50 protein-coding genes, 3 tRNA genes and 3 rRNA genes (2 of these 56 running past the window's edge) are annotated in these 57671 nt (G+C 45.1%); 40 read left to right on the top strand and 16 right to left on the bottom strand.

Annotated features, from left to right (window positions below):
- The 6 genes from OCV30_RS15110 to OCV30_RS15085 form a co-directional block, all read left to right on the top strand.
- Window positions 1-1469: ribosomal RNA gene (locus OCV30_RS15110) — 16S ribosomal RNA — on the top strand (it extends 86 nt beyond the left edge of the window).
- Between the two features lie 68 nt (window positions 1470-1537).
- Window positions 1538-1614 (top strand) — tRNA-Ile (locus tag OCV30_RS15105).
- Between the two features lie 21 nt (window positions 1615-1635).
- A tRNA-Ala gene (locus tag OCV30_RS15100) sits at window positions 1636-1711 on the top strand.
- A gap of 314 nt (window positions 1712-2025) precedes the next feature.
- Window positions 2026-4918 (top strand): 23S ribosomal RNA (locus OCV30_RS15095).
- A 132-nt stretch (window positions 4919-5050) separates the two neighbouring features.
- A 5S ribosomal RNA gene (gene rrf / locus OCV30_RS15090) occupies window positions 5051-5166 on the top strand.
- Together the 16S, 23S and 5S rRNA genes with 3 tRNA genes alongside form the textbook arrangement of a ribosomal RNA operon.
- 67 nt (window positions 5167-5233) lie before the next feature.
- A tRNA-Asp gene (locus tag OCV30_RS15085) sits at window positions 5234-5310 on the top strand.
- An 882-nt stretch (window positions 5311-6192) separates the two neighbouring features.
- On the opposite strand, the gene OCV30_RS15080 is transcribed toward OCV30_RS15085, so the two are convergent.
- From OCV30_RS15080 to hemC, 4 genes are read right to left on the bottom strand one after another with little or no spacing between them, the layout of a single operon-like run.
- Window positions 6193-7374: a heme biosynthesis protein HemY gene (locus OCV30_RS15080; RefSeq protein WP_065679911.1), complete on the bottom strand. Its 1182-nt coding sequence runs from the start codon at window positions 7372-7374 to the stop codon at window positions 6193-6195.
- Window positions 7374-8600 (bottom strand): uroporphyrinogen-III C-methyltransferase, encoded by a 1227-nt coding sequence (locus tag OCV30_RS15075; protein ID WP_065679910.1) that lies wholly within the window; start codon window positions 8598-8600, stop codon window positions 7374-7376. The genes OCV30_RS15080 and OCV30_RS15075 overlap by 1 nt, the downstream gene beginning before the upstream one ends.
- A gap of 18 nt (window positions 8601-8618) precedes the next feature.
- Window positions 8619-9347 carry a uroporphyrinogen-III synthase gene (locus OCV30_RS15070; RefSeq protein WP_065679909.1) on the bottom strand — a complete coding sequence of 243 codons (729 nt, stop codon included), beginning with the start codon at window positions 9345-9347 and terminating at the stop codon, window positions 8619-8621.
- Window positions 9348-9349: 2 nt separating this feature from the next.
- Entirely contained in the window at window positions 9350-10288 is a 939-nt protein-coding gene (gene hemC, locus OCV30_RS15065; protein WP_009848205.1) for a hydroxymethylbilane synthase, read from the bottom strand.
- Window positions 10289-10632: 344 nt separating this feature from the next.
- On the opposite strand from hemC, the gene OCV30_RS15060 reads away from it, so the two are divergent.
- On the top strand, window positions 10633-13161 hold the full coding sequence (locus tag OCV30_RS15060) for a class I adenylate cyclase (RefSeq protein ID WP_009848206.1): 2529 nt from the start codon (window positions 10633-10635) through the stop codon (window positions 13159-13161).
- Between the two features lie 71 nt (window positions 13162-13232).
- Here OCV30_RS15060 and cyaY read toward each other — a convergent pair whose 3' ends face one another.
- The gene (cyaY, locus tag OCV30_RS15055) at window positions 13233-13547 is read right to left on the bottom strand and encodes an iron donor protein CyaY (protein WP_009848207.1); all 315 of its coding nucleotides are present in this window, start codon (window positions 13545-13547) and stop codon (window positions 13233-13235) included.
- Between the two features lie 75 nt (window positions 13548-13622).
- On the opposite strand from cyaY, the gene lptM reads away from it, so the two are divergent.
- From lptM to OCV30_RS15015, 8 genes are all read left to right on the top strand, one after another.
- Window positions 13623-13739: an LPS translocon maturation chaperone LptM gene (lptM, locus tag OCV30_RS22955; RefSeq protein WP_407829960.1), complete on the top strand. Its 117-nt coding sequence runs from the start codon at window positions 13623-13625 to the stop codon at window positions 13737-13739.
- A gap of 41 nt (window positions 13740-13780) precedes the next feature.
- A complete protein-coding gene (lysA, locus tag OCV30_RS15045; RefSeq protein WP_009848209.1) occupies window positions 13781-15034 on the top strand; it encodes a diaminopimelate decarboxylase in 1254 nt (417 codons plus the stop codon).
- Window positions 15035-15045: 11 nt separating this feature from the next.
- The gene (gene dapF, locus OCV30_RS15040; protein ID WP_009848210.1) at window positions 15046-15876 is read left to right on the top strand and encodes a diaminopimelate epimerase; all 831 of its coding nucleotides are present in this window, start codon (window positions 15046-15048) and stop codon (window positions 15874-15876) included.
- Between the two features lie 43 nt (window positions 15877-15919).
- Entirely contained in the window at window positions 15920-16618 is a 699-nt protein-coding gene (locus OCV30_RS15035; protein ID WP_012605049.1) for a DUF484 family protein, read from the top strand.
- A complete protein-coding gene (xerC, locus tag OCV30_RS15030; protein WP_065679908.1) occupies window positions 16587-17519 on the top strand; it encodes a tyrosine recombinase XerC in 933 nt (310 codons plus the stop codon). The genes OCV30_RS15035 and xerC overlap by 32 nt, the downstream gene beginning before the upstream one ends.
- A gap of 15 nt (window positions 17520-17534) precedes the next feature.
- The gene (gene yigB, locus OCV30_RS15025) at window positions 17535-18251 is read left to right on the top strand and encodes a 5-amino-6-(5-phospho-D-ribitylamino)uracil phosphatase YigB (protein WP_017103560.1); all 717 of its coding nucleotides are present in this window, start codon (window positions 17535-17537) and stop codon (window positions 18249-18251) included.
- 165 nt (window positions 18252-18416) lie between these two features.
- Window positions 18417-20915 carry a bifunctional diguanylate cyclase/phosphodiesterase gene (locus tag OCV30_RS15020; RefSeq protein ID WP_065679907.1) on the top strand — a complete coding sequence of 833 codons (2499 nt, stop codon included), beginning with the start codon at window positions 18417-18419 and terminating at the stop codon, window positions 20913-20915.
- A gap of 191 nt (window positions 20916-21106) precedes the next feature.
- The gene (locus OCV30_RS15015; protein ID WP_065679906.1) at window positions 21107-23587 is read left to right on the top strand and encodes a bifunctional diguanylate cyclase/phosphodiesterase; all 2481 of its coding nucleotides are present in this window, start codon (window positions 21107-21109) and stop codon (window positions 23585-23587) included.
- A 179-nt stretch (window positions 23588-23766) separates the two neighbouring features.
- Here the strand turns inward: OCV30_RS15015 and OCV30_RS15010 are convergent, their stop codons facing one another.
- Together OCV30_RS15010 and OCV30_RS15005 are read right to left on the bottom strand one after the other, a co-directional pair.
- Entirely contained in the window at window positions 23767-24363 is a 597-nt protein-coding gene (locus OCV30_RS15010; RefSeq protein WP_065679905.1) for a tRNA-uridine aminocarboxypropyltransferase, read from the bottom strand.
- A gap of 2 nt (window positions 24364-24365) precedes the next feature.
- Entirely contained in the window at window positions 24366-25910 is a 1545-nt protein-coding gene (locus OCV30_RS15005; RefSeq protein ID WP_065679904.1) for a COG3650 family protein, read from the bottom strand.
- 39 nt (window positions 25911-25949) lie between these two features.
- Here OCV30_RS15005 and OCV30_RS15000 point away from each other — a divergent pair, with 39 nt between their 5' ends.
- Window positions 25950-26417 carry an EVE domain-containing protein gene (locus OCV30_RS15000; RefSeq protein WP_065679903.1) on the top strand — a complete coding sequence of 156 codons (468 nt, stop codon included), beginning with the start codon at window positions 25950-25952 and terminating at the stop codon, window positions 26415-26417.
- 72 nt (window positions 26418-26489) lie between these two features.
- Here OCV30_RS15000 and OCV30_RS14995 read toward each other — a convergent pair whose 3' ends face one another.
- The 3 genes from OCV30_RS14995 to OCV30_RS14985 all read right to left on the bottom strand — a co-directional run bounded on the left by OCV30_RS14995 (window position 26490) and on the right by OCV30_RS14985 (window position 30025).
- Complete coding sequence (locus tag OCV30_RS14995) at window positions 26490-27866, bottom strand: IS4 family transposase (protein WP_261879028.1); 1377 nt, start codon at window positions 27864-27866, stop codon at window positions 26490-26492.
- A gap of 152 nt (window positions 27867-28018) precedes the next feature.
- A complete protein-coding gene (locus OCV30_RS14990) occupies window positions 28019-28846 on the bottom strand; it encodes a Cof-type HAD-IIB family hydrolase (protein ID WP_009848219.1) in 828 nt (275 codons plus the stop codon).
- A gap of 198 nt (window positions 28847-29044) precedes the next feature.
- A complete protein-coding gene (locus OCV30_RS14985; RefSeq protein WP_065680221.1) occupies window positions 29045-30025 on the bottom strand; it encodes an alpha/beta fold hydrolase in 981 nt (326 codons plus the stop codon).
- 81 nt (window positions 30026-30106) lie between these two features.
- Here OCV30_RS14985 and rhtB point away from each other — a divergent pair, with 81 nt between their 5' ends.
- The 7 genes from rhtB (at window position 30107) to OCV30_RS14950 (ending at window position 36856) form a co-directional block, all read left to right on the top strand.
- Window positions 30107-30724: a homoserine/homoserine lactone efflux protein gene (gene rhtB / locus OCV30_RS14980; protein WP_009848221.1), complete on the top strand. Its 618-nt coding sequence runs from the start codon at window positions 30107-30109 to the stop codon at window positions 30722-30724.
- Window positions 30725-30769: 45 nt separating this feature from the next.
- Entirely contained in the window at window positions 30770-31990 is a 1221-nt protein-coding gene (locus OCV30_RS14975) for an EAL and HDOD domain-containing protein (protein WP_009848222.1), read from the top strand.
- 98 nt (window positions 31991-32088) lie between these two features.
- Window positions 32089-32430 (top strand): metalloregulator ArsR/SmtB family transcription factor, encoded by a 342-nt coding sequence (locus OCV30_RS14970; protein WP_009848223.1) that lies wholly within the window; start codon window positions 32089-32091, stop codon window positions 32428-32430.
- A gap of 101 nt (window positions 32431-32531) precedes the next feature.
- Window positions 32532-33533 (top strand): ArsJ-associated glyceraldehyde-3-phosphate dehydrogenase, encoded by a 1002-nt coding sequence (locus OCV30_RS14965; RefSeq protein WP_065680222.1) that lies wholly within the window; start codon window positions 32532-32534, stop codon window positions 33531-33533.
- A gap of 173 nt (window positions 33534-33706) precedes the next feature.
- Entirely contained in the window at window positions 33707-34216 is a 510-nt protein-coding gene (locus tag OCV30_RS14960; RefSeq protein WP_209439708.1) for a cyclin-dependent kinase inhibitor 3 family protein, read from the top strand.
- Window positions 34217-34437: 221 nt separating this feature from the next.
- The gene (arsJ, locus tag OCV30_RS14955; protein WP_065680223.1) at window positions 34438-35658 is read left to right on the top strand and encodes an organoarsenical effux MFS transporter ArsJ; all 1221 of its coding nucleotides are present in this window, start codon (window positions 34438-34440) and stop codon (window positions 35656-35658) included.
- Window positions 35659-35842: 184 nt separating this feature from the next.
- Window positions 35843-36856, top strand: coding sequence for an acyltransferase (locus OCV30_RS14950; RefSeq protein WP_017097108.1), 1014 nt, complete (start codon window positions 35843-35845; stop codon window positions 36854-36856).
- Between the two features lie 60 nt (window positions 36857-36916).
- Here the strand turns inward: OCV30_RS14950 and OCV30_RS14945 are convergent, their stop codons facing one another.
- The gene (locus OCV30_RS14945; protein ID WP_009848228.1) at window positions 36917-37246 is read right to left on the bottom strand and encodes a DUF2500 domain-containing protein; all 330 of its coding nucleotides are present in this window, start codon (window positions 37244-37246) and stop codon (window positions 36917-36919) included.
- 244 nt (window positions 37247-37490) lie between these two features.
- Between OCV30_RS14945 and OCV30_RS14940 the strand changes: the two genes are divergently transcribed.
- From OCV30_RS14940 to OCV30_RS14925, 4 genes are all read left to right on the top strand, one after another.
- Window positions 37491-37865 (top strand): hypothetical protein, encoded by a 375-nt coding sequence (locus OCV30_RS14940; RefSeq protein WP_009848229.1) that lies wholly within the window; start codon window positions 37491-37493, stop codon window positions 37863-37865.
- Window positions 37866-38793: 928 nt separating this feature from the next.
- Window positions 38794-39414, top strand: coding sequence for a lysoplasmalogenase (locus OCV30_RS14935; protein ID WP_029223157.1), 621 nt, complete (start codon window positions 38794-38796; stop codon window positions 39412-39414).
- Between the two features lie 90 nt (window positions 39415-39504).
- Window positions 39505-39741, top strand: coding sequence for a YecH family metal-binding protein (locus tag OCV30_RS14930; protein WP_009848231.1), 237 nt, complete (start codon window positions 39505-39507; stop codon window positions 39739-39741).
- A 205-nt stretch (window positions 39742-39946) separates the two neighbouring features.
- Window positions 39947-40531, top strand: a complete 585-nt coding sequence (locus tag OCV30_RS14925) for a YhgN family NAAT transporter (RefSeq protein WP_009848232.1) — start codon at window positions 39947-39949, stop codon at window positions 40529-40531.
- Window positions 40532-40584: 53 nt separating this feature from the next.
- On the opposite strand, the gene OCV30_RS14920 is transcribed toward OCV30_RS14925, so the two are convergent.
- From OCV30_RS14920 to rsmD, 3 genes are all read right to left on the bottom strand, one after another.
- The gene (locus OCV30_RS14920; protein WP_065680110.1) at window positions 40585-41922 is read right to left on the bottom strand and encodes an IS4 family transposase; all 1338 of its coding nucleotides are present in this window, start codon (window positions 41920-41922) and stop codon (window positions 40585-40587) included.
- Window positions 41923-42103: 181 nt separating this feature from the next.
- Window positions 42104-42370, bottom strand: coding sequence for a DUF1145 domain-containing protein (locus OCV30_RS14915; protein WP_009848233.1), 267 nt, complete (start codon window positions 42368-42370; stop codon window positions 42104-42106).
- Window positions 42371-42380: 10 nt separating this feature from the next.
- The gene (gene rsmD, locus OCV30_RS14910; RefSeq protein WP_065679913.1) at window positions 42381-42983 is read right to left on the bottom strand and encodes a 16S rRNA (guanine(966)-N(2))-methyltransferase RsmD; all 603 of its coding nucleotides are present in this window, start codon (window positions 42981-42983) and stop codon (window positions 42381-42383) included.
- A 230-nt stretch (window positions 42984-43213) separates the two neighbouring features.
- Here rsmD and ftsY point away from each other — a divergent pair, with 230 nt between their 5' ends.
- From ftsY to glpG, 6 genes are all read left to right on the top strand, one after another.
- On the top strand, window positions 43214-44482 hold the full coding sequence (ftsY, locus tag OCV30_RS14905; protein WP_017104245.1) for a signal recognition particle-docking protein FtsY: 1269 nt from the start codon (window positions 43214-43216) through the stop codon (window positions 44480-44482).
- 77 nt (window positions 44483-44559) lie between these two features.
- Entirely contained in the window at window positions 44560-45237 is a 678-nt protein-coding gene (ftsE, locus tag OCV30_RS14900) for a cell division ATP-binding protein FtsE (RefSeq protein WP_009848236.1), read from the top strand.
- Window positions 45224-46192, top strand: coding sequence for a permease-like cell division protein FtsX (ftsX, locus tag OCV30_RS14895; RefSeq protein WP_029223158.1), 969 nt, complete (start codon window positions 45224-45226; stop codon window positions 46190-46192). The genes ftsE and ftsX overlap by 14 nt, the downstream gene beginning before the upstream one ends.
- A 177-nt stretch (window positions 46193-46369) precedes the next feature.
- A complete protein-coding gene (gene rpoH, locus OCV30_RS14890; protein ID WP_010438716.1) occupies window positions 46370-47227 on the top strand; it encodes an RNA polymerase sigma factor RpoH in 858 nt (285 codons plus the stop codon).
- Between the two features lie 441 nt (window positions 47228-47668).
- Window positions 47669-47989 carry a thiosulfate sulfurtransferase GlpE gene (glpE, locus tag OCV30_RS14885; RefSeq protein WP_065679912.1) on the top strand — a complete coding sequence of 107 codons (321 nt, stop codon included), beginning with the start codon at window positions 47669-47671 and terminating at the stop codon, window positions 47987-47989.
- 55 nt (window positions 47990-48044) lie between these two features.
- Window positions 48045-48887, top strand: a complete 843-nt coding sequence (gene glpG, locus OCV30_RS14880) for a rhomboid family intramembrane serine protease GlpG (RefSeq protein WP_017063770.1) — start codon at window positions 48045-48047, stop codon at window positions 48885-48887.
- A gap of 87 nt (window positions 48888-48974) precedes the next feature.
- Here glpG and OCV30_RS14875 read toward each other — a convergent pair whose 3' ends face one another.
- Complete coding sequence (locus OCV30_RS14875) at window positions 48975-49382, bottom strand: flagellar basal body-associated protein FliL (protein WP_009848242.1); 408 nt, start codon at window positions 49380-49382, stop codon at window positions 48975-48977.
- Window positions 49383-49544: 162 nt separating this feature from the next.
- Here OCV30_RS14875 and OCV30_RS14870 point away from each other — a divergent pair, with 162 nt between their 5' ends.
- The 3 genes from OCV30_RS14870 to OCV30_RS14860 all read left to right on the top strand — a co-directional run bounded on the left by OCV30_RS14870 (window position 49545) and on the right by OCV30_RS14860 (window position 52472).
- Window positions 49545-50087, top strand: coding sequence for a chorismate lyase (locus OCV30_RS14870; protein ID WP_162924288.1), 543 nt, complete (start codon window positions 49545-49547; stop codon window positions 50085-50087).
- Window positions 50088-50942: a 4-hydroxybenzoate octaprenyltransferase gene (gene ubiA / locus OCV30_RS14865; RefSeq protein WP_048658874.1), complete on the top strand. Its 855-nt coding sequence runs from the start codon at window positions 50088-50090 to the stop codon at window positions 50940-50942. It begins immediately after the preceding gene.
- A 153-nt stretch (window positions 50943-51095) separates the two neighbouring features.
- Window positions 51096-52472 carry an IS4 family transposase gene (locus OCV30_RS14860; RefSeq protein WP_102265919.1) on the top strand — a complete coding sequence of 459 codons (1377 nt, stop codon included), beginning with the start codon at window positions 51096-51098 and terminating at the stop codon, window positions 52470-52472.
- Window positions 52473-52559: 87 nt separating this feature from the next.
- Here OCV30_RS14860 and plsB read toward each other — a convergent pair whose 3' ends face one another.
- A complete protein-coding gene (gene plsB, locus OCV30_RS14855; protein ID WP_065679465.1) occupies window positions 52560-54983 on the bottom strand; it encodes a glycerol-3-phosphate 1-O-acyltransferase PlsB in 2424 nt (807 codons plus the stop codon).
- Window positions 54984-55202: 219 nt separating this feature from the next.
- Here plsB and OCV30_RS14850 point away from each other — a divergent pair, with 219 nt between their 5' ends.
- From OCV30_RS14850 to dinF, 4 genes are all read left to right on the top strand, one after another.
- Window positions 55203-55565 (top strand): diacylglycerol kinase, encoded by a 363-nt coding sequence (locus OCV30_RS14850; protein ID WP_065679466.1) that lies wholly within the window; start codon window positions 55203-55205, stop codon window positions 55563-55565.
- A 94-nt stretch (window positions 55566-55659) separates the two neighbouring features.
- Entirely contained in the window at window positions 55660-56280 is a 621-nt protein-coding gene (gene lexA / locus OCV30_RS14845) for a transcriptional repressor LexA (RefSeq protein WP_009848249.1), read from the top strand.
- 97 nt (window positions 56281-56377) lie between these two features.
- On the top strand, window positions 56378-57256 hold the full coding sequence (locus OCV30_RS14840; RefSeq protein WP_065679467.1) for a class I SAM-dependent methyltransferase: 879 nt from the start codon (window positions 56378-56380) through the stop codon (window positions 57254-57256).
- A 141-nt stretch (window positions 57257-57397) separates the two neighbouring features.
- A protein-coding gene (dinF, locus tag OCV30_RS14835; RefSeq protein WP_209439699.1) for an MATE family efflux transporter DinF crosses the window boundary here: on the top strand, window positions 57398-57671 show its 5' end (the start). Its footprint extends 1091 nt past the window's final position; the window shows 274 of its 1365 coding nt (coding positions 1-274); its start codon is at window positions 57398-57400; the stop codon falls past the right edge of the window.

Raw genomic sequence — 57671 nt, 5'->3', positions numbered from 1 at the left:
CTTCGGGTGCGTTAATGGGCGTCGAGCGGCGGACGGGTGAGTAATGCCTAGGAAATTGCCTTGATGTGGGGGATAACCATTGGAAACGATGGCTAATACCGCATAATGCCTACGGGCCAAAGAGGGGGACCTTCGGGCCTCTCGCGTCAAGATATGCCTAGGTGGGATTAGCTAGTTGGTGAGGTAATGGCTCACCAAGGCGACGATCCCTAGCTGGTCTGAGAGGATGATCAGCCACACTGGAACTGAGACACGGTCCAGACTCCTACGGGAGGCAGCAGTGGGGAATATTGCACAATGGGCGAAAGCCTGATGCAGCCATGCCGCGTGTATGAAGAAGGCCTTCGGGTTGTAAAGTACTTTCAGTTGTGAGGAAGGGTGTGTAGTTAATAGCTGCACATCTTGACGTTAGCAACAGAAGAAGCACCGGCTAACTCCGTGCCAGCAGCCGCGGTAATACGGAGGGTGCGAGCGTTAATCGGAATTACTGGGCGTAAAGCGCATGCAGGTGGTTCATTAAGTCAGATGTGAAAGCCCGGGGCTCAACCTCGGAACTGCATTTGAAACTGGTGAACTAGAGTGCTGTAGAGGGGGGTAGAATTTCAGGTGTAGCGGTGAAATGCGTAGAGATCTGAAGGAATACCAGTGGCGAAGGCGGCCCCCTGGACAGACACTGACACTCAGATGCGAAAGCGTGGGGAGCAAACAGGATTAGATACCCTGGTAGTCCACGCCGTAAACGATGTCTACTTGGAGGTTGTGGCCTTGAGCCGTGGCTTTCGGAGCTAACGCGTTAAGTAGACCGCCTGGGGAGTACGGTCGCAAGATTAAAACTCAAATGAATTGACGGGGGCCCGCACAAGCGGTGGAGCATGTGGTTTAATTCGATGCAACGCGAAGAACCTTACCTACTCTTGACATCCAGAGAAGCCAGCGGAGACGCAGGTGTGCCTTCGGGAGCTCTGAGACAGGTGCTGCATGGCTGTCGTCAGCTCGTGTTGTGAAATGTTGGGTTAAGTCCCGCAACGAGCGCAACCCTTATCCTTGTTTGCCAGCGAGTAATGTCGGGAACTCCAGGGAGACTGCCGGTGATAAACCGGAGGAAGGTGGGGACGACGTCAAGTCATCATGGCCCTTACGAGTAGGGCTACACACGTGCTACAATGGCGCATACAGAGGGCAGCAAGCTAGCGATAGTGAGCGAATCCCAAAAAGTGCGTCGTAGTCCGGATTGGAGTCTGCAACTCGACTCCATGAAGTCGGAATCGCTAGTAATCGTGAATCAGAATGTCACGGTGAATACGTTCCCGGGCCTTGTACACACCGCCCGTCACACCATGGGAGTGGGCTGCAAAAGAAGTGGGTAGTTTAACCTTTCGGGGAGGACGCTCACCACTTTGTGGTTCATGACTGGGGTGAAGTCGTAACAAGGTAGCCCTAGGGGAACCTGGGGCTGGATCACCTCCTTATACGAAGATACTTACGATGAGTGTCCACACAGATTGATTAGGTTTAGAAAAGTAAAAGAGACGATATTGGGTCTGTAGCTCAGCTGGTTAGAGCGCTCGCCTGATAAGCGGGAGGTCGGTGGTTCGAGTCCACTCAGACCCACCAATATCGACTAGAAACAAAGATGGGGCTATAGCTCAGCTGGGAGAGCGCCTGCCTTGCACGCAGGAGGTCTGCGGTTCGATCCCGCATAGCTCCACCATCTTTAAGTGTTTTTATCTGAAAATATTTAAAAATGGTTTCGAAAGCTTTATTGCTAACGAAAGCAAGCTCTTTAACAATTTGGAAAGCTGACTGATTGATTACTTACGAGTAATTCAATCAAATTTAAAAGTTCTCAATGTTTATCTTTCATTAGATAAACACAACAAACACATTCAAGTGTCTTGTATTCGAATCAATGTTTACATTGATTCACAATTGAGTCCGGCAAACAGTTATCAGGAATTAACCCTTCTTGATGACAACCAAAAACCTTGGTTAGTTGCCATACACTAAGACCCTTTCGGGTTGTATGGTTAAGTGACTAAGCGTACACGGTGGATGCCTTGGCAGTCAGAGGCGATGAAAGGCGTAATAACTTGCGATAAGCCCAGATTAGGTAGTAATAACCTTTTGAGTCTGGGATTCCTGAATGGGGAAACCCACTTACATAAGTAAGTATCTTGTTGTGAATACATAGCAACAGGAGGCAAACCGGGGGAACTGAAACATCTAAGTACCCTGAGGAAGAGAAATCAACCGAGATTCCGAAAGTAGCGGCGAGCGAAATTGGATTAGCCCTTAAGCTTTTAATGATGCAGGTGAAGAGTCTGGAAAGTCTCGCAATAAAGGGTGATAGCCCCGTAACCGACACATCATAATCAGTGAAAACGAGTAGGGCGGGACACGTGATATCCTGTCTGAATATGGGGGGACCATCCTCCAAGGCTAAATACTACTGACTGACCGATAGTGAACCAGTACCGTGAGGGAAAGGCGAAAAGAACCCCTGTGAGGGGAGTGAAATAGAACCTGAAACCGTGTACGTACAAGCAGTAGGAGCACCTTCGTGGTGTGACTGCGTACCTTTTGTATAATGGGTCAGCGACTTAATTTTAGTAGCAAGGTTAACCGTTTAGGGGAGCCGTAGGGAAACCGAGTCTTAACTGGGCGTACAGTTGCTAGGATTAGACCCGAAACCAGGTGATCTAGCCATGGGCAGGTTGAAGGTTGAGTAACATCAACTGGAGGACCGAACCGACTAATGTTGAAAAATTAGCGGATGACTTGTGGCTAGGGGTGAAAGGCCAATCAAACCTGGAGATAGCTGGTTCTCCCCGAAAGCTATTTAGGTAGCGCCTCGGACGAATACTACTGGGGGTAGAGCACTGTTAAGGCTAGGGGGTCATCCCGACTTACCAACCCTTTGCAAACTCCGAATACCAGTAAGTACTATCCGGGAGACACACGGCGGGTGCTAACGTCCGTCGTGGAGAGGGAAACAACCCAGACCGCCAGCTAAGGTCCCAAAGTATAGCTAAGTGGGAAACGATGTGGGAAGGCTCAGACAGCCAGGATGTTGGCTTAGAAGCAGCCATCATTTAAAGAAAGCGTAATAGCTCACTGGTCGAGTCGGCCTGCGCGGAAGATGTAACGGGGCTAAGCTATACACCGAAGCTGCGGCTACGTACCTTAGGGTATGTGGGGTAGGGGAGCGTTCTGTAAGCCGTTGAAGGTGGTCTGTAAGGGCTGCTGGAGGTATCAGAAGTGCGAATGCTGACATGAGTAACGATAAAGGGAGTGAAAAACTCCCTCGCCGGAAGACCAAGGGTTCCTGTCCAACGTTAATCGGGGCAGGGTAAGTCGACTCCTAAGGCGAGGCCGAAAGGCGTAGTCGATGGGAAACGGGTTAATATTCCCGTACTTCTTACAATTGCGATGGGGGGACGGAGAAGGCTAGGTGGGCCTGGCGACGGTTGTCCAGGTTCAAGTACGTAGGCGGAAAGTTTAGGTAAATCCGGACTTTCTTAACGCTGAGATACGATGTCGAGCTACTACGGTAGTGAAGTCATTGATGCCATGCTTCCAGGAAAAGCCTCTAAGCTTCAGATTGTAAGGAATCGTACCCCAAACCGACACAGGTGGTCGGGTAGAGAATACCAAGGCGCTTGAGAGAACTCGGGTGAAGGAACTAGGCAAAATGGTACCGTAACTTCGGGAGAAGGTACGCTCTTATCAGTGAAGTCCCTTGCGGATGGAGCAGACGAGAGTCGCAGATACCAGGTGGCTGCAACTGTTTATTAAAAACACAGCACTGTGCAAAATCGTAAGATGACGTATACGGTGTGACGCCTGCCCGGTGCCGGAAGGTTAATTGATGGGGTTAGACTTCGGTCGAAGCTCTTGATCGAAGCCCCGGTAAACGGCGGCCGTAACTATAACGGTCCTAAGGTAGCGAAATTCCTTGTCGGGTAAGTTCCGACCTGCACGAATGGCGTAATGATGGCCACGCTGTCTCCACCCGAGACTCAGTGAAATTGAAATCGCTGTGAAGATGCAGTGTACCCGCGGCTAGACGGAAAGACCCCGTGAACCTTTACTACAGCTTGGCACTGAACATTGAACCTACATGTGTAGGATAGGTGGGAGACTTTGAAACCGCGTCGCTAGATGTGGTGGAGTCGTCCTTGAAATACCACCCTTGTAGTTTTGATGTTCTAACGTTGGTCCCTGAATCGGGATTACGGACAGTGCCTGGTGGGTAGTTTGACTGGGGCGGTCTCCTCCCAAAGAGTAACGGAGGAGCACGAAGGTGGGCTAAACACGGTTGGACATCGTGTGGTTAGTGCAATGGCATAAGCCCGCTTGACTGCGAGAATGACAATTCGAGCAGGTGCGAAAGCAGGTCATAGTGATCCGGTGGTTCTGAATGGAAGGGCCATCGCTCAACGGATAAAAGGTACTCCGGGGATAACAGGCTGATACCGCCCAAGAGTTCATATCGACGGCGGTGTTTGGCACCTCGATGTCGGCTCATCACATCCTGGGGCTGAAGTCGGTCCCAAGGGTATGGCTGTTCGCCATTTAAAGTGGTACGCGAGCTGGGTTTAGAACGTCGTGAGACAGTTCGGTCCCTATCTGCCGTGGGCGTTGGAAAATTGAAAGGGGCTGCTCCTAGTACGAGAGGACCGGAGTGGACGAACCTCTGGTGTTCGGGTTGTCATGCCAATGGCATTGCCCGGTAGCTAAGTTCGGAATCGATAACCGCTGAAAGCATCTAAGCGGGAAGCGAGCCTTGAGATGAGTTTTCCCTGACGCTATAAGCGTCCTAAAGGGTTGTCGTAGACTACGACGTTGATAGGCAGGGTGTGTAAGTGCTGCGAGGCATTGAGCTAACCTGTACTAATTGCCCGTGAGGCTTAACCATACAACACCCAAGGGGTTTTGTGGACTCAAAGAAATACCAAACGCTTGAATGAGTTTGATGAGACTTTTAAATCAGTTTTCCAGATTATTTTGCCTTCAGTTTTTAAAAAACTGAAAGTAAAAGCAAAATTTGCTTGGCGACCATAGCATTGTGGACCCACCTGATTCCATGCCGAACTCAGAAGTGAAACACAATAGCGCCGATGGTAGTGTGGGGCTTCCCCATGTGAGAGTAGGACATCGCCAGGCTTTAAATTAAATCTTTAGGTTGACCGACCTGGAGATATGGACGCTCACTTAGTGAGTTGACCACTGCGGAGTGGTAGTTCAGTTGGTTAGAATACCGGCCTGTCACGCCGGGGGTCGCGGGTTCGAGTCCCGTCCACTCCGCCACTTATTAGAGAAGCCCTGCTAGAAATAGCAGGGCTTTTTTACATTTGGAGAAAAGTGTTTTGCTGTTAGGTTGTATGAGTGCTGTAAAGCTATCTCGCCCCTGCACTCCACGCTATATCCGGAACATATTAGAAAGCCTAGTCTGACGACTAGGCTTTCGTCGTTTCCGGTATATGAATCTTATTATTCAACTTCGAGTTTTGTAGAAGCGTTGTCCGTTGATCTCGAGCTCTGATATTCCAACACTTATTATAAAAGTCCTGCTCTTTCTAGAAGCGCTTGATTACGTTAGTTGATATTTGTGGCTATCGATTCAATGGTTAACCTTTAGAGAATGTCTTAGTGAGGTTTACTTCTTACTAATTTGAACTGGTTGATAAAGATGTCTCGTCTTTAGTCACAAGGTTTTGCTGGTTCGGCAACTCTTGCTATATCTCTATTGCTTAATAGATGAACCTATTAAGCAGTTACGTGAAGTCCCGGCTTTAGCGTCTTATAGTTGGAATATTGATGGCCAATTAATTGCTAATCCAGCGTGATTTAACGTGGCCTTCGATCTGTTGGTGAATGTCTTTAAATGTCTTCTCTCAAAGTGACCTCCTCTTACTCTTCAGCTTAGAGGTGTCACTTTTCTCTATGACTCCCCTCGAACCTCTCCTAAGAGCTTGTTTATAAGAATGGTAAAACTACGTACAGACACATTTAAAGTAGTTCTCCGTGTGTTTGAGAGGCTCTATTGCATAATTTAATAGTTAGTTAGTTTGGTGGCGTAGCGTTGGACGGGTAGGGTTCGATGAGATGTGTTGTAGAAGTTATCTAGGGGTAAATAACAGATACAAAAAAGCCGATGCTAGACATCGGCTTAGTTTGAGTCGTTTTGAATTACGCTGGTTGAACGAGAGCGAGCGCTTTACGAGAAACCTCGTGAGCTGCTTTCGTTAAGTTTTGCTTCTCTAGTGCGTCAGATAGGTATCCGTAATCTGAGACATTTGAACGAAGTGCTAGGGCTTTTTCGAAGTGGTTTTGTGCTTCCGCCCACTTCTGCTCTCTTAGGTAGAACTGAGCCAGAGCGCTGTGTGCTTCGGCATTACCACTGTCTTTACTGATTGAACGTTCTAGCATGACCACTACTGGGTGGTGATCGGCTAGGTTCAGCTCTGGAAGCAACATGTAGAGTTCATTTGAACCACTCTTCGCAATGTTTTCTTTAATCACAGTGAAGGCTTCTGAATCAGCTTTACGAGCGATCAGTTGCTTCACAAAACAGGAAACAAGGTGAGAGCTTTGTTTCTGCTTTCTTGAAAGCTTGTTCCAATGGCTGATTAAACCTTCGCTACCTTGCTGCTGTGCCACATCGTGAAGTAAGCCACATTGTGCTTTCTGTTCCAACTCGACTTGCTCCTCAGCTGTAAGAAGCTTGTTCTTAGCCAGCTTAGGCGTTAGTTCTAGCAATGGCTGCCAAAGTTTAAGCTGCATGTAAGTGGCTTTTAGCAGGCCAAGTACGGCGGTGTTATTCGGGTACGAACCTTTCAATGTTGAAAGTGTATCGAATGCGGCTTCGTAGTTCGACTCACTGATCTGTTGTTTTGCTTTCGTTAGCTCAACGGCCAATAGAGAGTCCTCTTGTTGGCTAGCCAGTTCGATGTACTTATCACGCTCACTTGTATTGCCTTGTTCGTGAGCAGCTTGAGAAGCGACTAAATAACAAAGTAGCGGCATGTCGTGGTGGTTTGCCCAACGAGTTACCTTCTTCTCTGCGCCTTTCCAATCACCTTCAAGAAGCTTGATGATGCCTTCATTGGTATAACGACGAGAGCGCTTTAGTTTACGAACACTGAACCAGTTCCAAGTTGTCGAGCTTGCGTACATAAGCTTTTTAAATAGGTACTCTAAGCCGAATAGAGCCGCTAGAAGAGCAATGACAAAGATAACCAGTGTTGTCACGCTCATCTCAATGGTCTTATTCGCAATTGAGATCAGAACGTAGCCTTGTTGACCAGAGAACTGAGTACCAACAATTAACCCAGCTCCGAGAACGAGAAAAAGAAAAATCCAACGAATCATTATTTTTCCTCCGTGGTCATAACGGTGACTTCACGACGTAGGCGCTCACGTATCACGTCTGATAACTCATTTTGAGACTCAAGTTTCACAGGATATTTCACAGAAATATTCTGCTCGCTCAGCTGCTTAATTGCCTTCTCAAACTCAATCACTGAGTTGTTATCTTGGTTTAGGTACGACTTCGACCACTCGTTAGCTGTTTGTAGTGCTGCACTGTAGATATCGCCTTGCTCTTTGTAGACAGCGCGAATAGCTGTCTCTAGTTTGCCTTTGATATTTTCACGTAGGTAGAAGTGCTGCTCTGGTGATAGTAGAGGAATGACTTCTCCATCACGACTGCGGAAGGTGATGAAGTTTTCTGAGAAATCTTTCATCGACGTCATCAGGTTGTTCTGCCAATCATTGATGTCTTGCGATACGGCTTTTTTCTCAACAACCGCAGCTTCTGGAAGAATCGCATTGGCAAGCGGTAGAGTATCGACTTGTTTTTGTAGGCTTGTGATACGAAGAACTAAGCCATCACGGTCGATCAGGGGGATAGTGCGAAGCTTAGTAATGTCATTGGTCATTGATTGACGAAGAGAGACCAAGCTTGGGTCATTCAGTGCGGCGATACGTTGATCGGCGCTTTCCATTAGTTTGGTGGCACTAACGGCATCATGCTCTAGGAACAGTTTACGACCAGCAAGTTTCACAAGGTAATCAGCTTCAGCAAGCAACCAGTCATTTGGACGACGACCTTTAACGTCAGCAACCGCTAGCTGTAGGCTTTGAATGCTCTTCTGTTGCTGAGATTGCACGACTTGAGTTTTCTCCACCGCATGTGATGCTTCTTGGATTGTCTCTTTCTTGATGGTTTGTAGATCTTTATTTACTGCAGATTGCGTATTTTGCAGTTGTGCTTGAAGAGCTGCGATCTGAGCTGAGTACTCAGCGCTCTTTTGCTGTATTTGAAAGGCAATGCCACTACTGAAAATAATAGAAAAAGCGATCGCAATAGCGCCTAGTGTGACACCGCGCTTACCTTGCTTTTCTGCTTTCTCTATTTGCTCTTTATGCTCAGTTTTAGGCTGATTATTTTTAGCGGTATTTGACGCAGAGGCATCGAGCGTCTTTTCAGGTTGTTTTGTCTCTGTAGAGTCAGCTTTTTCGTTTTCAACAACTACTGGCTGAGTGTCTTGTTTCTTTTCAGGTTCAATATGCTCATTATTTTTTTTGCTTGTCATGCTTATTTCCTGTTCTAGCTAGGGCCGGAGAGCAGCCAGTAATATTTGGTTCGTAGCACTGTGAGTATTGGTCACGTTTGAGAAGCCGAGTTGTTGTGCTCGTTCTACTATGCGCTGGCTTGGGACAAATAAATGTCTTGTTGAAAGCCAAGCCAAATACTCATCAGGGGTAATTGAGCAGAGATACTCCAATTGTTCCTGACTAGTGATGACAACTTTGGACGTTTTTTTGTTTATCCATGTTTGATAGGTATTGTGGTCGCTAATAGGAATATATTCTCTACGGTAGGTCTCACAATAAGAGACTTGTGCACCTCGATTGAGTAGAGAATCTCTAATGAGCTCACGCCCACCATTTCCACGCAGTATCAAAATGGATTTATTATCTACGCCATTAAGTTCAGTAAGTTTGAGAAGATGTTCACTATCACTCACTTTGGGATAGTTTACTTTTTGTTTACTAACTTTGCTTAAAACGTGCGCAGTTTTTTGACCAACGCCAAGATAAAGCGGCGAAGTTGGCCAAATAGATGAAGTTTTCGAAAGGATGTTTTGGGCAGCGGTCACGGCGTGGTGACTGACTGCAATAATGATATCGCTGTTATTAAGCTGGGTGCTTAAATCCGATGAGTGTGGATTATCAACGATACGAATAAGCGGATGATGGATTGCTTGAATCCCTTCATCCGCTAGTTGTTGGCAAAGCGATTGTCCCTCTGAACCGGGACGAGTCACCAACACTGTCATAGTTATTCTTGGTCTGCGTATAGCTTGGTTAAGATTTCTCTCGCGCCATCATCCAGCAATTGATTTGCCAGAGTAACGCCAAGTGCTTCTGCATCTTTGCGAAGGCCAGAGATCTCACCACGAACCATTTTAGAACCATCTGGTTCGCCTACTAATGCACGTAGCCAGATATTATCGCCATCTAATAATGAGTAGCTACCGATAGGAACCTGACAACCACCTTCTAGAGTTAGGTTCATTGCACGTTCGCATAGCACACGATCGGCTGTGTCTTTGTGGTTCAGTGGCTCAAGAAGCTTGATTAGACGTTCATCATCTAGACGACACTCAATACCAACAGCGCCTTGCCCTACAGCAGGTAGAGACTGTTCAGGTTCGATAAAGCTACGGATACGCTCTTCTAGCTCTAATCGCTTAAGGCCAGCTGCTGCCAGCACGATAGCATCGTATTGACCATCATCGAGTTTACCTAGACGAGTACCAACGTTGCCACGCAGCTCTTTGATGATGAGATCTGGGCGGTATTCTAGCAACTGACATTGACGACGCAGGCTGCATGTACCTACGACAGCACCTTGTGGTAACTCATCGATGTTGTTGTAAGTATTTGATACGAAAGCATCACGAGGATCTTCGCGCTCACAAATCGTTACTAGACCTAGACCTTCAGGGAAGTCGACCGGTACGTCTTTCATTGAGTGAACCGCTAGGTCAGCACGACCTTCTAGCATTGCTACTTCAAGTTCTTTAACGAATAGCCCTTTACCGCCTACCTTAGCAAGTGGCGTGTCTAGGATGATGTCACCTTTGGTCACCATAGTTACCAACTCAACCTCTAAACCAGGGTGAGCAGCTTGCAGTGCATCCCTTACAAAGTATGCCTGCCAAAGGGCAAGAGGGCTTTTTCTGGTCGCGATACGGATTGGTGCTGAATTTGTCATGGTGTTTCCGATATAGGTTCTGTAATAGGCTAATCCTACCATTGTGAGGCGAAAATTCTTACTGTTTGATCATTCGATACTTTGATAGCAGAGGGAATTTCATGAGTTCACCAAAATAGTGTGATTGGTATCTCATTTGAAACATGGGCTATTATTAGAAATAGTCAATAAAGAGGACACTACGGCGCCGTGAGTTTTACTTTCAGTCATCAAGGGATTCGTAAGTATGACGGCGTCCTTTGCTTTACCGATAAGGGTAAAAGTGTTAAATTGATCACGTTTTGTTGCTGCTTTCGTTCAGTAACTAAACAGAAGTACACTTAATCTCAAACCAAGGACTTACCTTGCAGGCTTACACTCAAACTTTGATTCAACGATTAGACAATCTAAATCAGCAGCGCATTGATCGTGCGTTGGCGTTGATGAATGTGCAGGGCCAGCGAGTTTTTAACCTTATCCCCGCGCTGCTTCACTTCAATCACCCTATGATGCCTGGTTATTATGACCAACAAGTTCCTTTTGGAATTCGTAGCTTCACGCTTAATGAATTCCAAAAGCAATTTGTCTCTGATACTGAATTAACTCTGGGCGGAAAACTTACCGAGGCCGCTGAACCAGCAATCTTGGGTTTGTACACCATGGGTAGTACTTCGTCTATTGGTCAAAGTACCTCAAGTGATCTTGATATCTGGGTGTGTGTATCTCCAGATATGGATGGCGCATCTCGCGATAGCCTGACCAATAAATGTCTGCTTATTACTGATTGGGCTGAAACCTTAGGGGTTGAAGCGAACTTCTTTTTGATGGATGAAGAGCGTTTCCGCTCGAATCATTCTGAAGAGATGACCGGTGATAACTGTGGTTCTTCACAGCACTTACTACTGCTTGATGAGTTCTACCGCTCAGCCGTTCGTTTGGCTGGCCAGCGTTTGTTGTGGCAAATCATCCCGCCAGAAATGGAGGAGTGCTACGACGAGTATGTCCAAGGTTTATGTAACGATGGTTATCTTGATTGCTCGCAGTGGATCGATTTCGGCAAGCTGAACAGTATTCCTGCTGAAGAGTACTTTGGTTCAAACCTATGGCAGCTCTATAAGAGTATCGACTCACCGTATAAATCGGTGTTGAAGGCGATCCTGTTAGAAGCTTATTCATGGGAATACCCAAACACCCAGCTTCTTAGTATTGACACCAAGCGTCGTTTCTTCGCAGATGAACCTGATCTGTATGGCATGGATAGCTACTATCTGATGCTTGAGAAGGTAACTCGCTACCTAGAACGTATCAACGACCATACTCGATTGGATTTGGTGAGACGCTGCTTCTATCTTAAGACCCACGAGAAGTTGTCACGAGATGCGGGTATTGGTTCTGTCGCATGGCGTCGTGAAGCCTTAACTGAGATGACTAAATCTTGGAACTGGGGACATGAAACCATTGCTGAGCTCGACAACCGCCGTAACTGGAAGGTTGAGCAGGTTAAAGTGGTGCACCATGCGCTGCTTGATGCCTTGATGCTGAGCTATCGTAATCTGATTCAATTTGCACGTCGTAACGACATCACTTCAGCTATCAGCCCGCAAGATATCAGTATCTTGGCACGTAAACTTTACGCTGCGTTTGAGGTGTTACCAGGCAAAGTGACGCTACTGAATCCACAAATATCCCCGGATCTCCATGAGCCTGATTTGAGCTTTATCGAAGTTCGTCAGGGTCAGTCAAATAAAGCGGGTTGGTACTTGTACAAACAGCCTTTGATTGCACATCGCATTCTCGGTCAGCCTTCACTTGAGCACCATGAGTACTTGAGTAAGTTGGTTGCTTGGTCATTCTTTAATGGTTTGATTACTGAGTCGACACGTTTGCACTCTGTGGTTCGTGACGCCCACATTGATATCGATAAGTTCTATCAAATGGTGAGCGATCTACGTAATACCTTCTCTTTGCGTAAGCGTCGTCCGAGTATGCAGGCACTGGCGAGCCCGTGTGAGATAAGCCAACTGGCGATGTTCATCAACTTTGAAAATGACCCGACGTCTGAATTAAGTGGTCGCGCATTAAAAGTGGATCTTAAGAATGCCGATATTTTCAGTTTTGGTGAAGAAGGTAAGAGCTTAGTTGGCAGTGTCGATCTGGTTTATCGGAACTCTTGGCATGAAGTTCGTACACTTCATTTCCAAGGCGAAACCGCGATGCTGGACGCGCTGAAGACGGTACTGGGTAAAATGCACCAGGATGCGTTGCCGCCAGAGTCGGTTGATGTGTTCTGTTACAGCAAAAACCTACGCGGTGTGATGCGTAATATGGTGTATCAACTGCTTGCCGAGTGTATCGATTTACGATTGAAACCAATTGAGCCAGAGAAACGCCGCCGATTTAAAGCTATTCGCCTGGCAAACAAAATGTTTGGTCTGTTCTTTGAACGTCGTGGTGTATCGGTGCAGATGCTGGAAAACTCGGTCGATTTCTATCGTAGTATCTCGACGAATAAGCTGAAGGGCTCACCTTTACTGATGCTCGATAAAGAGCAAGAGTATCAGCTACCAGAAGTGGTTGATGGTTTTGCGAGTGAAGGTTTAATTCAATTTTTCTTTGAGGATACCGACAAAGGTTTCAATATTTATGTATTGGACGAGTCGAATCAGGTTGAGGTGTATCACCAGTACAGCGGTGAAAAAGATGAGATGATCGCAAGCGTGAATTCTTTCTACACTTCAGTAAAAGATGAGTCGAAGGTGTCGTCTAAGTTGATTAACTTTAACCTACCTCAGTACTACCAAATTGTTCACCCTGAAGAAGGTAACTCTTATGTGGTGCCATATCGTAACGATGCGACTTTAGCTTCTCGGAGCTCAAAGATAGTCAATATCTAATCTTACCAAGACTGATTGATATTAAAAAAGGAGTGATTGATTCACTCCTTTTTAGTTTTGCTTACAAATGATTAGACCCAATTAATCTCTTCATCTGCGTGCTTTTCGCACTCTTCTTTGACCATCTCAAACAACGCCATGCCCGTCTTTGAACATGTCCACTTGTCGTCAACTAGCTTGAAGTGAAAGCCGCCAGATTTAGACGCTAACCAGATCTCACGCATTGGTTCTTGGCGATTGATGATAATTTGGCTGCGGTTTTCAAACTCCAACGTCATTACGTTACCAGTCACTTCGTAATCAATATCTGCCTCTGATTCATCGATCGCTTCTTCGATGTTTTGCATCTGTATATCGACCAGCTTATGAAATTCAGTCTCGTTCATCCTTTCTATCCTATTGCTTTTCCTGAGTGTGGTGCGATTATAGGGGGCATTGAGTTAATAATCACGATGTGCAAAATGAAAAAACTAATTACCGCTTTGTTTATGGTGTCCGTTATTGGACTTTCTGGTTGTGGTCAAACGGGTCCTTTGTATGATCCTGATGAAGTTCAACAGACTGAACAATCACAATAAGTGAAAAACGCAGAAATCGTTATTTATAAGGGATAAGAACTTTGGATTACTTCAACTATCAGGAAGATGGCCAGCTTTGGGCTGAGGACGTCGCACTTTCACAACTAGCAGAGCAATATGGTACACCGCTGTATGTATATTCTCGTGCCACATTAGAACGTCACTGGAACGCATTTGACTCATCGGTAGGTGAGCACCCGCATTTGGTGTGTTACGCCGTTAAAGCTAACTCGAATCTAGGTGTGTTGAATACCTTAGCTCGTTTGGGTTCTGGTTTTGACATCGTTTCTGGTGGTGAGCTAGAGCGTGTGGTTGCTGCAGGTGGCGATCCGGCGAAAGTAGTTTTCTCTGGTGTCGGCAAAACAGCCGCAGAAATGAAACGAGCGCTTGAGTTGAACATTAAATGTTTCAACGTAGAGTCTGAGCCAGAACTGGAGCGACTGAATAAAGTGGCCGGTGAACTTGGAGTTAAAGCGCCGATTTCACTGAGAATCAACCCTGATGTTGATGCTAATACTCACCCTTATATCTCTACGGGCCTGCGTGATAACAAGTTTGGTATCGCCTTCGATCGTGCTCCTGCTGTTTATGCGTTTGCTAAAACACTCGATAACTTGTCTATCCATGGTATTGATTGCCACATCGGCTCTCAGTTAACCGATATCGAACCTTTCATCGATGCCACTGATCGCTTGCTTGCGTTGATCGATCAACTACGAGCTAACGATATCAACATCAAGCATCTTGATGTTGGCGGTGGTTTGGGGGTGGTTTATCGTGATGAATTACCACCACAGCCTTCTGACTACGCGAAAGCCTTGTTGGCTCGCCTAGACAATCATTCTGATCTAGAGCTGATTTTCGAGCCTGGAAGAGCGATTGCGGCTAACGCTGGTGTATTATTAACAAAAGTCGAGTTCCTTAAGCCAACAGAGCATAAGAACTTTGCCATTATCGATGCGGCAATGAACGACCTGATGCGCCCTGCACTTTACCAAGCTTGGCAAGATATTGTTCCAGTTAGCCCGCGTCAGGGTGAAGCTGTGACTTACGATTTAGTTGGCCCTATATGTGAAACGGGTGACTTCCTAGGTAAAGATCGTGACCTTGTTCTTGAAGAGGGCGACTTATTGGCTGTTCGTTCAGCAGGTGCTTATGGCTTCGCAATGTCATCCAACTACAACACTCGTTCGCGTGCGGCAGAAGTGATGGTTGATGGCGATAAAACTCATTTGGTTCGTCAGCGTGAAGAGCTTACGAGTCTGTGGGAACTTGAAAACATTCTTCCGGAGTAATTTTAAGCGTTATGCACTTCCACTTTTCTAAAATGCATGGTTTGGGCAATGATTTCATGGTCGTGGACTGCATTACTCAAAATATTTTCTTTTCTCCAGATTTGATCCGTCGTTTGGCGGATCGTCACACTGGTGTGGGTTTCGACCAGCTACTTGTAGTTGAAGCCCCCTATGATCCTGAAACAGACTTCCATTACCGCATATTTAATGCAGATGGCAGTGAAGTGGAGCAGTGCGGCAATGGTGCACGTTGTTTTGCTCGATTCGTTCGCATGAAAGGCTTAACGAATAAGTACAGCATCAACGTGAGCACCAAGAAAGGGAAAATGGTTCTTAAGATTGAAGACAATGATTTAATCACTGTCAACATGGGTATTCCTGAGTTCGAACCGGGCAAGATTCCATTTAAGGCGAAGCAGCCAGAAAAGACGTATATCCTAAGAACGGATGTACACACCTTGTTCTGTGGTGCTGTTAGCATGGGTAACCCACATGTGGTTACCGTAGTTGATGACGTCGATACAGCAGATGTGGATACCTTAGGTCCGCTGCTTGAATCTCACGAACGTTTTCCTGAGCGTGTTAATGCTGGCTTTATGCAAGTGGTTAACCGTGAAGAGGTTCGCTTGCGCGTCTACGAACGTGGTGCGGGTGAAACTCAGGCGTGTGGCAGTGGCGCATGTGGTGCAGTTGCTGTTGGTATAACACAAGGCTTACTGGCTGAGAATGTGAAGGTTCGTCTACCTGGTGGTGACTTACACATTAGCTGGCAAGGCCCTGGGAAACCTCTGTTGATGACTGGCCCAGCAACGCATGTGTTTGATGGTCAGCTTTCTTGCTAATAACGATATAACAAATAGATTTATAAAAAATAAAGGATAGGTTTTGTCTTACGTTGAAGGCGACACTCTGACTGCAGAGGTGGTTGCGGAATATTTACGTGATAACCCAGATTTCTTTCAAAACAGGAAAGATTTGGTTGATCGCCTTGCTATTAATAATGTTGAGCAGGGCGCTGTTTCTCTGGTTGAGATTCAGCTTAAACGTCAGCGTCATAGAATCGAAGAGCTGGAAGAAGAGATCACTGGCCTGATGTCACTAGCGGCGAATAACGATAAAACTTTCTATGAATTCATGGATCTGCAAACTCAAGTGTTGAAATGCAGTGACTTCATTCAGGTTATCAAGGCTGTTGAACAAAAAGCGTTGGAACTAGGGCTTAAGGCTCATGTACGAGTTCTCTCACAATTAGGTTTTTATCAGCTGAATGAAGAGCGTTACTCGAAATTTTCACTTAACCATTTCAATGGCAAAGATGCTTATCTAGGGCGATTGAGAAAGGCAGACAGACACGATTTGTTTGGTGATTATCCAGTTCCAGAGCTAGGCTCTTATGTAGTGCTACCCCTTGCTAAGCGATCTCCACTGGGTGTACTCGCTTTTTCTAGTGAAGATGGCGGCCACTTCCAGCCTCATATGGACACGCTCTTTTTACGCCATTTAGCACTTGTTGTCGCTCATTTGGCGGACACCTTACCTTGGCAGATAAATAATGAGCCTAGAGCCCAAAATACCTCTTCCTAACAGCCTTCAAAAGCCGCTTTCTCGCTTCTATGAATATCTTAGAAGTGAGAAGGGACTCAGCTTACACACCCAACGTAACTACAAACAACAACTTGAAACCATGGCCGCTCATTTAGTCACTCTCGGACTAACGGACTGGGGACAAGTCGATGCGGCGTGGGTAAGACAACTTGCAAGTAAAGGCATGCGCGAAGGAATGAAAGCGAGCAGTATTGCGACTCGCTTATCTTCACTGCGCAGCTTCTTTGATTTCCTTGTCTTGCGTGGCGAAATGACCGCCAATCCAGCCAAAGGGGTTTCAGCACCTCGTAAACAACGTCCTTTGCCTAAAAACCTCGATGTTGATGAAGTCGGTCAGTTGCTTGATGTGAATGAGGACGACCCACTGTCAATTCGCGACCGAGCGATGATGGAAGTGATGTATGGTGCTGGATTACGTTTGGCTGAGCTGGTCGGTATCAATCTTAAAGATGTATTGGGTCGACAAGGCGAAATCCGAGTGATTGGTAAAGGCGACAAAGAACGCAAAGCGCCTTTTTCTGGTTTAGCGAAAGAGTGGGTTGATAAATGGCTCAAAGTTCGTGGTGAACTCGCTTCGCCGGGTGAGCCTGCACTGTTTGTCTCGAAGTTAGGGACTCGTATCTCTCATCGCAGCGTGCAAAAGCGCATGGAAGAGTGGGGCAAGAAGCAATCTGTCGCGAGTCACATCAGCCCGCATAAACTGCGTCACTCGTTTGCAACGCATGTACTGGAGTCGAGCCAAAACCTTCGTGCGGTTCAAGAGTTGCTCGGGCATGAAAACATCTCGACAACCCAAGTGTACACTCACTTAGATTTCCAACATTTAGCACAAGCTTATGACCAAGCTCATCCAAGAGCTCGTAAGAAGAATAAAGATTAGATTAAAGGTTTAACTATGCGAATTTATCGAGGGTTAAAGCCCATCAAAGCCATGACCTTTGATTTGGATGATACCTTGTACGACAACTGGCCTGTGATCATGAAGGTTGAGAAAGAGATGGCGCAGTGGCTTTATCAAAAGCATCCTGTGTCTGCTTCTCTTTCGTTAGAAGAGTGGCAAGGTATCAAACAGCAAGTCGCCTCTGAAAACCCAGCGTTAAAGCATGATGTCACCGTGTGGCGAGAAACACAGATTAAGCGTGGTTTGTTACAACTGGGGTATTCTCAGCAGCAAGCAGAACAAGCGGCTCGTGAAGGCATAGAACACGCCTTGTGGCTGCGTAATCAGGTGGATGTGCCACAGGAAACGCATCGAGTGATGGCTGAGCTGAGCCAACGTATTCCTTTAGTTGCGATTACTAATGGCAATGTCGACCCACATAAAATTGGCTTGGGGCAGTACTTCCAATTAATCCTTAAAGCCGGTCCTGACGGCAGAGCAAAACCCTACCCTGATATGTTTGATAAAGCTCAGCAATACCTAAATTGTGACGCTGAGAATATTCTCCATGTTGGTGACCATCTTAGAACCGATGTCTATGGAGCTAAGACAAATGGTTTCCAAGCATGCTGGTTTAATGATACGGGTTCCAATTTATATGATTCCCCGAAGGCAACCGTGCTGCCTGATGTTGAAATAGAGCAACTTAGTGATCTTATGCGATTAACTTAATGGCCGTAGTAAGCTTAATGTGTCGCATTTATGATATTGAATTGTTACATTAGTCACAATTAAATGCCTGTTTAGGCTAGGATAATTGGCGACTACTTTTGATCGGAATTTTTGATTCATAGTAGTACGGGTTCTCATTTCACTCGATTTCGAACAAGGGTTGGCATGCAAACATTTACATTTCTCGCAAATACTGAGGAGTTATTTAAGTCTCAATTTGATCAGCGAGAGTGGTGTGACAGCAAACAGTACCTTATTCAAATTTTCTCTGCTCAGTCCTCTGATATCGCTCGTCGAATTGCCAATGCAGCCCTCAATCGCATAGGGCATGCGACGTTAATCGGTCAGAGCGCCCGTTATGTTATCTGTGATAACAGCCTGAAGCATGAATGTACCTTAGTCGTCGTCAGTGAATTTAACGATACCCATTTAACGTCTACAGTTCAGACGTTTACCGGAAACCCAAATCAAGACAGCCAAGATCTCGCTTCTCAATTAAACCTTACAGAAGAAACCAAAACGGTTATCAGCTTGTGCGATCAGGTTGAAGGGCGTGACTATCCTATTTATAGCGCCTTTGAGAGTTTACCTTACGCATTACCAGTTGCTGGTGGGCTGTGCCACGAGAATGAATATGGCCGTTGGGTTATGCATAATGAGCAAACCTACCAACATGCTTGTGTTGCGGTTGCATTGACTAACCCTAGCTTAAAGATTTGGTCGGACGCGTATTCTGAGTGGAATCCTATTGGGATGAAATTGCGAGTGACACACGCAGTTGGAAATCGTTTATATGCGTTGAATGACAAGCCGGCTATCGAGGTGTTCAAACATTACCTTGCTGACGGTAAAGATCTGCCTTTTAGTCAGTTGATGAGTTTCCCCCTGTATCGAGAGCTCGGCAGAAAGAAGTGCATCTCGACGCCTCTACGTATTAATGATGATGGTAGTATTGAGTTTGATAGCCCTTGGCATGTCGGCGAAGAGGCCCAGTTTTGTTATAACCATCCTTCTTTGACCGCAGAAAAAGTTCGTCACGGCGCTGAGATGCTTGCCGTGCATCAGCCTGAATCTGTGATCATCTATAACTGTGTATCTCGACTAGAGTTTATCGACAGTAAACTTGAGCTCAAACCATTTGAAGGGATAGTAAACGCGTGTGGTGCATACTGCATGGGAGAACTATATCGCAACGACGATCGCCAAGAGATACTGCATCACAGCCTTACCTATATTGCGATGAGAGAGTCGGACGAGATTAATGAGTTTCGTTGCGAAGATTTCAAGCGAGACTCAACGGTATCGCCACTACTCAACTTAGTCAGAAATGCGGTCGCAGACCTCGACAGTATGAATACTCAGATGGAGAACAAACTCCATCAACAAGCACGTCGCTTAACTGAAAGCTACCGTATTGACTCTCGCACTGGGCTACCTAACCGTATTGTATTAAAAGAACGCCTCAATACGATTTTATTCAATGAACATCTGTTGACGCTGAAGCTGACTAATTTTCATCAAGTTAACGAAAAATACGGTTATCAAGTGGGTGACCAATTACTGCTTGATCTGTCGAATCATTTTGTCGACCGATTGCACCTTAGTGTGGCTAAGGAATCCAAGGTAAAGGTTGAACTGTTCAGTATTGGTGTCGGTGAGTGGGCAATTATCTTTAACGCGAGTGTCGATAGCGTGAAGATAGAGCAACGTTTCGTCGAGTTTGCTGATGGTATTGAGCATATTAATTTTGAGCCATATGGATTAACCGACATAGACTACCTTTCGGTTTCTCTGTGTGGTGGTTTCGCTAGTCGCTGTGATTTCTTAGCTGATAGCGGTGATGAGATCTTGTTGAAAGCGATTGAAGCTCGACGCTACGGGGTGCGGAACAATACTCACATCACTAATGCCAAAAACATTCAGGTGAGTGAGGAAGATCGTAAAGAACAACTAGGCTGGTTGAGCTGTGTAAGCCGCGCAATCTTAGATCAGAACATTATCACCTACTCACAGCCGATTGTGGCGTCTGGTACTCACGAAATGATTGGCCAAGAGTGCTTGGTCAGAATCATGGAGTCGGATGGTACCATTGTACTCCCTGGTAAGTTCTTACCCATTATTGCTGACACGCATCTCTATACTCGCCTTAGCCGGCACATGATTCGAAACACCATTGGCTACATGGCAAATAAGCAGAGTTCTTTTTCAATCAACCTATCCCCACAAGACTTACTGAGCGATAAGACGCTTGAGGTTCTCGAGTCAGCGATTAGTGGTATGAACGACCCCACTCGACTTGGTCTAGAGGTTCTCGAGTCTGAACAGATCAAAGATTATGGCCGCATGATAGAAGTGTGTGATCACTTCCGTGCTCTTGGGGCGAGAATCATTGTTGATGACTTTGGTTCTGGTTATTCCAATATTGATGAGATCATTAAACTTGAGCCGCAGATCATTAAGCTCGACGGTAGCTTGATTCGCAATATCGACAAAGACCCAAAGCAAAGGAATATCGCCTCTCAATTAGTACGCTTGTGTCAGGTGTTTAACGCCAAAACAGTTGCCGAATTTGTCCATAACCAACAGGTTTGTGAAATTGCAGAGCAAATGGGTGTCGATTATCTGCAAGGTTATTACTTTGGCGAGCCTAAGCGACTGTTTTAGTTATTAAAACCATCAGATCTTAACGTTACTTGCTTTTAAAGTGCTTCACTGGCACTGATGATGGCTCTTTAGTGGAATGAATGATGTCTAACTAGCGTCACATTATTTATAAGACGATTGTAAGTATTCCGTGCAAGCTTTATCTATAATAAGCACAATAACAAATCATTAACGTAACGATTAATGTGAATATGCAATCGACCTCTTTCCAGATACAAGACATTAAGTGCACCCAGCGTGAATTGCAAAAGATAGATTTTCATCAACATGACAATCTACTGATTCAGGTGTTTTCTTCTTTCGAGAAAGATTCGGTGTTGGCTGCCTGCCAAGTAATTCAGTCGACTTTCCCCAACGCCAAATTGATTGGTTGTAGCGCTAATCACTACATCAGCCAAGGTGTGATCCTGCATAAAGGTCTCTATGTTATTGTTACTCGCTTTGAGGCGACGTCTTACACTTGTGGTGTTGTCGAATATAGCGAGCAGCCTCGACGGGATAGCCAAGCGATGTGGCAGCAGCTTGAATGTAATGCTGATACTCAAAGCATTATCTGTTTCGCCGATCGCTTGCAGATAAATAACCAAGATCTATTTTCAGCGTTTGAGCAGTCGATATATTCATTACCTATTTGTGGCGGTGCATCGACCATTACAGAGCATGGACGATGGGTGATGCTCGATGGTATTTGCTATGAAAATGCCTATGTCATGTTAGCACTGCACAGTGTTGAACTCGCAATTACTAAGGGGTATTACTGCGAATGGAACCCCATTGGTCGTACCTTCCGAGTGACTGGCGCTCAAGATAATCGGCTAGCTGAATTGGACGGTATACCTGTCCGAGAAGTCTATAATCGTTACCTCGCTGACGGTCTCGAAATCCCTTTTGAGCAACTGTATAACTTCCCCTTGATGGTCGGTGAACCCAAAGACCAGAACACTCACTTACCGCTCAAGGTAACAGAGGGCGGAGAGATAGAATTCAGTGGGTCGTTTCAAGTTGGTGATGAGGTGCGGTTTTGTTATGACCATCCTTCATTGACCCTAGAGCAAATCCGATTGGGCGTTCAACAGATTGCTTCCCATAAACCAGAACAGTTTTTTATCTACAACTGTACCTCTCGCATTGATTTCATTGATGGCAACCAAGAGGTTGAGGTTTTCCAAGCATTAGCGGACACCTATGGCGTGTACTGCATGGGAGAGCTCTATCAAGATAATGGCCAGCAACGAATTTTGCATCATAGCCTCACTTATCTTGCGCTTAGGGAAGGTGAAGGCAAGGCGGTATTGCCATTAGAGACACAACCCGCGACCAATATTTCCCCTCTGTTTTCATTGATACGAAATGCTCTGCTTGATGTCGATGACATGAACAACAGCATGGCGAGTAAGATTCAACAGCAAGCGACCGCATTGACTACGAGCTACCGAATTGATCGCCGTACAGGTTTACCTAACCGAAGCGTACTGCGTGAAAAACTGTCAAAAATGAGTACCGATAGTCATTTGTTGGCTTTGAAAGTCACGACATTTGGCCAAATCAATGAGAAGTATGGCTATCGAGTCGGTGACAAGCTTCTGCATGATTTAAGCGAGTATTTTCAAAAGGCGCTGTGGCAGTTCTTTGATGAGGGGTGTCAGCTCTATAGCATTGGTATCGGTGAGTGGGCGGTGGTGTTTGATAGCTGGGTGGGGCAAGAACATATTCATCAGCGTTTTTCTGAATTTGCAGACCAAACGGAACATGTGAATTTTGAACCAACGGGGTTGCCTGATATTGATTACCTGTCGGTATCCATCTGTGCGGGCATAGCCAGCCGTCGAGATTTTCCTACGACCTCGATTGATGATTTGTTGTTGAAGGCGATTGATGCTAGGCGCAGCGCCGTGAGTCAGAACAAGCATCTAGTGAGCGCCAAGACGCTCATTCAATTGGAGAAGCATCGCCAAGAGCAGCTTGGCTGGCTGTCGTGTGTCAGTCGCGCGGTGCTTAATCAGAATATTGTGGCCTGTTCCCAACCTATTGTCTCGGCACACAGCCATCAGGAAGAAAGCTATGAGTGCTTGGTTCGAATTGAAGAGGACGGTCAGTTGATTGCGCCGGGTAAGTTCTTGCCAATCATAGAAGGAACGCATCTCTATACGCGTCTGAGTCGACAGATGATAACGCGTACCTTCGATTTTATGAGTCAGCGAACCGATTCATTCTCAATTAACTTAGCGCCTCAAGATTTTAGCAATGAGAAAACCATTCTTCATCTTGAGCAAGCCATCAAAAAAATCAGTCATCCACAGCGTATTGGTTTAGAGGTGTTGGAAACCGAACAAATTCAGGATTACGGTCGCTTGATCGAGGTGTGTAATCACTTCCGTGACCTCGGTGTGAATATTATTGTTGATGACTTTGGTTCGGGCTACTCGAACATTGATGAGATATTGAAATTGGAACCACAGGTGATAAAGCTCGATGGCAGCTTGATTCGCAATATCGATAAAGATAAGAAACAGCGCAAGATCGCTCAGCAACTGGTGAGTTTGTGCCAGATACTGAACGCTAAAACAGTTGCGGAGTTCGTACATAATGAACAGGTGTGTCGAATCGCAGAGGATATGGGTGTCGATTACCTGCAGGGTTACTACTTTGGTCAACCTCAGCGCTTATTCTGATAGGGAGAGTAAAATCTCTTTTCAACGAACAGCTAGAGTGTGCGTTTCACGTGAAACACTAAATGGTTCAATAGATTAAAGTACGATGTAAAAAGGGTGAGCTCATGGCTCACCCTTTTGTTTTCAGTATTTGTCCCGTCCTGAAATGTGTCTGTTGTCTTCCCGCGCTCGTGCTTGTTCTATTTGAGAGCATGACCACATTTGTCGGCGTGGAATACTTTTAGATACTGTTGGTAGTAGTTATCAATGAGCTTGGCTGGTTCGCTTTCACCTAAAGATTTGAGCAATTCAATGCCCACTTCGCAAGTACACAAATGGCCAATGTCTTGATTGCGGCGCAAGGTGTAAGAGGATTCGCTGGTGATGTCGAGATGAACTTGTGGGACTGCTTGTAACCACGAGCTCTTGTTAAGCATCTTCTTCGCTTCTTGCCATGTGCCATCCAAGATGATGAATAGCGGTTTACGATTCTGGGCTTGGGTCATCACAGCTTGCTGACACTCGATGCTTTGATCACTTGGGAATAACAGAAACGGTTGTCGTGTTTCATCTTCAAGCAGTGCCATTAGCTCCGCTGGTGGTGTTTTCCTTTGCCATACCAAGGACTGACACTGCTCAAGAGATTGCTGAAGCAGCTTTCCGGTGTTGGTGTCTCGCGACAGCTCATTCTCATGAGTCAATAGTACAAGATCAGTTTGGCTTTCAACCGTCGGTATTAGATGACAAACGCATTGGTGAGTGAAGCCACAACCAGGGCAAGCTTGTTGGTTACTCATGTTTACAGCTTCACTCCACTTTGTACGGGTGAGATGCCATCAGCAAACAAAACCACATCACTGATATCAGCATCATCTGTAACGGGTGCGACACTTGGGTTTAGCGGGTAGCTGACACCAGAGTAGGACAGTGTGTGTTTCGCAGGTGTTGCACCGCCGCCACTGACATTGAAGATCAAATCCTGCCAGCCGTGGTTTTGCGATTTACCTAAGCGTATGTCGCCCTTAACCAGTGTCACTCGGCTATTGAAGCGCCAGTTATCTTGATGGTTTTCGAAAATCAGCAGTGTACAGCCACCAGAGCCACACCAATCGAGTTGGGCAAACAACTCTTCCTTACCATCACCGTTTAGATCGTAGGTTAGCCAGCGGTACTGAGTGTTGTCTGGATCGGTATTGTTGATCTTAAAATACTCACGGATCGCTTGGTCGACTTTATGATCAAGTTGATCACTGGAGTTAACCTGCTTTGCGGTTAGATCTACGGCCGTGGTCGTATTCACCTGCGACTGTTCACTCTTGGCTTCAAATAACACCAGACCGCCATTGGCAATCGGGTAGACAACGTTGCCCACTTTCTCTTTTTCAGCGACCAGCTTGCCGTTATCGAGCGTGAAGATGCGCTCGGAGATTAAATACTGTTGCTGGTGGCGAGTCATAACCACTTGTACCTGATTCTGGTTCAGTTGCTGCCAGAAGCCCTGCTCAACAATAGAAGGGTCTCCATTGCTGTACGAGTATGTTGTAATGGCGCTGTGGTCATCGTTGAGCTCAAGGTTGATAGAGAATCCAGTGTTCTGCGTTGAGCTCGCGAAGTAGAGCCCACTCCAGTCCAGTGTTGAGTCTTGGTTAGAGACCGTTGCACAGCCATTATAGTTACTGTCATTGAGGTTAAGCTTGGCATGCCATCCATAGATAGAATCACTCATACCGTCGCTACAGCTCTCCTTCGTAAGGTTGAGTTTGCCTTGTGCTGTTTTACCCTCTAATTGGTAATCACGACTGCTTGGTGTGGTGCGGCTCGATTCAATATCAAGGAGCTGTGGCTGTTCGCCCATCTTGGTGTATTTGAGCTGGTCTTTATCGAAGGTTGCTGACCAGAAGGGTTCATTACCGAATACTCGTGTTGAACGCAGTGGTTGGTCACAACGATTAGGGTTTTCTGCGGTTAAGATATTCACTTGATCAACCACGAAACGTGCCGTGAAATCTGCGTTATACCCGGTTTGGCTCGGTACGGTTAGATGACCAATCAACTCGCCATATAAAGCTTGGTAAGGTCTCGTTGAGAGCCCTTGTGCTTCTAGCGCTAACTCTGGAGATAAGTCTAACCAGTATTGTTGCTGGCTGCCGCAAGGGGTGAAGGTTCGGCTTTCATGGCCAACCACAACCTGACCACGCATGATGAAGGTTTGCGGTTGAATGCTCAGTGGCTTATCCAAGGTTGCTGGTGGTAGTTCTGGCTTTTGGGGGGCATCTGGCGCTGTGACACAGCCTTGTAGTGTGAATGCGACTAGCCATGTCACTGGGTTTTTCATTACCTTCATGTTATATCTTCCTCGGAGCAACCGTTAATTGGATTTATTATGGCATATTGGTTATTTAAAACAGAACCCGACACCTTTTCTATTCAGACTCTGAGAGTACAAAAAACCTCTTGTTGGGAGGGTGTACGCAACTATCAGGCTCGAAACATGATGCGTGATGACGTCAAGCTTGGAGACTTGGTGATGATATACCATTCATCATGTAAAAAAGTTGGCGTGGCGGGGATCGCGAAAGTAACCAGAGAAGCCTACCCAGACCACTTTCAGTTCGACCCAGAGAGTGATTACTACGACCCTAAGTCTTCGCCCGATAATCCGCGCTGGATAATGGTTGATGTTGAGTTTGTGCGAGTGACTGAACGCTTGATTCCTTTGGCAACACTTAAAGGCATGCCTGAACTGTCAGAAATGCCACTGGTTAAACGGGGCAACCGATTATCGATCATGCCGGTTACCGAACAAGAGTGGCAGGCAATATTAAGCAAAGAAGTACTGGGTTCTCGATAGCGTTAGAGAGAGCTTTTTACGTAAGGTTCAAAAAAGGCAGCCAGTTGGCCTGTCTCTTGATCACAAGTCTGGTTAATCAAGAGACTTAGCGAGTTCATACCCTTCAAGGATGGTTTGTAACCTAAGCCATCCTTGCCATAACGTCTTTATAGAAGCGCGACCTGTTCGCTTGGTATTCTTCCAACCACCTAACCGAGCAATACCGTTGTAAGCCCATGATATATTAGGCGCTTCTTTCGGTAGTTTTTTGCTCTCCAACTTGAGCCACATTAACTTCCACGCTTTGCCTTTTAATACCTGCTCACAACTGGTCTTAGATAACTCGTCTGATTCATTCATAAACCTCAATTGGAGTAACCGAGTCGCGATAAAAGCCAAAACGACGCTGAGCCTTTCTAAGTTATCCTTACTTTGCATTCTCAGTTGCTCAACTTCAGTCCCTTCACTTTTCCAGACTTTATGAAAATCTTCTATTAGCCAGCGCCGCTCATAATAACTGACGATTTTGAGTGCCTCTTCCTTGCTCGTTATCGGCTCTGAAGTCAGTAAGTGCCATGCGAGCTTATTACCACTCTCTCCTTGTTCTATACATCCCACGTAGTAAAGCGGAATGTTATCGAACTCTTTCTTGTTAGCAGGAGACTTGAGTGTCACGGGGGCATATTTGATATCTAAATGAGCCTTGCGAGCTTTACGACCGCCTTTTTGCGGTATTTCGAGCACTTTCTCTCCGGCTGATAACAGGGTAGAGGCATAGCTATAAAGACGATTATCATGCTCTTCAATACAGCGGCTTTGCATTGAGCGAACGAGGAACCTTTGTTGTTGCTCTCGCTTGTAAGTGAGGTATTCAAATAGGTCGGCTTCTCTATCGCACACAGAAATGACATCCGAAATTTTATCGCCAAGTCGCTCAGCGACATGGCGAGAGGCTTGTTCCCACTTATAACTTTCTTTCTCTTTGTATGGTCGAGTCGCATGCTGGTGCCTTTGACCTCGCTTTTCTATATCACGAGTCCAGCGCTGTTGTTCAATTAAACCAATAACAGATTGAGTGTCGGGAGCAAAAAGTAAGGTTGAGTGTACGAACATGGCGCGATGTCGATTACCTTGATTGGAGTGCCCGAGTTCATCTCGAATGCTGCGATGGGAGTAACTGAGAGAAGTGGTGTCTTCTAAGGCAAGAAGTGTCTGTTGCTCTAATGCTTCTTGTGCAGTGACATAAAAACCCGCTTCTGCGATATCTTCTGCTTTGATTTGCTCATTACGGATGAAGCGATAAGCCCCTTCCATTTCAGCAGGGGAGATAATGAGTTTCGAGACGGGTACGCCAGGTTGCTCGGCCAGTGAGGCTGCGAGAGCAACGAGTCTTTGAGTGCGTCTAGGGTCATTAAGGTGGGCTTGACCGAACTGTTTTTGTGCCCAAAGGGTTGGCTCTATATAGGTCATGATAATCATCCTTGTCATTGCTTAGATGATCAGATCATGAAACCTAAAAATAGTTCAAAAAAAATCCCCAAGCGTGGCTTAGGGATTTGTGTATAAGAGACAGGCCAGTTGGCTGCCTTTTTATTTATTCAGATCTTTTCGATGAGACGAGATTAGAGCAGGTGCTTTTCTAGATAGTGAGCAACGGCGTCGTCTGCGTTGCTGCCAATCACTTCATTGTCTGGTAGAGCTTTCATCACCTTTTCATGTGATGTGCCCATGATTAGACCTTTACCCGCCATCGCCAGCATCTCTGCGTCATTCATGCCATCACCAAAGGCAACACAGTTATCCAGTGTCAGGTTCAATGATTTCGCAACAGCGTCCAAGGCGTGGCCTTTAGATACTTCAGCGGCCATCACCTCTAAACACCAAGGTGTTGAGAAGGCGATGTTCAGTTTGTCTCCAAACGCATCTTTTAGCTTTTGCTCAAACGTGACCAGATATTCGTGGTCTTGCTCTGGATGTGTGAAGAAGACTTTAGCAATGCCGTCGCTTGGGGCATTATCAGCTTCAAATCGCTTGTAGCTAAAGCCAGACTCACTATGGAACTTAGCGAGCATTTCGTCTTCACGGTCGAGTAGCCAATCTTCATTCTGATACATATGAATAAAAATATTTGGATCTTGGCGAACAATATCAATAACTGGTTGAACTAATTTCTGAGGCACGTCCTGGCTATACATCAGTTGATCGTTCTGGTCGTGCACGCGAGCACCGTTTGACGTGATCATGTATGCCGGAATCCCTGCGATTTGACGAATCCCTGCTACGTCGACGTGATGGCGACCCGTAGCGAAGATAAAGGTGTAACCTTGCTCGTGTAACTTCTTAAGCGTTAGTTTGGTAAAGTCGCTTAGCTGATGGTTGGGAGCCAAAAGCGTACCATCTAAATCAGAAGCAACAATTTTCACGGAATCTTTAAGTGCAGGAATAGTCATTTAACCCTCATTGCAAAATGCTTAGCAAATATCAATACTAGCCAACGCTAGCATCGTTTTAACCACAATATCTCTAGGTGGAAATTGTATGCCAATTTCATGCAAGAAAAGAGGGCAAAGCTCACTTACTTCTCTTCCTCTTTAGCGCTTATCTTCTTGGTCGGTTACTCAGTTTATTAGCTTATTAGCTTATTCGATCTAGGCAAAAAACTGATTGATAGCATCCAGTGTGTGATTACGGTATTCATCTTGCTCAAACAGCACCTCATGCCTAGAACCCTCAATCACCTTAAACTGGCAATCAGAGTTGGTCTTTTTTAGCTTATTGATGAACTTCATTTGAGCATCGTTACTCACAATCTTCTCTTCCCCTGCCTGAATCAATAGCAGTGGGATCTTGATTTGACGAGTTTGTTGTATTGCCTGCTTGGCTGCCATTAACCCTTGCCATACCCAGCGAGTACTTGGTCCGCCAACCTGCAAAGAAGGGGAGCCGTCATACAGGCAACGGAACCACTGATAGCGCACCTTACTGTGGCTTAATAAGTTATTTTCGAAGGGCTTAGAGTAATATGCCTGTTGCCCGGGGGCATAAGTCGGCTTGGCATAAAAAGCGGTGAGAGCTTGTCCAACAAGCATTGCGATAGGCTTGAAGTACCATTCAGTATTGATCCCAAACATCGGAGCGCACAGAGTGACTTTGTCAAACGGGTGGTTGGGATGAGTTTGCAAGTAGCGAGTGGCGATTGTACTGCCCATCGAATGTGCGAGCAGGTAGCGATTGGAATACTTGCTAAGATCAAAACTGGCAATAATGTCAGACATATCTGATACGTAATCATCAAACTCGTGAATGTGACCAATGTCAGAGTCTGTTACCATACGTTCCGACTGACCTTGACCTTGGTGGTCAAATGAATAAACGTCATAACCTTGCTGATAGAAATCATAAAAGAGCTCTTGGTATTTTAAGCAGCACTCGATGCGACCATTTGAAATAACAATAGCTTTGGTGTGTGTCGGAGAAGTTAAGCTACACCAGTACAATCTTTTTTTACCAGATGATGTAACATAACCATCCTTTCGTTGTTGCCAAAAGGTGGAGATCGGGTGTTTAATCGCTTGCTCGAACTCAGGTTCTTGCGTGTATGAAAACAGGGTGGCACTGTGGTTTTCCATGGGAAATTACCTGAACTGATGCATGTGAGAGCGTCATCGCTACTAATGTTGTTAGATTAAAGAACTAGTAAGGAAATGCAAATGGATACTCATGTTTGGCTTGCTTATGTCGTCACGGCGATTTTGTTTAGTTTGGCACCGGGCTCAGGTACCGTTAACTCAATCAGCAATGGGCTCAGCTATGGCACCAAGAAGTCACTTGCGTCGATCGTAGGCTTACAGCTCGGTCTTGCATTTCATATTATGCTGGTGGGAGCGGGTATTGGTGCACTAGTGGCAAAATCCGCCTTGGCATTTACCATCATCAAGTGGGTGGGCGTGGTTTATCTTCTATGGTTAGGCATTCAAAAGTGGCGTGATAAGTCTAGCTTGGTGGCTTCAGAAGAAAAATCAACGCTATCGAGTGGCAAGCTGCTCAGAAATGCAGTGCTTATCAATTTGACTAACCCAAAATCTATCGTTTTCTTAGTTGCTCTTTTTCCGCAATTTATCGATCCGACACAACCGCAAGCACCGCAGTTGTTGGTGCTCGGAGTGACCACTGTATTTATTGATAGCGTGGTTATGTTGGGTTACACCTCATTAGCTTCACAAATGGGACGTTTTATTCGCTCAGATCGCATAATGGGTAAGATAAATAAAATATTTGGTGGTATGTTCATGGGCTGCGGCGCTTTGCTGGCTGCTGCCAAAGCTTAATGAAAGTAACAGAGTTATAGTTAAATCAATTAGAGTTATCAATAAATGACCGCTACGTACGTTGCTCGACAACCTATCTTAAACCGTAACAAGAACACGCTTGGTTATGAGCTGCTGTTTCGTGACGGTGATAGGAATGCCTACCCCGCGCATATTGAGTCTAATCGAGCAACGTATCGCCTGATCGTTGAAAACTTCTTGTCCGTTGGGCTTAACCCTTCGATCCCATCTTCACGCTGCTTTATTAATTTTCCGTATCAAAGCTTGATTCGCCGTCTTCCAATGAGCTTACCGAAAGATAAGGTCGTAGTTGAGATTCTTGAAACCTGCCAACCGACCGATGAGCTATTAGAGGTAATCAAAGAGCTTTATCAAGCAGGGTATATGATTGCCCTAGATGACTTTACTTCGACACCTGAGTGGGAACGTTTCCTTCAATATACGCATATTGTTAAGCTTGATATCATGCAGATGGGGTTGGATGCGGCGTGTGAGTTAGTCAAAAAGCACGAAGGGAAGAAGTATAGTTTTCTTGCTGAGCGGGTTGAAACGGAACAAGAGTTCCAACAAGCGAAAGAAGCAGGGTTTAAGTTTTTCCAAGGCTATTTCTTTAGTAAGCCCGAAATCATAAAGACTAAGTATATTAGCCCAGAGCAAGTGATAGCGATGGAGCTATTCCAAGAGGTCTGTAAGCCGGATGTCGACTTCCAACGTGTTGAAAGCATCGTCGCGAAAGATATTGCCTTATCCTATAAGCTTCTGCGCTTTGTGAACACTATGTCACCCCGCCTTGAGGTCACCATCTCTTCATTTCGTCAGGCCTTGGTTTATTTAGGGCAAGAGAAACTGAAAATGTTTGTCTCGCTAGCAGTAGCGTCTTATGTCTCTGATAAAAAGCCCAAAGAACTGTATGGCCTGTCTTTGCAGCGTGCGCAGTTTTGCCAACGGATGTCTCGTTACCAAGTATTTAAAGGGCATACTGAACAAGCCTTTATGATTGGTTTGTTCTCATTACTTGATGCATTGCTCGATCTGTCGTTAGAGAACTTAATTGAACAATTACCGTTATGCACAAGTATTAAGGTGGCTTTGCTGCGTAGAGAAGGTCCATATGGCGCATTATTAGCACTTGAAGAAAGTTTCGAACATGCTGATTGGCAAAAGATTGATGATCACTGTGCTGATCTAGGGTTGAACGTGGAACAAGTGAAAACAGAACTCACTGAAGCTCGACGCTGGAGCCATATTGTTACCAACAAACTCTGATATTCTTCGTTAAACTTTTATGACAATGAAAACGCACGCCTTGACGTGCGTTTTTTTACAACTAAGATATATGTATATCCATATATGAGTATGTAATTATGCTTCCTCACCAATTTTTTAAATTACTGTCTGATGAAACGCGAGTGCGTTGCTTAATGTTGATTGTGCGCCAGGAGTGCCTATCTGTTGGTGAGTTGACTCAGGCATTACAAGAAAGTCAGCCAAAGATTTCCCGCCATCTTGCGCAGTTGCGTTCAAACGGCATTTTAACTGACGTTCGCCAAGGGCAGTGGGTGTTCTACCGTCTGTCACAAGATTTACCGGGTTGGATGCTAAAGTTAATTGATGACCTTATCGCATCGAACTGTTTGAAAACTGAATACCAACAGGATATTGAGCGCCTAGAAGCCATGACTTCACGCCCTCAATGTTGCGTTTAAATACATTTAAATTTATTGCCAAAATCGTTGAGATTGCAGTTAGGCATAGTCAACAACACTGCGGCTTCAAATATGAAGGCAATTAACTGAGAGAAAAGAGTATGACAGTCAAAGTAGGTATTAATGGTTTTGGCCGTATCGGCCGTCTAGCACTTCGCGCAGCGTTTGATTGGGCGGAAATTGAGTTTGTTCAAATTAACGATGTAGCAGGCGATACAGCAACACTGGCGCACCTTCTTGAGTTCGATTCGGTTCAAGGTCGCTGGAACCACGAAGTCGCGGTTGAAGGCGATGAGATGATCATCAACGGTCAACGCATTAGAACTACGCAAGAGCGCGATATCGATGCGATCGATTGGTCTGGTTGCGATGTTGTCCTTGAAGCGACTGGTGTTCACCGCAAGACATCTTTCCTAAACAAATATCTAGAGCAAGGCGTGAAGCGCGTTGTGGTATCTGCGCCAGTGAAAGAAGAAGGCATCGCAAACATTGTTGTCGGTGTGAACGACAATATCTTCGATCCTGCGGTACATAAAATCGTAACGGCAGCGTCTTGTACAACGAACTGTCTCGCGCCAGTGGTTAAGGTGATCAACGAGAAGCTTGGCATCGAGAACGCAGCCTTTACCACTATTCACGATCTCACCAATACACAAACTATTCTTGATGCGCCGCACAAAGACCTACGTCGTGCTCGTGCATGTGGTATGAGTCTTATCCCGACAACAACGGGCAGTGCAAAAGCGATTGTTGAGATTTTCCCGGAGCTTGAAAATCGTATTAATGGCCACGCGGTTCGTGTACCACTAGCGAACGCCTCTCTGACCGACATTATCTTCGAAGTGAAGCAAGACACCACTGCTGAAGAAGTCAACGCGATGCTGAAAGAAGCGTCTGAGAATGAACTGAAAGGCATTCTTGGTTTTGAAGAGCGTCCCCTGGTTTCTATCGATTACAAAGGCGACCAACGCTCAACGATCGTAGATGCGCTATCAACCATGCTAGTCGGTAAGCGCATGGTTAAGATTTACGCTTGGTACGACAACGAGATGGGCTACGCAACACGTACGACAGAGCTAGTACGTACAGTTGGCCTAGCTTAATACTCTTCATACTTGAAGCTGCAAGCGTTGTTAACTGCGTAAGTTCACCGGAACGCCGGCCGCCCTAATCACATAGAACCCCTATGCTCATAGGGCTGAACTTACTGGTTGCCTAGCTGCAACTCCAACTATTTTGAGTATCGGTCTATATACAAAAGATTTTTAAGAGATAGATGATGATGACAAATTCTCAAGTACACCCAACATGGCAACTAGATCTAGAAACTGGTGCGTTAGTGCTTACTCCGTGCCCAGGCACTAAAGACGCTGACCTAGATGCATCGTTAACGCAACTGAAAGCACAAGGCGTTGAAGCGATTGTGACAGCTTTAGACAGTGAAGAACTGGCAAGCAAGAATGTTTCTGAGCTAGGTGAGAAAGCGCAAGCACTAGGCATGCAATGGTTCCAAATAGAAATCGAAGACGATTGTGCACCGGGTACCGATTTTGCTGCGAAGTGGCGGGCGACTAGTCCAGTTTTACACCAAATTGTGGATAACGGCGGCAAGGTAGCAATGCACTGCATGGGCGGTTCTGGCCGTACTGGTTTGCTGGCTGCACACCTGTTGTTAGAGAAGAACTGGGACATGAACAAGATTGTTCAAGAGGTGCAGGCACTGCGTCCGGGCGCATTCACTAAAGCCATTCAGGTTGAATACATTAATGGCGTAGCTTCTGCGTAGCTCTTCATACTTGAACCTGCAGCGTTGTTAACTGCGCAAGTTCACCGGAACGCCGGCCGCCCTAATCACATAGAACACCTATGCTCATAGGGCTGAACTTGCTTGTTGCCTAGCTGCAACTCCAATTATTTTGAGTATAAGTTAAGTGGAAAGTAAGAATTAGAGCTTTTGGACACCTATGATCTAAAAGCTCTTTTTGTTTAGATTGCAGAGATAGTGTTATGTTTTCAAATCTAAGTCAGAGCGTTCGCCAATACATGCTGGTGACCTTCAATTACTGGAACTTCACCATTACTGATGGTGCACTTCGTATGCTGGTGGTCTTGTATTTCTATGACCTTGGCTACAGTTCGTTAGAGATCGCCTCACTGTTCCTTTTTTATGAATTCTTTGGTGTGGTGACTAACCTAATCGGTGGTTGGTTAGGGGCGCGTCTTGGCCTCAATAAGACCATGAATATCGGCTTAGGGATGCAAGTTGTCGCCTTGGGCATGCTCGCGGTGCCAACCGTAATGTTGACCATTCCTTGGGTAATGGCGGCGCAGGCCTTGTCTGGTATCGCTAAAGATCTCAATAAGATGAGTGCTAAAAGCTCGATTAAAACCTTAGTCCCAGATGAGCAGCAAGGTGCGCTTTATAAGTGGATTGCGATTCTAACCGGATCTAAGAATGCACTGAAAGGTGCAGGGTTCTTTATCGGTGGCTTGCTGCTTTCGACGATTGGTTTCCAATACGCAGTGCTCGCGATGGCTGCTGTGCTGACATTGGTGTTCATTGGCAGTTTAGTGAGCTTAGAAGCAGACATGGGCAAAGCGAAAACTAAGCCTAAGTTCAAACAGATCTTCTCTAAGTCTGAATCCATCAATATCTTGTCGGCTGCGCGTATGTTCCTGTTTGGTGCTCGTGATGTGTGGTTTGTGATTGCTTTGCCGATTTATCTAGGCAGTGTGTTTGGTTGGGACCACTCATGGGTCGGTGGCTTCTTAGCGGCTTGGACCATCGCATACGGTTTTGTGCAGGGCATTGCACCTAAGATTACTGGTAAAGCACAAGGCAAGGTGCCTGATGGACATGCAGCGCTACTATGGGCGGGTGCATTGGCTATTGTGACTGCCGGTATTGCCTATGCGGTGCAAATTGGCTGGCAACCAGAGCTAGTTATCATCGGTGGGTTGATGGTATTTGGTGCCATCTTTGCGGTGAACTCATCACTTCACTCATACCTGATTGTGAGTTACGCGAAAGGCGATGGGGTTTCTCTTGATGTTGGTTTCTACTACATGGCAAACGCGATGGGTCGCTTGATTGGCACGATATTGTCGGGCTTGGTATTCCAAATGGCCGGTTTGTCTGCGTGTCTGTGGGTCTCCTTCGCATTCTTAGCGATAACGACGGTGATCTCTCTGCGTTTACCTAAAGTGCCGCAAATCTCAGCGGCATAGGCTTCAGCCGCATGAGCTTCATTTGTAAGAGTGAAAGTCGCATAAGCTTAAGTCGGATAACCTAGAGTCGAATAAGTTAAATTCGCGATAAGTATCTTCTTTAACACTAAGCTGACTTGGTATTTATTCCGGTCAGCTTTTTTATTGCTATAGTAGAATGATTGAATATTAATCAGGCATTTACATGAAGCAGCGAATTCTATTTTTTGATTTAGCACGATGTGTCGCGGCCATAGCTGTTATCGCGATTCATGTTTTGGCGCCTTATCGTAATGAATTAAGCACCATTCCTTTCGGTGAGTGGCTGACTGCCATTACGGTGAATGGTTTCAGCCGCTGGGCAGTGCCTGTGTTCATCTTGATTTCTGGTGCATTGATGTTGAGTGATCAGCGCCCGTTTGACGCTAAATACTACCTCAAGCGCCGTCTGGGTAAGGTACTGATCCCATTCATTGTTTGGTCGCTTTTCTATACCTACCTATCAGGTTGGTCGCTAATGGGTTTTGATGCGGACGTCAGCTGGGAGGTTTTGCTCAATAGTTATCACCACTACACGTACTATCACCTTGGTTTCTTCTATTACTTCATCCCACTCTACTTTGTGATTCCTTTTTTACAGATCATGGTCAGAAAGTACGGTGATAGATCTGTCTATGCCTTTACGGCGGTATGGTTGTTCACAACGCTATTGTTCTTATTGAAAATCGATGGCCCTTGGAGTCACGAGTTGTGGTTGTACACCGGGTACTTACCGTTGGGTTACCTGCTGTATAAGATGGTTCCACTTAACAAGATGACTGTCGGCGTGAGTGTGTTACTTGGTGGATTAGCGTTACTGACCACGGTTTATATGGTGGTTGATGCAAGTTTGGTCGCAGAAGAGTACACGGTAGGGCGTTGGTTATCTTACAAGACGTTGAACACCGTATTAGCGGCGAGCATGGTGTTCATGGTGTGCCGTTACTATGGTGAAGGCTTGTCTGAGAAGAGCAATCAAGTGGTTGGTTTTATCAGTAAACACAGCTTAGGTATTTATCTGCTGCACCCGATTTTCTTATGGCCAATGAAAGAGTTCGGTTGGTACCAAGGCCACCCTGCTTGGGTTATTCCATTATGGATCGTGATCAGCGGAGCTGGCGCGTTATGGATGAGCTGGTTGGTCTCTAAGTCAGAGAAAACACGTTGGTTATTGCCTTAGCGGTGGGTGCTAAGGCTTTCTGATGGATTGCTTAGAAGATACAGTTGAAGTACCTAATGTTTAGCGCTTCAATGCAAAGTGTAAGAACTTATCGCCTTGGTAGGTTAAGGTACCTTTGTCGCCAGGGTTCAGGGCGTGGAAGTAGTGGATTCCGACTTGGAACTCTCGTTTTGGACCAACCACACCACGTTGAACGTAAATCCAATACTCTTGATCTTCTTGGCCAGGTTCTGCATCAGGAAGGTCGATGGATTGTTTGTCCAACACAGTGACGTTCACTTTCTTTTCTGGCGCATTTTCACCTTGTGAGTGCTTTCGATAGAAACCAAGAAATACCCAAGCCGCTAGACCGGCGAGTGCAAAGATGGCAAAAAAGAGTGAATTAGGCATGTAACCTCCATGTAGTCGTGATGGTTATTCTAATCTTTCAAGCAATAGGGATATGTGTTTCAAGCCGTTATTCGTGAACTGTTGTAAGCCAAGCTGATTATTTTTCGGCAGACATCACATTTAGAGGCCAGTTTGGGATAAAGCATTGTTATTTATTGTCTCTTTCTCTCGTAAATAACAGTGATTTTGTATAAGAATAGGGAAATGCTCGACTAGAATTATAGTGTGGAGTGGGAGGGCTAATATGACCGATATTGAAAAAGTGGTGACAAGAACTCGTAATATAGAGAAATTATTGAGGCTTCAATATCATGCCGAAGGCGAAGGATTGCATGAGCTTGTGTCAAGCTGTGAAGAAAGGCTACCGCACGATACGGTGAGTAAGCTGCGTTATATCGCAACGTGTCGTAATAAGGTTGTCAATGAGCATGAGGCTAAGTTGGAAGACCAGCATAAGTTCATCATGATGTGTAACGACTGTGAGAAGGAGTTGACTCCACGTAGTGGTCGTTTTATTTGGCGAGTTGCAATCTTACTGATGATGGCAATGACTTTAGCTGCTGCTGGTTTCTATTATGCGAACTGGGATGTGTTAACACTGCATCTGTTTTCGAAATGAAAAAATTGAACAAAAAAAGGGACGCTAATGGCGTCCCTTTTTTTATCTGTAACTTGCTTAGTACATCATCGGTAGTGTCATTAGACCTACAACTACCGCGATCATTACAAGTCCTTGTCTTTGCGAAGATGAAATCATAACACTACTCCTAAATTTGGTTGTCTCTCGCTATGTTTTAAAGAATAGCACTACTTATGGCTTTAGATCAAGAATTACTTTCGAAGCCTTTAAAAGTGATAGAAAACTATTGGGTTTTCTATCACTTTTGCTATGTTTTACTGTGTATTTTGGGGAGCTTTTATTTTGTTCGTTGTGATTTATTTTTGTTCTCATTTGGTTTAAGTTGTTGTTTTGTAATGGTCATTTTGTGTAATTTATATTGTTAAAGGTTGTTAAACTGTATTAATAGGGCTTGGTGGTGTCTAGGTTTGTTTAATTAAGCTTTATAGGTTTTAGGTTTAATTTTTGTGATGGTTTTTTGACAGGAAGCTTAGCGAAACCTGACAAAGTGGTTTTTATAAAGGTAATTTACGCACTTTGTAAGTCTAGGTTTGTATAGTGTTGGAAAGTTCTATGTAAGTCTGTTTTTTGATTTTAAGTGTTTGTTTTTAATGTTTTTGTTTATTTGATTTTGAACTTTTAGTTATGTGGTATTTGCAATATATAGCGACATATTGTGGCGTTGGCAGGATAGAAGTGATTGGAATTTAAGTTTGGGTTCTCTAGCGTCAATTTATATGAGTTTTCCGAACAATGAGTCTATTTTAAAAGGAATAATCACTATCGCTGCAGGTATTGTGACGACTTCAATCTAAAGATGCTCTTTTTAGTGGAAGCGTAATCAAGATCCAATTTTGAAGGGCTGAGGCTTTACATCAACACCTGTGTGCCTAGACTGGCGACGATTAAAAGCAATAGGGCAAATGATATGTGGAGTTGGTTGGCGGTTTCCTTGTCTGGTATTGGAGCAATAACAGGAACGAAACATGGGCATATCGGTCAGGCTTTATTGTATAAGGTCTTTACGTTTGTATTATTGGCGACTATTGCTCTAACTCAATCTGTTGTCGTTGATTTTACCTATTGGGTAGTCGCTGGGTTAGCGATATCCGCGATCGCAGATGTGCTTCATACGGTTACTCAAAAACGTCTTCTGCATTTTGTGTGTTTCCTGTTGGCTCAACTTTGTTACAGCAAAGCATTTTGGTTACAGCTATCAGGAGAAATGGTCTGGTGGTTGTTCGCGCTGCTGTTAGCTGCATGTATCGTTGCTTTCTTCCTATTACTCCCTCGCTTAGACAAACTCGTTTTTCCAGTGGTTATCATGGGTATTGTGCTCATTCAGCTTGCTTGGGCTTCTGGTGAAGTCTGGTTACTTGAGCCTCAGCTATCACATGCTGTTGGTTTTGTTGGTTGCTGCGTGCTGCTGCTTTCCGCATTGGCGTACGCCCTAAATTTCTATCGCAGCCCAATCAAGGGCGCTTACTTTTGGGTAACGGGCAGTTATTTTCTTGCACACGCTCTCATCGTTGCTTCCCTCACCATTTAGGGTAGAGCTAGCTTAATTCTGAGCTACATCAAGGCAGCTTAGATGAAAATAGGTACTCTACGTCTACTTCATTAAACATGAGATAGAGTTATGACCACTGAAATCCACGCACACAACGTTTTAAACCTACTGAGTGAAAAGCCACTGACTCGTGAAGAATTGACGCAAGAGCTCGCTCAAACCTATGGCGCTGAAGCTCGCTTTCATACGTGTAAGCTGAACGGTCTGGATTTAGATGGATTGCTGAAATTTTTCCTGAAAATGGAAAAGGTCGTGATCATTGATGACAAGCTTTGCACTAATCGCGAACGTGTTTGTAATCACTGATCTTGAATGACCATCAGTTCTTGTCGCCAGTGAACTGTGATTAGCGAGTGGATGCGATATTCTTGGCTCCACTCCGACCATTTCTCCCTCGTTTGGCTCTCATAAATACACTTCCAATAACGTAAATTTCTAAGTTTGTTACTGTGTTCGAAAATCAATCTTGAGGCTGCTATACTCCGCGCACTTACGCTTTCGAGACAAACTTATGGAAATTTTATCTGCAGCGACCATGCTGTTTCTTATTATGGATCCGCTTGGCAACTTACCAATCGTGCTTTCTATCCTTAAGCATATTGATCCGAAGCGTCGCCGTATTGTGCTTGTTCGCGAACTAATGTTTGCGCTGATTATCCTGCTGCTGTTCTTGTTTGCTGGTCAAAGCATCATGAACTTCCTGCATGTGCAGCCTGAAACCTTGAGTATCTCTGGCGGTATTATTCTGTTTATCATCGCGATTAAGATGATTTTCCCAAGTGCGGGTAGTATTACTGGCCTCGCGGCGGGTGAAGAACCGTTTATTGTGCCGATGGCGATCCCTATGATTGCTGGCCCTTCAGTGATTGCGGCATTGATTCTTTTGTCGACACAGCATCCTGACAACATGTTAGAGCTTTCAGGCGCAGTGATGCTGGCTTGGGGCGCGACCTTCTTTATTCTGATGTTTAATGGCTTCTTCCTACGAGTACTAGGTGAGAGAGGCCTTAAAGCCATCGAACGCTTGATGGGCCTGTTGTTGGTTATGCTGTCGACGCAAATGTTCCTAGATGGCGTAAAGGGCTACATGGGCTAACATCAGTATCATCGCTGAATAAAAAAAACGCCGCTCAAATGAGCCAACACCTATCATTTAAGGTGTTTAGATCGCACAGTGTAGCGAGTCTTACTAAAACGAACGGTCCTATCTTTGGGCCGTTTTTGTTTTTCGGGCAAAATATAACGTTTCACTCGCTCTCTCATAGCTCGCAGCTTTTTGGGAACCGAACCTGGGGAGGCGATAGCACACCACATTAGCTCATCTTGAATATCTCGAAGTGCCATCGTAAAGCTTATCCTAAGTGGTGAGACTTCAGCCTCTTTTGCTATTCGGCTAATCTCCAGGCGGATTAAGTTATACGCGATAAGGATACCCCATATCTCTTGCTCTACACCCTCTACAGATTGACTGCGGAGCAGAATTTCATCGTCAAGCATGTCATGCTTAATCTCGCCATAACTATTCTCGATTTCCCACCTTTCGAAGTACACATCTAATAATGATTTTAAACTGTATTTTCTATCTGTTAGAGAAGTCAGCAGCCCTTGTATATGATTGGGTTGTTGTTCACCATCATCGGGGTATAGAGCCAGCCTAGCTTTCCACGTTTCCGGGAGGCTCGGGTCTTGCTTTCTAGCTTGTGGAGAGACTTTCATCTCTACAATCAGATCTCGCCCATCATCATCGAGTTGCTCGATGGTTTCATATTTCACATTCGACTTTATTGGCGTCATCCAGTGACTTGTCCCATGCTCTTGTTGCCAGTTAAGCATAAGTTCTGCGCTCAAGTAGCAACGGTCAAAAATGGTCAATGAATTCGGGACTGCTGATGAAATTAAATCTTTTGCATAGCTGATTTCACCTTTAGAACTTTCCCCAAAAGCCACATCATGAATAAGTCGACTCCGTAGTGATGTGAGTGCGCACATTCGAACGATTGGATATTCAGTGTGCCTGTCTTTTCGGTAGTAAACATATTGATAATGCTCAGCTAAGCTTGGATTGTCGTGAGTTCTAAACTGTGTGCCATCGATTGAAAATAGGCTCAAACCATTCCATTTATCACCCGCATCTTCCGACTGTGTCCAGTGCTTTGCTGTGATTGAGAATAATGACTTTAAAGGCTTAGCGGTGAGGCGTTTTCTTGCCTGAGGAATTGCACTAGGTGCAATTGTTTCACCCAATGAATTAGACAATTTGAGGTCGAGTTTATCGAGTACATCAGTAATCGGTCTATCTCGATATAGACCAATACCAACGACTAACCATACAACAAGTTCGGCAGGTAACTTTCTACGGCGCATGCTCGCTTTGTTCGTTTCAGATAAAGCTTGGTTTATCCAATCTAGCGGAAGGTCTTTTTGGAACAAAGAAAGAGATTCTGGATTAGCAAAATCGTCAACATCGATTAACCAGTGTGACAGCATAAAAAAATACCCTTAAACAAAAGTGCTTAAGGGTATTGTTAACCATCTGTAGGATCGTTCAACTGATCAGGAAAATGCTTAAATGATCAGTGTTAGCTCAAATGAGCGGCGCTTTTGTATCAACTGTTTCTGTCATGATGTTTTCTGTCGCTAAGCGTTTTATATCTAAGCTTAAGCTTTATTACATCATGTGTTTGCGTCGGATATCGAGTAGGGCAAAGACGCCGAAAATCAATATTGACCACTTCTCCCAACGTGACATTTCGATCTTATCGCCAAAAGCACCGATGAAAATCAGCATCTGCAGGCCGTGCATGAAGAATAAGAATGCTGTCATGATATAAAGCGCAATCGCAGCATTACCCGGGAATGGGTAGAAAATATTGGCGATTAAGATAAACCAAACAAAGGCGATGGCTGCTTTTGCTAGTGGAAGCAAGAACTTCATTCAATAACTCCTATTCTTCAGTGATTCGATTGAACAGTCGGTAGCTCGACTGGCCAGTGGTCTTATCGCGATGTAATTCCCAGTTTTCTGGCATAGCTTCGAGTTGTAGCTCTTTCTCTGTCTCGACGTAAATGATGGCGTTGTCTGCAAGCCAACCGTTGCTCTCAAGCAGTTGTACTGTTTCTGCGAGTAAGCCTTTACGAAATGGAGGATCAAGAAAGACCATATCGTAAGGAGTGCCTGGTTTCTTAAGAAAAGAGATAGCATCAGTGTTGACTACATTGATGTTGTCTGCTTTGAGCTCTTTCGCGTTATCAGAAAGCTGTTTGGCCGCTTTTTGATTCATTTCGAGCAGTGTCACCATTTTTGCTTGGCGAGAAGCGGCTTCAAAACCTAGACCACCAGAACCGGCGAATACATCCAAGCAGGTCGAATGTGGGATATCTTGTGCCACCCAGTTAAAGAGTGTTTCTTTGACTCGGTCAATGGTTGGGCGTAATCCTTCTAAATCATGAACAGGCAGCTTTCTACCTCTCCATGAGCCACTAATAATTCGAACAAAGCCTCCGGATGGCTTTTTTTGTGATGTGTTTTGCTGGCGACGTCTTACCATAGATTTTTTGACCGCTAATAAAGTGATACTATACCGAGCCCAATTTAAGTGGGTTCGAGTATTAAATAAATTTACAATGACAAAGTGTATCAAGCTAAAAGCAAACTTATCACTGCTTTGTCATTTTTCTTTACTATTCGTTTGTACAAGCTTGTATTGTATAACAATAGCAAAGAGTCGACGTGTATTAAGTCAATACAGCTAATTAGTAGATCTAGGAAACTCCTCTGATGACGGAAAAAAAGAAGCGCGGATTATTATCGTGGCTTGGTTTTGGTGAAGAAGAACAAAGCCCAAAAACTCAGAATGAAGCGAACGTAGAAAACGTTGAAGATCAAACTGAAGTTGAATCACAAGTTGAGGCTGAACAGGTCGCACCTGAAGTTGAAGACGCTAAATCAACGGAACCTAAGTCTGTTGAATCTGAACTTGCGGAGTCAGAGCAAACGCTTGAAGAGGCTCAACAAGATCAGCAGCCTGTCGCAGCAGAAGCAGAAGCAGAAGCAGAAGCAGAAGCAGAACAGGAAGAAGTGATTGCTCCTCAATCTAAGGTTGAAGAAGTTCAAGAGAAGCCGACAGAAAGCTTCTTTGCACGACTTAAGCGTAGCCTAAGCCGTACTAAAGCAAATATTGGTGCTGGCTTCTTTGGTTTGTTCAAAGGCAAGCAAATCGATGAAGACCTGTTTGAAGAATTAGAAGAGCAACTTCTGATCGCCGACGTGGGTATGAATACCACCGTGAAGATCATTGAAAACCTAACAGAAAAAGCATCCCGTAATGACCTAAAAGACGGTGAAGCGCTTTATGGTTTGCTTAAAGAAGAGATGTCAGAAATCTTGAGCCAAGTGGAACAGCCACTGGTTGTTGATACCACTAAAACACCTTACGTTATCTTAATGGTAGGTGTGAATGGCGTGGGTAAAACAACCACTATCGGTAAGCTGGCGAAACAATTCCAAAGTGAAGGCAAGAAAGTGATGCTGGCGGCGGGCGATACCTTCCGTGCGGCAGCGGTTGAACAACTTCAGGTTTGGGGGCAGCGTAATGATGTTCCGGTTATCGCTCAGCACACTGGTGCCGATAGCGCGTCTGTTATCTACGATGCGATTGAAGCGGCGAAAGCGCGTGGTGTTGATGTTGTGATTGCAGATACTGCAGGCCGTTTGCAGAACAAGAGCAACTTGATGGAAGAGCTACGCAAGATTGTTCGTGTAATGAAGAAGATCGATGATTCTGCACCGCACGAAATCATGTTAACGCTAGATGCAGGTACCGGTCAGAATGCGATTAGCCAAGCGAAGTTGTTTAGTGACGTGGCACCAGTAACGGGCATTACGCTAACTAAGCTAGATGGTACGGCGAAAGGTGGCGTAATTTTCTCAATTGCTGACCAGTTCCAGATTCCAATCCGCTACATTGGCGTGGGTGAAGGCATTGACGACCTGCGTCCATTTGAGTCGAAAGACTTTATTGAAGCACTATTTAGCCGCGAAGAGTAACGCGTGTAGCAAAGTGGTTTATCCTTAACCTGCTACCGTTTTAAATTTGATATGAGTGATCGTAAGAGGAATTTTCGGTGATCAAATTTCAGCAAGTGAGCAAAGCCTACCGAGGCGGACGACAAGCGCTCCAAAAAGTGGACTTTCATCTCAAACGAGGAGAGATGGCATTTTTAGGCGGGCACTCTGGTGCTGGTAAAAGTACCTTGCTGAAGTTGATCTGCGCGATAGAGCGTCCAACTGACGGACGTGTTTGGTTTAACGATCACGATATTACTCGTATCCCAGCCAAAGACATTCCCTTTTTACGCCGTAACATCGGGATTGTCTTTCAAGATCACCGCCTACTTATGGATCGCTCGATCTTCGATAACGTCGCTCTGCCTATGCGTATAGAATCTATTTCTGAAAACGAAATTAAACGTCGAGTCAGCGCCGCGTTGGACAAAACCGGTTTATTAGATAAAGCCCGTTGTTTGCCAAGCCAGCTCTCTGGAGGTGAGCAACAACGGGTCGGTATTGCTCGCGCTGTGGTTAACCGTCCAACTCTGCTTTTAGCGGATGAACCAACTGGTAATCTAGATCCTGAACTATCGAGTCGTGTATTACGCTTGTTTGAAGAGTTCAACCGTGCGGGTGTCACGATCATGCTAGCGACGCACGATATCGGGTTAGTGAACACTCGCCCTCAATATCGTCATCTGGAATTAAACCAAGGCTTTTTGAGTGAGGTTGAAGATTATGGCCGCGAATAAGCGCATTAAGAAACCTCAATCCAATCGAGCAGCAAACCGGGCTTCAAGCGACGGTTTCTTTGTTGTTCATTGGAAACAAGCCAAGTCATCGTTCTCGCAAATGTGGCAGCGTCCGTTGGGTAACTTGCTGACGCTTGCGGTGATTTCAATGGCTTTAGCTATGCCCGCTTGTTTGTACCTACTGGGCAAGAACGTTGGTGAAGTGGCGCAAGATGTCACCAGCCCGTCACAAATTAGTGCCTATGTAGAGGATGGTATCCCTGAGCCGAGAGTCATGGTGCTTAAGGATGAAATTGAAAGTTGGGACCAAGTCGATCTGGTTGAGTACATTTCTCCGCAGCAAGGTCTTGAAGATCTTAGCCAGTATTCTGGTTTTGAGGACGCCCTAACTATCCTAGATGATTATTCATTGCCAGGTGTTTTGGTGATTACGCCAAGCGTACACAGCGACACGTTAATTAAAGAACTGGCAGGCAAGGTTAAGAAGCAAGAGTTAGTCACCGATGTTCGTTTAGATGAAGACTGGTTAGCTCGACTGGATGCTATCAAAGCACTTGCGGCTGTCATCGTGATTACCTTAACTGTGCTGATGCTGGGCGCAGTATTTCTGATTATCGGCAACACATTACGATTTAATGTGTTGGCGCATAAAGAAGAGATTCAAACCATGAAGCTGATTGGTGCTACCGACAGCTACATTCTTCGACCATACCTTTATGCTGGGATGTGGTTTGGCGTTTTAGGTTCGATTAGTGCTTGGGTAATGACGGCATTGATTACCGTATTGCTCAACAGTGCAGTGGATGATTTGGCTCAGCTTTATGATAGTCATTTTCGCTTAATTGGCCTGAGTTGGGATGAATCTTTATTACTTTTGATCGTCGGAACCCTGCTTGGTAGTGTGGCTGCGAAGCTTTCTGCACAGCGTCACCTAAAAGAAATTGAACCAGTTTAGGTGAATAGAGTCATATTTATACGAAAAATAGGCAGTTCTTAACCAGTTTTTGCCTTGTATAGACGAATTGATTATGCATAATTACTTCCCCCTCCTTGAAACCTGTTCATTTTAGGTTCAAGATTGTCGGGTTTTAATAGATGTATTACTCCAGATCAGAGATTGATGAGGAACCGAATGGCAAACCAAGCGTATCAAATGGCTTTAGTCACACAAGATAGTTTAGATAGCTATATCCGCTCAGCGAACAGCTACCCTATGCTGACTCCTGAAGAGGAACGTGGACTTGCAGAGCGATTACATTACAAAGGTGAGATCGACGCTGCGAAAGGCTTGATCCTTTCCCACCTAAGATTCGTGGTGCACGTTGCAAGAGGCTACTCTGGCTACGGGCTACCAATGGCTGATCTCGTCCAAGAAGGTAACATCGGCTTGATGAAGGCTGTTAAGCGCTTCAATCCAGAAGTTGGTGTTCGTCTAGTCTCTTTTGCTGTTCACTGGATCAAAGCTGAGATTCATGAGTACGTTTTGCGTAACTGGCGTATCGTTAAGATCGCAACAACGAAAGCACAACGTAAATTGTTCTTTAACCTTCGTAAGTCTAAAAAGCGTTTAGGTTGGTTCAATAACGGCGAAGTTGAGACGGTTGCACGTGAGTTGGGTGTTGAGCCTTCAGAAGTTCGTGAGATGGAATCACGCTTAGCGGCACAAGACGCTACGTTTGAAGCCCCGATGGACGACGACGACGGTGGTTCTGCTTACACAGCTCCAGTTTATTACCTAGAAGATAAAGCGTCAGACGTTGCTGAGACGGTTGAGGCAGCTAACTGGGAATCTCATACTAATAATCGCCTAGGTCTCGCATTGAAGAGCTTAGACGAGCGTAGTCAACACATTGTTCGCTCACGTTGGTTAGACGACAACAAAGCAACACTGCAAGACTTAGCGGATACCTATAGCATTTCTGCAGAGCGTGTCCGCCAGTTAGAAAAGAATGCGATGAAGAAATTGAAGCAAGCCGTTGGCGACTTCTAATAGCATTTAATTTTTAATAGTATTTGGTTTCGCATAGTAGCAAGCAAATAGCTTAATTTTGAAAAGGCCGAGATCGAGAGATCTCGGCCTTTTTGTTTTGGATCTATTTCTCAACTTTTGCGATCGAAATTTGCAAATTGATTTTGTGGATAACTCTGTGAGGAATTTATTCGCCAGCTGTCTAAAAGCAGGGTGTAGTAAGGCTTTGACAGGGTTTTTTGAGTGGGGATATGTTTCAGTTAACCCACAGTTAGATCAGGATCATTACTACATGTTGTGGATCTATTTTTAAAAAGGCACTTTATTCACGCAATTCACAGATTTATCCACAAATGGTGTAAAAGTGATCGCTGGTGGATAACCTTATTAAGTGGGTGTGATTGTTAGCCTTGGGATAGGTTACAATGGCAGCAAAGTAAATCAGTATAAAAAGAGAAAGTCATGGACCAGTTTAAACATATCGACGTTAAAGGCGCTCAAGTTCTTATTGAACAAAGTGAAGCTCGACTTGTCGATATACGAGATCCGCAATCTTTTGCGGTAGCCCATTCAGAAACCGCCTACCACCTGACTAACGATACAATGGTGTCGTTTATGGATGAGGTTGAGTTCGAACAGCCTATCTTAGTGATGTGTTACCACGGTATTAGTAGCCAAGGCGCGGCACAATATTTAGTGAACCAAGGCTTTGAAGAGGTATATAGTGTTGATGGCGGTTTCGAAGCTTGGCATCGTGCTGAACTTCCGGTGATTGCGGGTTAATAGCTTTATCACTTAAACGCTTCAAGCATCTCCATAGTATGAATAGGAAGTAACAATGATTAGATTGATGGTGTTAGACAACCCACGTCTTGCTCAAGCATTTATTGATTATATGGCCTCTCGTCAGATCCCTATTCAGATGTCTCCAGAGGGAGAAGGGCGTTTTGCTTTGTGGCTTCTTGATGGTCAATTTCAGGTTGAAACCGAAGCTGAGCTGAATCGTTTTCTTGCTGAACCCAATCATAAACGCTATCAAGCGGCGTCTTGGGATATGGCAGAAACCAGAAAGAGTAACTTTCATTATCACACCCCGAGCTTCATGGGCATGATCAAAGCAAAAGCAGGTCCTGTGACACTGAGCCTAATGTTGGTGTGTGTGGTGATTTTTGCGCTGCAACAGATTGGTTTTGGCCAAGCTATTTTCAATGCCCTGCATTTCCCTGCGGTTGATGGACAGCAATGGCAGCTGTGGCGTTGGTTGAGCCATGCCGTTCTGCATTTCTCTGTTATGCACATCGCATTCAATATTTTGTGGTGGTGGCAGCTAGGTGGGGACATTGAGAAGAAACTAGGCAGCCTCAAGCTACTTCAGATCTTTGCTGTCTCTTCTGCGCTTTCAGGTGCTGGTCAGTATTGGGTTGAAGGGGCGAACTTCGGTGGTTTGTCTGGTGTTGTGTATGCTTTGGTTGGTTACTTATGGGTTGTCGGTGCGAAGGCGCCACAACTTGGTTTAGGTATCCCAAGACAGATTGTCGGCTTTATGTTGGTGTGGTTAGTGCTTGGGTACATGCAGCCATTTATGGCGATCGCCAATACAGCGCATTTAGCTGGCCTAGCCGCTGGTGTCATTATTGGCTTTATCGATGCGATGAAAGCACCGAGCTCGGCAAGAAGCTAACTCATTTTTTCTAGTGAGTAGCCAAACGATAGAGACAAAAAAGCGGCCAGATGAGCCGCTTTTTTATTGGGATTCGTTTTTACATCATTACTGATAAAGATATTTGGTAAACAATAAGTCAGCAATGAGAGTTTTACCTGTTTCTGGAAGTAAAATCTTATTGAGGTGCTCAACTAAGGACTTTCTCAAATCTTCACGACCGGATAGAGACTTAATTGTCTCTTCATTTTGTTTGCCGAGTAATTCAATCACTGCATCACGAATCAATGGCTGATGATGCTCAATGGCTTCTAAGTCATTACTATTTGCGACCATTATGTCGAGACGGACCTGAATATAGCCCAGTTTTTTACCTTTAGTGTAAAAATTGGTGGTGAGATCGGGCTCTAGTGTGAAGTAGGCTAGTTTGGGTGTCGATTCTTCTTCAGCGAAACTTGATGCTGAAAACAGTAGATTAATCGCAATAAATAGTTGGGCTACATAACGTTTGTGCATATTTGAGACTTTTCTTTAGTTTATTCGCGATATTCGAAACGCATTAGTCTTGTTACAATGAGCGGTCTAAATCTAAATACGTTTACAATTCGAAGGACGCTTTAATTTTATTCGAAAGTTGAAGCTTTATTGTACGTGTAAAGTCACCTATTGAATACTAGTATGAATCAGTCAATATCATTGTATCTAAATTCATTAATGAATGTAGATTGGCAAAGCACAGAAAAATTTAATTTTCCTAATGAAACCACCAAAGAGTGGCTTATGGAACAAGGATCGCTTTCCCGTAAGTTGGGCAAGTGCTGCAAGCACCTGTCTGTTGAGTTGCTTCATAATCAAGTTGTGGAACGATCAATTCTGCAACAGGACGAAGAACGCCTTTTATCATCACATGATTGCTTACTGCGTAAAGTGATTTTAAAGGGTGATGATGAGCCGTGGGTGTTAGGTCGAACCTTAATACCTCGAATTACCCTAGAAGATCATCAGCACTCTGACCTTTCTCAACAAGGGGATGTCCCGCTTGGATTAACGGTTTTCAGTGCTGAGAACGTGGAGCGAGATGCGCTTCAAGTCGGTTGGGTTATCGCTGGCGATGAGCGATTACTCGCGCGTCGTTCTCGATTATGGATGAATCATAAACCGATGCTTGTGGCCGAACTTTTTTTACCAACATCACCCATTTACTCTAAGGAGAGTGTGTAAATGCTTGCCACCAAAGCGAAGGCGTATTGGCAATTAACGCGAATGAATCGCCCGATTGGTACCCTGTTACTCCTTTGGCCGACCTTGTGGTCACTGATTATCGCCGCACAAGGTATGCCTGATTTTGATGTCTTGGTTGTTTTCGTACTCGGCGTGGTGTTGATGCGTTCGGCTGGCTGTGTGATCAATGACTTTGCTGACCGTAAAGTAGATGGTCATGTTAAACGTACCAAGCAGCGTCCATTACCTTCAGGTTTGGTTTCCAGTAAGGAAGCGATTCTGCTCTTTTTAGTGCTAGCCGTGGTTTCCTTCTTGCTGGTACTGACCATGAATCCACTGACCATTAAGCTCTCATTTATTGGTGTTGGTCTGGCGTTCATTTACCCTTTCATGAAGCGTTTTACGCATCTTCCACAGTTGTTTCTCGGCTTAGCGTTTAGTTGGGCGATACCAATGGCTTGGGCGGCACAAACCAATGAACTGCCAAGCATTGTGTGGTTTATCTTCGTGATTAATGCGTTGTGGACGATTGCTTACGATACGCAATATGCGATGGTTGACCGAGATGACGACCTGAAGATTGGTATTAAGTCGACGGCGATTTTATTTGGTCGCTTCGATAAACTGATTGTTGGCTCTTTGCAACTCGTCACCCTAGCGATGCTGATTGCGTTAGGCATGCATTACCAACTAGGTGATACCTTCTATTGGGCATTGTTGGTAGCGGGAAGCTTGTTTGTGTATCAACAACACCTGATGCGCCACCGTGATCGAGACCTTTGTTTCCAAGCATTTCTCAACAATAATTATGTTGGAATGGCAGTGACTGTAGGCTTATTCATTACCTTCTGGTAAGCATCAGCTTTTCGAGTTAACGAACGCTAAAGAAAAAGGCACCCATTGGGCTGTCTCTTATACACAAATCCCTAAGCCACGCTTGGGGATTTTTTTTGAACTATTTTTAGGTTTCATGATCTGATCATCTAAGCAATGACAAGGATGATTATCATGACCTATATAGAGCCAACCCTTTGGGCACAAAAACAGTTCGGTCAAGCCCACCTTAATGACCCTAGACGCACTCAAAGACTCGTTGCTCTCGCAGCCTCACTGGCCGAGCAGCCTGGCGTACCCGTCTCGAAACTCATTATCTCCCCTGCTGAAATGGAAGGGGCTTATCGCTTCATCCGTAATGAGCAAATCAAAGCAGAAGATATCGCAGAAGCGGGTTTTTATGTCACCGCACAAGAAGCATTAGAGCAACAAACACTTCTTGCCTTAGAAGACACCACTTCTCTCAGTTACTCCCATCGCAGCATTCGAGATGAACTCGGGCACTCCAATCAAGGCAATCGACATCGCGCCATGTTCGTACACTCAACCTTACTTTTTGCTCCCGACACTCAATCTGTTATTGGTTTAATTGAACAACAGCGCTGGACTCGTGATATAGAAAAGCGAGGTCAAAGGCACCAGCATGCGACTCGACCATACAAAGAGAAAGAAAGTTATAAGTGGGAACAAGCCTCTCGCCATGTCGCTGAGCGACTTGGCGATAAAATTTCGGATGTCATTTCTGTGTGCGATAGAGAAGCCGACCTATTTGAATACCTCACTTACAAGCGAGAGCAACAACAAAGGTTCCTCGTTCGCTCAATGCAAAGCCGCTGTATTGAAGAGCATGATAATCGTCTTTATAGCTATGCCTCTACCCTGTTATCAGCCGGAGAGAAAGTGCTCGAAATACCGCAAAAAGGCGGTCGTAAAGCTCGCAAGGCTCATTTAGATATCAAATATGCCCCCGTGACACTCAAGTCTCCTGCTAACAAGAAAGAGTTCGATAACATTCCGCTTTACTACGTGGGATGTATAGAACAAGGAGAGAGTGGTAATAAGCTCGCATGGCACTTACTGACTTCAGAGCCGATAACGAGCAAGGAAGAGGCACTCAAAATCGTCAGTTATTATGAGCGGCGCTGGCTAATAGAAGATTTTCATAAAGTCTGGAAAAGTGAAGGGACTGAAGTTGAGCAACTGAGAATGCAAAGTAAGGATAACTTAGAAAGGCTCAGCGTCGTTTTGGCTTTTATCGCGACTCGGTTACTCCAGTTGAGGTTTATGAATGAATCAGACGAGTTATCTAAGAGCAGTTGTGAGCAGGTATTAAAAGGCAAAGCGTGGAAGTTAATGTGGCTCAAGTTGGAGAGCAAAAAACTACCGAAAGAAGCGCCTAATATATCATGGGCTTACAACGGTATTGCTCGGTTAGGTGGTTGGAAGAATACCAAGCGAACAGGTCGCGCTTCTATAAAGACGTTATGGCAAGGATGGCTTAGGTTACAAACCATCCTTGAAGGGTATGAACTCGCTAAGTCTCTTGATTAACCAGACTTGTGATCAAGAGACAGGCCCATTGGGTGCCTTTTTTGATCGTGTTCAGTCTAGTGATTAAAGTGAATGCTAACCAAGAGATTATTCTGCTTGGTGGATACTCTCTTGAATCGTCAAACGTACTTCAGGGTAAAGCATTGAGTAGAGAAGTTTAGCGAATTGCTGAGTCTTTTCTAAATCACAGTTACCATCGTTATCCAGATATTGCTGCTGTTTCAGAGTTGCGAACATCGACGCAAACACGCCTTTATCGAAGAACTCCGGTGCATTGATGCCTTGTAGACGACCAAGTCGCTGTGCAATGTCTTGGCTCTTCTGTTCAAGATCGGATTTATCCAGGTCAGGATTCTCTGCCAACAGGTTTAGAGCAATCGAGTAGCGCTGTAGCGTCTCTGAAATCGTACGACCTAATAGCATCAGTGCTTGGCTGTTTGATTGGTTGATGGTGACTTCGTTATCAGAAATCACAAGCATACCTTGGTTAACCAGCTCTTCAATGATGTTAGAAACCACGCCTTCAAGCTTGTCTTCTTCGTAGCTTAGGAATAGCTCTTTCTTCAAGAACGGGTAGATAGAAGCAACGTTCTCTTGAATCGCGTCAATCGATAAACCGCGCTGACGAATGGTCATCTGTGCAATTAACGATGGCAGAGCAAACAAGTGAATGATGTTGTTTCGGTAGTAGGTCATCAGAATTGACTGGTGACGGTCTAGTGAAATGATGTCGCCCATTGAGTCTGATTCAATCAAGAACTTGTTCAGTGATTCAGCATGTTTTACCAATTCTTCAGCGCTGTCTTTTGGCACAGTGAACGTTGCCGAATATGGAACGTTCTTAAGCAGAGACAGGTAGCAATTGATCTGAGAAACCAAAGAGTCACGAGACAATGCGCGCTGTCTTGAAGCCAATAGTGCCGTTGCACAAAGGGTCAGGGCATTGGTTGCTGCCGCATCGTTAATGTGCGTCATCATTTTGGTCGCTAAGTCATTAACCACAGGGTTCATCCATTGTGGCTTGCTGGTGCCCATTGGGTCGATGTCTTTGGTCCACTCTGGTGAGTGCTCATTCAGGTATTGGTTCAGTTGAATCGGCTCACCGAAGTTCACGTAGCCTTTACCAAAGTTACGCAGCTTACGAATGGTACGAATCACTAAGCTCGCGTTTTCTTTTTCTTTACGCTTGCCACGAAGTTCTTTCGCGTAAGTCGCTACTTCCATCACGTGCTCGTAGCCGATGTATACAGGAACCAAAGTCACCGGACGGTTCATGCCGCGCAGCATTGCTTGGATTGTCATCGCTAGCATGCCGGTTTTCGCCTGCAATAGACGACCCGTACGAGAACGACCACCTTCACTGAAGTATTCTACTGAGTAACCTTTAGCGAACAGTTCGGCTAGGTATTCACGGAAAATCGTTGAGTAAAGCTTGTTGCCTTTGAAACTACGACGAATAAAGAACGCACCGCCGTGACGGAAAATAGGGCCGGCAGGGAAGAAGTTGAGGTTAATACCTGCAGCGATGTGCGGAGGCACCATGCCTTCGTGGTAAAGCACATAAGAAAGCAGCAAGTAGTCCATGTGGCTACGGTGACAAGGCACGTAAACAATCTCGTGACCATCTTGAGCCAACTTACGAACCGTTGAAGCGTTGCTGATATGCAGGCCTTGGTACAGCTTATTCCACAGCCAACCGAGAATCTTCTCACCACGCTTGATCAGCGAATAAGAGAAGTTCGCAGCAATCTCGTCCATGATGTCTTGAGCTTCTTTGCTCGCTTTCTCGATCGAGATGTTCTTTGCTTGTGCTTCGTCTTCAATCGCTTTCTTGATCGCTTCTGATTTTAATAGGCGATCAAACAGAGCTTGGCGGCTTGGCAGGTTAGGACCTGATGCAGCAAGCTTTTGGCGAGAGAAGTGAATACGTGCCACGCGCGCCAATTTGTGCGCGATGGTGCTGTCGGTACCGTGTGAGTTAGCCATGTAGCGTAGAGAAACCACTGGGCTGAAACGAACCAGACAGTCACGACCGGCTAGCAATACAGCTTTTGATTTCTCTAAGCCGTTCATTGCTTGTAGGTAAGGCTTCTGGTTATTCTCTTTACCAGGCTTTCGACCCCACAATACGGTGGCAGGGATAACTTGAACGTCGAGCTCAGAGTCTTCTGCATGCAGTGAAAGCAGTTCAGAGAAGACTTCAATTGATGAGCTTGGTACATAATCATCGTCTTGCAGTAGAGTTTTGCGAGAAGAGATAAAAACGTAGCGTTGCAGTGATTTGCCATTGATTTCAAGTTTGCTCAATGGATCAGGCAACCCTAGTTCAAGTGCATGTTTTTGCAATGTAAGAATGTCTACACTTGAGCGAAACGGTAAGGCGTATACAATCGGTTTGCTCAAATCAATGTTCAAATCCTCTACAGGGTTTGAAGGGATTGATGTGCTCTTTACCAATAGGGATAAAGGTAGCTTCATTAATGAACGTGAAAAAGATTGTCCAGAAGACATATAGGTTCACTGCCTCAATAGTTATTTCAATGTGCTGAAGCGTATCTCTATTTCTATAATGAGAGGATAAATCCTATGAGTGAAATAGGGATAAGCCTAGGCGTAAATTTAATCGATGCAAGAATACCAGAAACTGGTCTAACCTTTTAATGGAAATAGTCATATTGCCGTTAAGTTTGTGGAAAATCATTCATCGACTGATTGAGTATAGGGTTAAAAATGACCAAAAAATCAAACACCGGAGTCAAACGTATCGTCAAAGCGGCGGGCTTTTCATGGCAAGGCATCACGAGCTCGTTTAAAAACGAGGCTGCATTTCGACAAGAAGTCTTCATGGCCGCAGTGCTTATTCCGTTGGCGTTCTACTTAGATGTAAACCAAGTTGAGCGAATATTGATGATTTCAGCCGTCGTGTTGGTGATGGTTGCCGAGTTGATCAATACTGCGATTGAAGCGGTCGTTGACCGAATCGGTAGCGAACATCATGAGCTTTCTGGGATGGCGAAAGATGTTGGCTCAGCTGCCGTTTTTATCTGTTTAGTATTAGCTGGTTACGTGTGGTTAGAGATCTTGTTTTTGTAATTCGCTAAAAATGAACTAAAAACAACCAATTGCTTTGCTTTTATTCAGTTACTGGATATACTCACAGTCAACTGTATAAAAAGACAGGTGAATCATGAAGCCGTTAACGCCCCGCCAGCAACAAGTTTTTGACCTTATCAAAAGTAAGATCGAAGATTGCGGTATGCCACCGACTCGTGCAGAAATCGCACGTGAGCTTGGTTTCCGCTCTGCAAATGCTGCAGAAGAACATTTGAAAGCTCTTGCTCGTAAAGAAGCGATTGAGATTATCCCGGGTGCGTCTCGCGGTATTCGTATTTTGCTTGAAGATGCAGCGAATGAAGAGCAAGGTTTACCATTAATCGGTCAGGTTGCCGCTGGCGAGCCTATTTTGGCTCAAGAGCATGTAGAAATGCATTACCAAGTTGACCCAGGTATGTTTAAGCCACAAGCTGACTTCTTACTTCGCGTAAATGGCGAAAGTATGAAAGACATCGGTATTATGGATGGCGATTTACTGGCCGTGCATAAAACACAAGACGTGCGTGATGGACAAGTTGTCGTGGCTCGTGTCGACGATGATGTAACGGTAAAACGCCTAGAGCGCAAAGGTTCTACCGTTCTGTTGCATGCTGAAAATGAAGAGTTTTCTCCAATTCACGTGGACTTAGAATCCCAACACTTGTCTATTGAAGGACTTGCGGTTGGTATTATTCGTAACACGGACTGGATGTAGTCAGTGCAAACAGCTTATTGATATTTACTCTCAATAACTTGTTATTGTAATTGATATTCATTATCATCTTCTTTGTCGAGATACAAGGAAGATGATGATGCCAAACCCAACCAAACCTCAAATGAAGCCGCTTATTCGTAAGTCGCACACCTATGATCAAAAGGCTTCTTCTGATCTCGGGTCAGCACATCAAGAATTCCAAGTACCGACCAATCTTGTTCAACACCTTTGGTTTCGCAGCCGCGAAAGTCTAGCCGATGACGGTCTTGTTTATGACCCTATTGCAGCACAAGCCTGCAAGCGTTGCCAACTCGCACCTGAATGTCTTACCGGTGAACTCGACCAACAACAACTCCTTTACGCTACACTGACTCAACTTTGTGACTCTCAAGTTCAACAGTTTTTATCTCATAACCCAGATGCTTGGATAATTAACGTGGGAGCAGGGCTTGATACCCGTTTCTACCGTTTAGATAACGGCCGCTGTCATTGGGTTGAATTAGATGTAACCGAGAATCTAGTTTGGCGACAACGCCTGTTTCACAAGAATGAACGTTACCGTCTAGAGTGTGGATCGGTGGATGACCTGACCTGGCTCGATGAATTGAACATTCCAGAACAAGCCTCAGTGATGGTGGTGTGTGAACATGCTCTGCTGGATTGTAATGAACAACAGACGGCGAACTTTATTCAGTCTTTGAGCCGTTATTTTACCCACGCACATGCGTGTTTAGTGTTAGCTGGAGATAAAAGCTCTAGTGCTCTGGGGCAAAAGCTCGGTTCTGGAAAATACTCACATGGCTTATCTTCTCCGATAGACAGCGTCCTTAATTGGCTGCCATGGGCCCAGTGGGTAAAAGCGTTTTCTCCACTTGACCAGCAGTGTAATCGTTGGAAATTGTGGCAGCGACTTCTTTGTAAAATCTCTCAGGTCAAAAAGCGTTTAACGCCGCAGTTAGTGCTTGTTAAGTGGTAGTGCTAGCGGTTCTGTTGGCAGGGATCTGAATACTTGCCTCGTTATAGGTATTCGTTATCGATAAAAGGCAAGCACCTCCCCACAACATAGTGAAAGCCCACTCACTAGGTTAAACTATCGCCTCTAATCTAAGAGGTGATCGTGAAGTTATTTAATCCCCAAACTATTTTTCAAACGTTATCCAATCAGGCGATGCACCAAAAAGTGCTGTTGATCGCGATCCCGATGGTTCTTTCTAATATTACGGTTCCACTGTTGGGCTTAGTCGATGCTGCGGTTATCGGTCATCTGGAACATTCTTGGTATTTAGGTGGTGTGGCGCTGGGTGGCACAATGATCAGCGTGACCTTTTGGCTGCTCGGTTTCTTACGCATGTCGACGACCGGGCTAGCCGCACAGTCTTATGGGGCGGACG

Origin of the sequence: Vibrio atlanticus, assembly GCF_024347315.1 — a bacterium.
Classification (GTDB): domain Bacteria; phylum Pseudomonadota; class Gammaproteobacteria; order Enterobacterales; family Vibrionaceae; genus Vibrio; species Vibrio atlanticus.
Note: the sequence above shows the minus strand (reverse complement) of the source record. Positions and strands in the feature narration are given on the sequence as shown.

Excerpts from the sequence above, each read along its gene's own strand:
- OCV30_RS15080 (WP_065679911.1), bottom strand. The coding sequence starts at position 7,374 with ATGATTCGTTGGATTTTTCTTTTTCTCGTTCTCGGAGCTGGGTTAATT.
- OCV30_RS15075 (WP_065679910.1), bottom strand. The coding sequence starts at position 8,600 with ATGACAAGCAAAAAAAATAATGAGCATATTGAACCTGAAAAGAAACAA.
- OCV30_RS15070 (WP_065679909.1), bottom strand. The coding sequence starts at position 9,347 with ATGACAGTGTTGGTGACTCGTCCCGGTTCAGAGGGACAATCGCTTTGC.
- hemC (WP_009848205.1), bottom strand. The coding sequence starts at position 10,288 with ATGACAAATTCAGCACCAATCCGTATCGCGACCAGAAAAAGCCCTCTT.
- cyaY (WP_009848207.1), bottom strand. The coding sequence starts at position 13,547 with ATGAACGAGACTGAATTTCATAAGCTGGTCGATATACAGATGCAAAAC.
- lptM (WP_407829960.1), top strand. The coding sequence starts at position 13,623 with ATGAAAAAACTAATTACCGCTTTGTTTATGGTGTCCGTTATTGGACTT.
- dapF (WP_009848210.1), top strand. The coding sequence starts at position 15,046 with ATGCACTTCCACTTTTCTAAAATGCATGGTTTGGGCAATGATTTCATG.
- xerC (WP_065679908.1), top strand. The coding sequence starts at position 16,587 with ATGAGCCTAGAGCCCAAAATACCTCTTCCTAACAGCCTTCAAAAGCCG.
- yigB (WP_017103560.1), top strand. The coding sequence starts at position 17,535 with ATGCGAATTTATCGAGGGTTAAAGCCCATCAAAGCCATGACCTTTGAT.
- OCV30_RS15020 (WP_065679907.1), top strand. The coding sequence starts at position 18,417 with ATGCAAACATTTACATTTCTCGCAAATACTGAGGAGTTATTTAAGTCT.
- OCV30_RS15015 (WP_065679906.1), top strand. The coding sequence starts at position 21,107 with ATGCAATCGACCTCTTTCCAGATACAAGACATTAAGTGCACCCAGCGT.
- OCV30_RS15010 (WP_065679905.1), bottom strand. The coding sequence starts at position 24,363 with ATGAGTAACCAACAAGCTTGCCCTGGTTGTGGCTTCACTCACCAATGC.
- OCV30_RS15005 (WP_065679904.1), bottom strand. The coding sequence starts at position 25,910 with ATGAAGGTAATGAAAAACCCAGTGACATGGCTAGTCGCATTCACACTA.
- OCV30_RS15000 (WP_065679903.1), top strand. The coding sequence starts at position 25,950 with ATGGCATATTGGTTATTTAAAACAGAACCCGACACCTTTTCTATTCAG.
- OCV30_RS14995 (WP_261879028.1), bottom strand. The coding sequence starts at position 27,866 with ATGACCTATATAGAGCCAACCCTTTGGGCACAAAAACAGTTCGGTCAA.
- OCV30_RS14990 (WP_009848219.1), bottom strand. The coding sequence starts at position 28,846 with ATGACTATTCCTGCACTTAAAGATTCCGTGAAAATTGTTGCTTCTGAT.
- OCV30_RS14985 (WP_065680221.1), bottom strand. The coding sequence starts at position 30,025 with ATGGAAAACCACAGTGCCACCCTGTTTTCATACACGCAAGAACCTGAG.
- rhtB (WP_009848221.1), top strand. The coding sequence starts at position 30,107 with ATGGATACTCATGTTTGGCTTGCTTATGTCGTCACGGCGATTTTGTTT.
- OCV30_RS14975 (WP_009848222.1), top strand. The coding sequence starts at position 30,770 with ATGACCGCTACGTACGTTGCTCGACAACCTATCTTAAACCGTAACAAG.
- OCV30_RS14970 (WP_009848223.1), top strand. The coding sequence starts at position 32,089 with ATGCTTCCTCACCAATTTTTTAAATTACTGTCTGATGAAACGCGAGTG.
- OCV30_RS14965 (WP_065680222.1), top strand. The coding sequence starts at position 32,532 with ATGACAGTCAAAGTAGGTATTAATGGTTTTGGCCGTATCGGCCGTCTA.
- OCV30_RS14960 (WP_209439708.1), top strand. The coding sequence starts at position 33,707 with ATGATGATGACAAATTCTCAAGTACACCCAACATGGCAACTAGATCTA.
- arsJ (WP_065680223.1), top strand. The coding sequence starts at position 34,438 with ATGTTTTCAAATCTAAGTCAGAGCGTTCGCCAATACATGCTGGTGACC.
- OCV30_RS14950 (WP_017097108.1), top strand. The coding sequence starts at position 35,843 with ATGAAGCAGCGAATTCTATTTTTTGATTTAGCACGATGTGTCGCGGCC.
- OCV30_RS14945 (WP_009848228.1), bottom strand. The coding sequence starts at position 37,246 with ATGCCTAATTCACTCTTTTTTGCCATCTTTGCACTCGCCGGTCTAGCG.
- OCV30_RS14940 (WP_009848229.1), top strand. The coding sequence starts at position 37,491 with ATGACCGATATTGAAAAAGTGGTGACAAGAACTCGTAATATAGAGAAA.
- OCV30_RS14935 (WP_029223157.1), top strand. The coding sequence starts at position 38,794 with ATGTGGAGTTGGTTGGCGGTTTCCTTGTCTGGTATTGGAGCAATAACA.
- OCV30_RS14930 (WP_009848231.1), top strand. The coding sequence starts at position 39,505 with ATGACCACTGAAATCCACGCACACAACGTTTTAAACCTACTGAGTGAA.
- OCV30_RS14925 (WP_009848232.1), top strand. The coding sequence starts at position 39,947 with ATGGAAATTTTATCTGCAGCGACCATGCTGTTTCTTATTATGGATCCG.
- OCV30_RS14920 (WP_065680110.1), bottom strand. The coding sequence starts at position 41,922 with ATGCTGTCACACTGGTTAATCGATGTTGACGATTTTGCTAATCCAGAA.
- OCV30_RS14915 (WP_009848233.1), bottom strand. The coding sequence starts at position 42,370 with ATGAAGTTCTTGCTTCCACTAGCAAAAGCAGCCATCGCCTTTGTTTGG.
- rsmD (WP_065679913.1), bottom strand. The coding sequence starts at position 42,983 with ATGGTAAGACGTCGCCAGCAAAACACATCACAAAAAAAGCCATCCGGA.
- ftsY (WP_017104245.1), top strand. The coding sequence starts at position 43,214 with ATGACGGAAAAAAAGAAGCGCGGATTATTATCGTGGCTTGGTTTTGGT.
- ftsX (WP_029223158.1), top strand. The coding sequence starts at position 45,224 with ATGGCCGCGAATAAGCGCATTAAGAAACCTCAATCCAATCGAGCAGCA.
- rpoH (WP_010438716.1), top strand. The coding sequence starts at position 46,370 with ATGGCAAACCAAGCGTATCAAATGGCTTTAGTCACACAAGATAGTTTA.
- glpE (WP_065679912.1), top strand. The coding sequence starts at position 47,669 with ATGGACCAGTTTAAACATATCGACGTTAAAGGCGCTCAAGTTCTTATT.
- glpG (WP_017063770.1), top strand. The coding sequence starts at position 48,045 with ATGATTAGATTGATGGTGTTAGACAACCCACGTCTTGCTCAAGCATTT.
- OCV30_RS14875 (WP_009848242.1), bottom strand. The coding sequence starts at position 49,382 with ATGCACAAACGTTATGTAGCCCAACTATTTATTGCGATTAATCTACTG.
- OCV30_RS14870 (WP_162924288.1), top strand. The coding sequence starts at position 49,545 with ATGAATCAGTCAATATCATTGTATCTAAATTCATTAATGAATGTAGAT.
- ubiA (WP_048658874.1), top strand. The coding sequence starts at position 50,088 with ATGCTTGCCACCAAAGCGAAGGCGTATTGGCAATTAACGCGAATGAAT.
- OCV30_RS14860 (WP_102265919.1), top strand. The coding sequence starts at position 51,096 with ATGACCTATATAGAGCCAACCCTTTGGGCACAAAAACAGTTCGGTCAA.
- plsB (WP_065679465.1), bottom strand. The coding sequence starts at position 54,983 with ATGTCTTCTGGACAATCTTTTTCACGTTCATTAATGAAGCTACCTTTA.
- OCV30_RS14850 (WP_065679466.1), top strand. The coding sequence starts at position 55,203 with ATGACCAAAAAATCAAACACCGGAGTCAAACGTATCGTCAAAGCGGCG.
- lexA (WP_009848249.1), top strand. The coding sequence starts at position 55,660 with ATGAAGCCGTTAACGCCCCGCCAGCAACAAGTTTTTGACCTTATCAAA.
- OCV30_RS14840 (WP_065679467.1), top strand. The coding sequence starts at position 56,378 with ATGCCAAACCCAACCAAACCTCAAATGAAGCCGCTTATTCGTAAGTCG.